Source organism: Nocardia otitidiscaviarum (assembly GCF_007362295.1).
In the GTDB taxonomy this organism is placed as follows: Bacteria; Actinomycetota; Actinomycetes; order Mycobacteriales; family Mycobacteriaceae; genus Nocardia; species Nocardia otitidiscaviarum.
Genome location: NZ_CP041695.1, coordinates 1,378,995 through 1,434,866, shown reverse-complemented (window position 1 = coordinate 1,434,866; position 55,872 = coordinate 1,378,995). Strand labels below are relative to the sequence as shown.

The following is a 55,872-nucleotide window of genomic DNA, read 5'->3' as shown; positions in this document are numbered from 1 at the left end:
ACCCGGCGACCGAGGACCTTCAGTTCCAGCCGATCCTTCTGTGCCGCCACCACTTCCGATTCTGCGAGGACCCCGTGCCCGTCGGAGAGGGTGATGGGCTCACCCACCCGAATGCGGCGCACCGTGGCGGCGTGCCGCCCCTCCGGGCCGTCCAGGACGGCGGTGCCGCCCGGTGCGGGGACCTCGTCCAGGTAGAAGACGGTGGCGGCCACCGGGTCAGCGTCCGCTGAAGGAGGCGCGCAGCCGCGCGAACAGTCCGCTGTTGTGCTCGGACTGGGCCGTCAGCACCTCGGTGCGCTCGTTGCCGCGCAGGCCCTTGTACTTGCGCAGCAGATCGGTCTGCTTGCCGTCCAGCTTGCTCGGGATGACGATGTCCAGGTGTGCGATCAGATCGCCGCGGGAGTTGGCACGCAGCTTGGGCATGCCGTGGCCGCGCAGCACCGACACCTCGCCGGGCTGGGTGCCCGCCGGAATGGTGAGCTCCACCGGACCGTCGAGGATGGTGTCGATGACCACCGTCGCGCCCAGCGCCGCGTCCACCATGGGTACGCGGATGGTGCAGTGCAGATCGTCGCCGTCGCGCACGAAGGTGTCGTGCGGCTGCTCCACGATCTCGACGTACAGATCACCGGCCGGGCCACCGCCGGGGCCGACCTCGCCCTGCGCGGCCAGTCGCACGCGCATACCGCTGGCCACACCCGCGGGAATGGGCGCGGCGATCTCGCGCCGCGACCGCACCCGGCCGTCGCCGCCGCACTTGCGGCACGGATCGGGAATGGTCTCCCCCGCGCCGCGGCAGGTCGGGCACGGCCGCGAGGTCATGACCTGGCCCAGGAAGGACCGCTGCACGGTCTGCACCTCGCCCGCGCCGCCACAGGTCTCACAGCGCACCGGCTTGGAGTTGCCATTGGTGCCCGCGCCCTGGCACAGGTCGCAGAGCACGGCGGTGTCGACGGTGAGGTGCTTGGTCACCCCCACCGCGCACTCCTGCAAGGACAGCCGCGTCCGCAGCAGCGAATCCGCGCCGGGCTGCACCCGCCCACGCGGCTTGCGCTGACCACCGGAAGCGCCCATACCGCCGAAGAACGCCTCGAACACATCGCCGAGGCCGCCGAAACCGGCACCGGAGAAGCCGCCGCCCATGCCGCCGCCGGACTCCAGCGGGTCACCGCCGAGGTCGACGATGCGCCGCTTCTCCGGGTCGGTGAGCACCTCGTAGGCGCTCGACACCTCGCGGAAGCGCTCCTGCGCACCCGGATCCGGATTCACATCGGGATGCAGTTCACGCGCCAGCTTGCGGTAGGCGCGCTTGATCTCCTGGTCGGTCGCGTTACGCGCGACACCGAGCAGTGCGTAATAGTCCCGTGCCACTTGCGCTCTCTAGTCCTGTCCTGGGGCTCGTCCCCGCCCGTGCGGGGAAACACTCTTCAACCGGCTCACCGTTCGGCGAGCACCTCACCGATATACCGGGCGACCGCGGCCACCGAAGCAATGGTCCCGGGGTAGTCCATCCGGGTCGGACCGAGCACACCCATTCCCCCGAGCACGGTACCCGTTACGCCGTAGCCGGTGGACACCACCGCCGTGCCGCGCATCTGCTCGACCTTGGTCTCCTCCCCGATCTGCACGGTCACGGTACCCGGCTGCTGTGCCGCGGCCAGCAGCTTCAGCACGATCACCTGCTCCTCGAGCGCCTCCAGCACCGAGCGCAACGAGCCGGGGAACCCGTTGCCCGCGAAATCGGAGGCGCTGCGTGTCAGATTGGCGGTGCCACCGAGCACCAGCCGCTCCTCCGGATGTTCGACGAGGGTCTCCACCAATACCGTCGACACCCGCACCAGCACGTCCCGCAGCTTGGCCGGGGCGTGCTCGGGCAGTTCGGCCACCGCGGCCGAGGCCGCGCCCAGCCGTTTGCCGTCCATGGCCTTGCCGAGCATGCCGCGCAGCGCGGCGAGATCTTCCTCGGAGACCACATCGCCCAGCTCCACCAGCCGCTGGTCGACGCGGCCGGTGTCGGTGATGACCACCAGCAGCAGCCGGGCGGGATTGAGCGCGACCACCTCCAGATGGCGGACGGTGGAGGCGGTGACGGTCGGGTACTGCACCATGGCGACCTGGCGGGTCAGCTGGGCCAGCAGGCGCACCCCGCGCCGCAGCACATCGTCGAGATCGACGCCGTTCTCCAGGAATTCCATGATCGCCCGCCGCTCGGCCCCGGACAGCGGTTTCACCTCGGCGATGTGGTCGACGAACTGGCGATAGCCCTTGTCGGTGGGGATGCGGCCGGAGCTGGTGTGCGGCTGGGTGATGTAGCCCTCGGCCTCCAGCACCGCCATGTCATTGCGCACGGTCGCACTGGAGACGCCCAGGTTGTGCCGATCGACCAGACTCTTGGACCCGATCGGTTCCTTGGTCGCGATGTAATCCGCGACGATCGCGCGCAGGACTTCGAGCCGCCGTTGCTCGGTGCTCGACATCTGCCCCACCTCCTCGTTCGCCTTCGGGTCCGCCGCCCGCCCGCACCCGTTCGGAGCGCAGGGTGGACTCGCGGATTCCCGGTTGATCCGCGATCCAGTTTAATTGCCCGACGGCGTATCGCCCGCGCACCCGTCACCAGCTGCGTGGATATCGGCCCGCGGAACTACCCCAAGGTCATCCGCGGTTCATTGCCGGGCTTCCATTTGATGCCGCAGCCGATGCTGGGCGTATGCGGTTCCGGAACGATGCCGCCCGCGAACACGAACGACACCGCCGACCGCAGCGACGCACCGTCGGAGGGCAGATCGTTGCCGGGCCGGGCGGCATCGAATTCGCCGCGGTAGGCCAGGCGGCGGTCGGCGTCGTAGAGGAACAGATCCGGGGTGCACTGCGCTCGGAACGCCTTGGCCACCTCCTGCGATTCGTCGATCAGATACGGGAACCGGAATCCTGCCCGCCGCGCCTGCTCGCGCAGGTGGTCGGCATCGTCGTCGGGATAGTTGCGCACATCGTTGCTGCCGATCGCGACCGTGGCCAGACCCTCGGACGCCAGTTCCGCGGTCACCGCGCCGAACGCGTGCTCGATCCGCCGCACGTACGGACAGTGATTCGACAGGAAGGCGACCAGCAGGGCCGGTTGGGAAGCGAAACTGCTCAGGGAGAACGTGCCACCGTCGACGGACGGCAGCGTGAAATCGGGGGCGGGCGTGCCGAGCTGAACCATCAGGGATTGGAGCGCCATCCGCCCATTGTCCGTCGCCGGGACGCGTCTGTGCGGGGTTCGGCGTGGTGAATCAGCTCAGTTCGGCGAAGAAGGCGCGGATGTCGGCGGCCAGGATGTCGGGGGTCTGCATGGCCGCGAAGTGACCGCCGGAGTCGTAGTCGGTCCAGCGGACGATGTGGTTGACCTGTTCGGCATAGCGGCGGATGGCGACATCCTCGGCGAAGTTGGCCACGGCCGTGGGGGTGCGGGAGGGGGTGGGGAGGTTGCGGGTGTGCAGCGACTCGTAATACAGCTGGGCCGAGCTGCTTCCGGTGTTGGTGAACCAGTAGACGGAGATGTTGGCCAGCATGTGGTCGCGGTTCACCCGGTCGTCCAGGGTGCCGTCGGTGCCGGTCCAGGCCTCGAACTTCTCGACGATCCAGGCGAGTTGGCCCGCCGGGGAGTCGGCCAGCGCGAAGCCGAGGGTGTGCGGTCGGGTGCCCTGGATCTGGAAGTAGCCGCTGCCGTCGGAGAGGTAGCGGCCCAGGCGCAGCAGGCGGATGCGCTCGAGTTCGGTGAGGGTCTCCACCTCCTGGTCCGGTACCGGGCCGTAGGGGATGAAGCCCATGGTGGCGGCGTTGACGTGCACGCCGATCACGCTACCGGCGTCGATGCGGCCGAGATCGGGGGCGATGAACGCGCCGAAGTCGCCGCCCTGCACCCCGTAGCGGGGATAGCCGAGGCGGCGCATGAGTTCGGCGTAGGCGCGGGCGGTGCGGGTGCTGTCCCAGCCGATATCGAGGGCGGGACCGGAGAATCCGAAGTTGGGATGCGACGGAATGATCAGGTCGAAGACCGGGCCGTCGTCCCCCGGATCGGTGAGCGGTTCGATGACGTCCAGGAATTCCAGCACCGAGCCGGGCCAGCCGTGCAGCAGCACCAGCGGAATGGCATCGGGATGGCGAGAACGGATGTGCAGGAAGTGGATTCGGGTGCCGTCGATGGTGGTGAGGTATTGCGGATAGGAGTTGAGCCGCTTCTCCCACACCGTCCAGTCGAACCGCTCCGCCCAATGCCCGGCCAGTTCGCGCAGATAGTCGACCGGGACGCCCCGTGCCCAGCCGACGCCGGGAATCTGTGTGGGCCAGCGGGTTTCGCCGAGCCGTCGGCGTAGATCCGACAACTCGTCCCGGCCGATCTCCACCTGGAACGGAACAATGTCCTCGTCGTACATGACGGATTCCTCGCAGCCGCGATACGAACTCGAAAGCCCTGGTGGGCAGCAGCCTAGTCGGCCGCCCCGGTATCGCGGCACGGTTTCGGCGCGCCCGCCCCGGTCGGTCTGGCATGGATCACGCGCCTCCAGGCGCGGACCGCAGGGCGGTCGGGCTACGTGAGCAGGGTGCGGACGACCGCGTCGGCCAGCAGGCGGCCGCGGTCGGTGAGGATCAGGCGGTCCTCGCGGCGGTCGGCGAGCCCGTCGGTGATGACGCGGGCGGCGGCGGCACGCCCGGCGGCGTCGAGGTCGTCGAGGGGCAGGCCGGTGCGGAGGCGGACGGTGAGCATGACCCGCTCGGTGTAGCGCTCCTCGTCGGTGAGCCGTTCCCACCCGGCGGCCGGGAGCGCGCCGGTGGCGACCCGCTCCGCGTAGCGCGCCGGATGCTTCACATTCCACCAGCGCACGCCGCCCACGTGGCTGTGCGCGCCCGGCCCCGCGCCGAGCCAGTCGCCGCCGTCCCAGTAGCCGAGGTTGTGGCGGCAGCGGGCGGTGTCGTCGGCGGCCCAGTTGGAGACCTCGTACCAGTGCAGGCCCGCCTGTTCGAGGCGAGCGTCGAGGCGTTCGTAGCGGGCGGCGAGCACATCCTCGTCGGGGGCGGGCAGTTCGCCGCGCCGCACGCGGCGGGCCAGGGCGGTGCCGTCCTCGACGATGAGCGAATAGGCGGAGACGTGGTCGACCCCCGCGGCGAGCACGGCGTCGAGGCTGGCGTCCAGGTCGGCGTCGGTCTCGCCCGGGGTGCCGTAGATGAGGTCCAGGTTGACGTGGTCGAATCCGGCGGCGCGCGCCTCGCGGGCGGCGGCCACCGCCCGGCCGGGGGTGTGGGTGCGGTCGAGCACCTTCAGCACGTGCGCGGCGGCGGACTGCATGCCCAGGGAGATGCGGGTGTATCCGGCCGCGCGCAGCCGCTCGAAGAAGGCGGGCGAGGTGGATTCCGGATTCGATTCGGTGGTCACCTCCGCGTCGGCGGCCAGGGTGAAGTGCGCGCGCACCGCGTCGAGCACGTCGGCCAGCCCGTCCCCGCCGAGCAGCGACGGCGTCCCGCCACCGACGAACACGGTCTCCACCGGCGGCACCGCACTCGGCAGCGCCTCGAATTCCCTTGCCGCCGTGGCCAGTTCCCCACGCAACGCCTCGAACCAGGATTGCGGCGACGAGGAGCTGCCCAGCTCCCCCGCCGTGTAGGTGTTGAAATCGCAGTACCCGCACCGGGTGGCGCAGAACGGGACGTGAATGTAGATCCCGAACGCCCCGCCCCCGAAGTCGCGCAGCGTCGGCACCGGCGTTTCGGTGTCCGCCGGGGTGGCGTGAGCGGAGGACGGAGCGGATGCGGTCACCCCTCCAGTCTGACCGGTCGCGCACATCACACCGCGAGCACCTCACCAGGCGCGGGTGTCCGACGCCGGCAGCGCGGTCGCGGAAGTGGGTGGCCGGCCCGAACCCGCTCAGGCCCGGCGCGCCGAGCAGGCATTCCGGGCAGGGTGCCGACCCGGCGCGCCGTCGGCGAGTTCAGTGGTCGACGACGGGGGTGTTCTGGCAGAAGGTGAGCAGCCAGCGGCCGTCCTCCTTGGTCATGCCGTACAGCGGTGAGCCCTCGGACTGGACTTCACCGTCGTGGGAGAGATAGCGCTGCCGGACCTTGACCGCGGCCACGTCGGGCCGGATGAAGCGCACGAAGAACACCTCGTAGGTGGCGTAGCCGTCCTTGGTCGCGCCGGGCAGCACGGCACGGGTGAACTCGGCGATCTCGTCGCGTCCGTCGAGGAATCTGCCCGCACCGGTGGTCCAGATGGCATCGGGGTGGAACAGGGCCAGGAAGGCGTCGGCGTCCTCGGCACGCTGGGCACGGTCGACGGCGGCGACCACGGCGTGGATGGCCTCGAGTTCGGCGGCGGTATCGATATCGGGTGTCGTCATACCCGAGATCGTTCAACCTCGATACCGGTTCAGGTCAATACCCGAAAACCGGTGGCGGGCCGGGCTATGAGAAGCGTCACAAATCAGGTCGGCTGTCCAGGGGATTTCCCGGAGAAGTCCGGAAAATACTGTCGAGCGGTCGGAACGACCCGTCTGACATGGCACAATAAGCTGCATGACGGCACTCGGAGTACGACTCGTGGCACGACGCCATGTCGACTTCAAGCGCGTCTGCAGCGCGAGCTGTCTGCCCGGAAGCCTCCGGTAGATCGGCTCCCCACTCTTCCCGGAAACCGGCGTCACCGCGACGCCGCGGAAACCGGTTCGCTGATAGCCGTATCACTGATTCGGAGGCGTGAGCCAGCCCCTCCCGCCTGCCCGCAAGACCCATCAGGAGCGATCCCCATGACGTCGAGCACCGACGCCACCAGTTCCGATTCCGCTCGCCCCGCCCTGCCCGCACGTCCCGCCGCCGAGCGACGCGTGCGCCCGGACCGGCCGCGTTCGGAAGCGCCCGTGGCTCCTCGGGAGCGCACCGGTCGACCGGTCCGCCGCAAGTCCGAGGGCCAGTGGGCGCTCGGCTACCGCGAGCCGCTGAACCCGAACGAGCAGAACAAGAAGGACGACAACCCGCTCAACGTCCGCGCCCGCATCGAGAACATCTACTCCAAGGCCGGATTCGACTCCATCGACAAGAGCGATCTGCGCGGCCGCTTCCGCTGGTGGGGCCTCTACACCCAGCGCGAAGAGGGCTACGACGGCACCTGGACCGGCGACGAGAACATCGACATTCTCGAGGCGAAGTACTTCATGATGCGGGTGCGCTGCGACGCGGGCGCGCTCACCGCCCGGCAGTTGCGCACCATCGGCGAGATCTCCACCGAATTCGGCCGCGACACCGCCGATCTCTCCGACCGTGAGAACGTGCAGTACCACTGGATCGAGATCGAGAACGTGCCGGAGATCTGGCGGCGGCTCGAGGAGGTCGGCCTGCACACCACCGAGGCGTGCGGCGACTGCCCGCGCGTCATCCTGGGTTCGCCGCTGGCCGGTGAATCCTTCGGCGAGATCCTCGATCCCACCCCGGCCATCGACGAGATCGTCAAGCGCTACATCGGCGACAAGCGCTACTCCAACCTGCCGCGCAAGTTCAAGACCGCCATCTCCGGCCAGCAGGACGTGGTGCACGAGATCAACGACGTCGCCTTCATCGGCGTCGAACATCCCGAACACGGTCCCGGCCTCGATGTCTGGGTCGGCGGCGGCCTGTCCACCAATCCCATGCTGGCGCAGCGCTTGGGCGCGTGGGTGCCGCTCGACGAGGTGCCCGATGTGTGGGAGGCCATCGTGGCGCTCTACCGCGACTACGGCTACCGCCGACTGCGCACCAAAGCCCGCATCAAGTTCCTGGTGAAGGATTGGGGCGTCGAGAAGTTCCGCGAGGTGCTCGAGACCGAGTACCTGAAGCGCAAGCTCATCGACGGACCCGCCCCGGAGAAGCCCGCGCGCCCCATCGACCACATCGGGGTGCAGAAGCTGCGCAACGGCCGCAACGCGGTCGGCTTCTCCCCCATCGCCGGTCGCGTCTCGGGCACCATCCTGCAGCAGGTCGCCGATGCGGTGGAGCGTGTCGGCTCCGACCGGGTGCGCTTCACCCCCTACCAGAAGCTCATCGTCCTCGATGTGGCCGACGACAAGGTCGATCAGCTGATCGACGAGCTGGCACCGCTGGGTCTGCACGCCCGTCCGTCGCACTGGCGACGAAATCTGCTGGCGTGCAGCGGTATCGAGTTCTGCAAGCTGTCGTTCGTGGAGACCCGCAAGCGCTCGCAGGTGCTGGCTCCCGAACTCGAGCAACGGCTCGCGGACATCAACGCCGACCTGGACGTGCCCATCACCATCAATATCAACGGTTGCCCGAACTCGTGCGGCCGGTCCCAGATCGCCGATATCGGCTTCAAGGGCCAGCTCGTCGACGACGGCGACGGGAATCAGGTGGAGGGCTTCCAGGTTCACCTGGGTGGCAGCCTCGGGCTCGACAGCGGTTTCGGCCGCAAGCTGCGCCAGCACAAGGTGACCAGCGCCGAGCTCGGCGACTACATCGAGCGCGTGGTGCGCAACTTCGTCAAGAACCGTGACGGTGACGAGCGGTTCGCGCAGTGGGCTGTTCGCGCCGACGAGGCAGATCTGCGGTAGTTGGGAGAGACCCGGTATGACAACCAAACTCGCTGAATCCGAGCTGCGGGCCATCGCCGAGAAGGGGGCGGCCGAACTCGGTCCGGACGCCACCGCGCTGGAACTGCTGCGGTGGACCGAGGACACCTTCGGATCCGATTACATCGTCGCCTCCAATATGCAGGACGCCGTGCTGGTGCAGCTGGCCGCGCAGGTGCGGGCCGACGGCGGCGCCGGCGATCGGGGTCCGGTGGACGTGCTGTTCCTCGACACCGGCTACCACTTCGCCGAGACCATCGGCACCCGCGACGCCGTGGAGATGGTGTACGGCGTGAACATCGTGAACGTCACGCCCGAACACACTGTGGCCGAACAGGATCAGCTGCTGGGCAAGGATCTGTTCGCCCGCGACGCCGGAGAGTGCTGCCGCCTGCGCAAGGTGGTGCCGCTGCGCAGGTCGCTGTCCGGCTACAACGCCTGGGTCACCGGCATCCGCCGGGTGGAGGCTCCCACCCGCGCCAACGCGCCCCTGATCTCCTTCGACGAGGCGTTCGGCCTGGTGAAGATCAATCCGATCGCCGCCTGGTCCGACGAAGAGATGGCCGCCTATATCGAGGCCAACGGCATCCTCGTCAATCCCCTTGTGGAAGAGGGATATCCGTCCATCGGTTGCGCTCCGTGCACACGGAAGCCGGAACCGGGATCCGATCCGCGATCCGGCCGCTGGGCCGGGCTCGCCAAGACCGAATGCGGGTTGCACGCCTCATGACCAGTTTGATCGAGCCGAACGCTGTCACCGATAACACTGTCACCGAATTCGACACCCTGGCCGCGCTGGAGTCGGAGTCCATCCACATCTTCCGCGAGGTCGCGGGCGAGTTCGAACGGCCGGTGATCCTGTTCTCCGGCGGCAAGGACTCCACGGTGCTGCTGCACCTGGCCATCAAGGCGTTCTGGCCCGCGCCGCTGCCCTTCGCGCTGCTGCACGTGGACACCGGGCACAACCTGCCCGAGGTGCTCGAGTTCCGCGACAAGGTGGTCGAGAAGTACGGGCTGCGCCTGCATGTCGCCTCGGTCGAGGAGTACCTCGCCGACGGGCGGTTGACCGAACGCCCGGACGGTATCCGCAATCCGCTGCAGACCGTGCCGCTGCTGGACGCCATCGCCGAGAACCGCTTCGACGCCGTCTTCGGCGGCGGCCGCCGCGACGAGGAGCGCTCGCGCGCCAAGGAGCGCATCTTCTCGCTGCGCGACGCCTTCGGACGCTGGGATCCCAAGCGGCAGCGGCCCGAACTGTGGAACCTGTACAACGGTCGCCACGCACCCGGTGAGCATGTGCGGGTGTTCCCGCTGTCCAACTGGACCGAGCTGGACATCTGGCGCTACATCGCCCGCGAGAACGTGGAGCTGGCCACCATCTACTACGCCCATGAGCGCCCGGTGTACCTGCGCGACGGCATGTGGATGACCCCGGGTTCCTGGGGCGGTCCGGCCGAGGGTGAGGAACTGGTGGTCAAGTCGGTGCGCTACCGCACCGTGGGCGACGGCTCCACCACGGGCGCGATCATTTCCGATGCCGCCGACAACGCGGCGATTCTCGCCGAGGTGGCCGCGTCCCGGCTCACCGAACGTGGTGCGACCCGCGGCGACGACCGCGTCTCCGAGGCCGCCATGGAAGACCGTAAACGAGAGGGTTACTTCTGATGTCTGCCGAGCGCAGCTTGCGGAGCGAGCATCCAACGCAGCTACTGAGACTCGCCACCGCCGGGTCGGTGGACGACGGCAAGTCCACCCTGGTCGGACGCCTGCTGTACGACACGAAATCCGTTCTGGCCGACCAGATCGACGCGGTCACCCGCGCCTCGGTCGACAAGGGCCTGTCCACCCCGGATCTGTCGCTGCTCGTGGACGGCCTGCGCGCCGAGCGTGAACAGGGCATCACCATCGACGTGGCGTACCGCTACTTCGCCACGCCCAAGCGGTCTTTCGTACTCGCGGATACGCCGGGACACGTGCAGTACACCCGCAATACGGTGTCCGGCGCGTCCACCGCGCAGCTGGTGATCCTGCTCGTGGACGCCCGCAAGGGCGTGATCGAGCAGACCCGCCGCCACGCCGCGGTCATGGCGCTGCTGGGGGTGCCGAAGCTGGTGCTGGCGGTCAACAAGATCGACCTGGTGGACGATCCGGCCGCCGTGTTCGACAGGATCCGCGGCGAATTCGGGGAACTGACCGCCAAACTCGGCTGGGCTCCCGAGGATGTGCAGGAGATTCCGGTGTCGGCGCTGCACGGTGACAATGTCGCCTCGCGCTCGGAGAACACCCCGTATTACACCGGCCCCTCGCTCATCGAGCATCTGGAATCGGTGCCGGTGGACGCCGACAGCCACGGCCGCCACGAGGTGGGGCTGCGCTTCCCCGTGCAGTATGTGATCCGGCCGCGCACCGCCGAGTACCCGGACTACCGCGGCTACGCCGGACTGGTCGCCGCGGGCGTGGTCGCCAAGGGCGACGAGGTCGTGGTGCTGCCCTCGGGCACCCGCACCACCGTCGAGCGCATCGACACCCCCGATGGTGAACTGCCGCAGGCACAGCCGGGTCGCAGCGTCACCCTGGTGCTGGCCGATGACGTGGACGTCTCGCGCGGCGACATCATCGCCGCCGCGGCCGACGCCCCCGAACCCATCGACTCCTTCGACGCCACCGTGTGCTGGCTCGGCGACAAGCCGCTGCGCCCGGGTGCGCGCCTGCTGCTCAAGCACGGCACCCGCACCACCCAGGCCATCGTGGGCGCACTGCTGGAACGTTTCGACGAACAGCACCTGGCCGCCGATCCCAACCCGGAAACGCTGTCGCTCAACGACATCGGCCGCATCTCGGTGCGCGTGGCCGACCCCGTCGTGGCCGACGACTACAGCGTCAACCGGCACACCGGCTCCTTCCTGCTCATCGACCCGGCGGGCGGCAACACCCTGGCCGCGGGCTTGGTGGGCGATGCGCTGACCGCCGTCGAGGTCGGTGCGGAGATCGGCGTGTGAGCAGCGCACGGCCATCGCGTAGGCCGGACGGCACGATGACGGGTCGCGCTGGCACGGTGACGCATCCGACTGGCACGGTGGCGAGTTCGATTGCCGTGGTCACAGCGGCGTCCGCGTTGACCGTCACCGGCGCGGCAGCGGGCCGCCGCGCCGTGGACGGAGCCGAGACGCCGGGCGATCGCGGCCGCCCGGCGCTCATCGCGGTGGCGCATGGCAGCCGGGATCCGCGCTCGGCCGCCACCATGCACGCGGTGGTTTCAGATGTCGCCGCCGCACGTCCGGATCTGGATGTGCGCCTGGCCTTCCTGGATCTGAGTACGCCGTCCGTCGAACAGGTCGTGGCCGCGGTGGCGGCGGACGGCCACTCGCATGCCGTGGTGGTACCGCTGTTGCTGGGCAAGGCTTTTCACGCCCGGGTGGATCTGCCCGGACTGCTCGCCGAGGCGGGGGCCCGGCATCCGCGACTGCGGCTCACCCAGGCCGATGTGCTCGGTCCCGATCCGCGGCTGGTCGAGGCGTTGCGTGACCGCGTGGTCGAGTCGTTGACCGCCGAATTGCCCGGGGAGGCATCGCCCGCCGCGGGCGTCGGCGGGCGTTCTCCGGTCGCTTCGCCACTGACGAGCGGGATACGCCTGGGCATCGCCGTGGCCGCCGTGGGCTCGTCATCCTCCGCCGCGAACGAGCGCACGGCGCGGGTAGCGCGGCAACTCGCCGCCCGTACCGGCTGGGATACCGAAATCTGCTTCGCCACCACCGAACCCACCGTCACCGCCGCATTGTCGAGACTGCGCGCCCGTGGCGCGGAACGACTCCTGGTCGCCCCGTGGTTCCTGGCTCCCGGGCTGCTCACCGACAGACTGGCGAACGCGGCCCCCGACCTGACCCACGCCGCCGCGATCGGCGCGCATCAGCTGCTCGTCGACGTCGTGCTGAACCGATTCGACGCCCCGACATCACTCCCGCGCACGCTGACCGCCTGACATCTCCGCGACCCGGTCCCGGTCGTGACGGACGCGTCCGCCACCGCTGGCTTCGCGACCGCACCACCGTCCGCCCGCGCTGTTCGGCACCACGCCGGCGCGGCCGGGACACGTATTCATCGCGGTCGTCCGACACCATCGGCCCGAGCCGGTACCCCCGCCCGGGACTGCTCGGGCCGACAGCCGCATGCGCACCGGTGTCGGCGACTACATGCAGGCTTCGTAGTCCTTGCCGAAGGACCCGGTCACCGACGAGCACATGTCGTCGCCGATCGGAGTCGAACGGGTGTCGGAGGTGGTGACTTCGGCGGGCGCCTCGACCAGCGGGATATCGGCGGCTGCCGGTCCCGCGAGGGCGGCGGCCGCACCGATTCCGAGCGCGACGACGCCGGTCCGCAGCAGGATGCGCATGAGGGAACTCCTTTTGAAAGGCGATAGTTTCACAAACGCCGTCCGCACCATACCCATCCCGGACCGATCGCGACCGGAAAATCGCGGTACTCGCGTGCACGTCGACCCGTATCCTGCGCAGTTCGGACCTCACACCCGAGCCCCTCCAGCCGAGGCGGGGATGCCGCTCGGCCTCGTGCCGGGCACCGATACGCTGGGCCGATGATCAAGGCTGTGGTGTTCGATGTGGGCGAGACGCTGATCGACGAGACGCGGATCTGGTGCCGGTGGGCCGACCGGCTGGGCGTGCCCCGATTCGCCATGCTCGGGGTGATCGGCGGCATGGCCGCCACCGGACGACCGCTGGCCGACGCCTTCGAAGTACTCTCGCCCGGAATCGATCTGGAGGAGGAGCAGATCGCCTGGGCGGCCGAGGAGCCCGGCAGCCTGCGGGTGAACTTCGACGCCGACGATCTGTATCCGGATGTGCGCCGGGCGCTGGCCAAGCTGCGCGCCCGCGGGTTGCGGGTGATCATCGCGGGCAATCAGCCGCCGCAGGCCAAGGCGGCGCTGGAAGGCATGGACCTGCCCGTCGACGCCGTCTACACCTCCGCCGAATGGGAGCTCGAGAAGCCGGATCCCACATTCTTCGACAAGGTGGTGGAGGTGACCGAGCTGCGGCCGCCCGAGATCTGCTACGTCGGTGACCGGGTCGACAACGATGTCATGCCCGCCAATGCCGCGGGTATGGTGCCGGTGCTCATCCGGCGCGGGCCGTGGGGCTATCTGCATGCGGAACTGCCCCAGGCCACGCGCTACGGCGTGGTGGTCGACGGCTTGGACGCGCTGCCCGATCTGCTCGCCCCCACCGACCGCTGAGTTCTCGCCGCCGAACGCGACGACCGATTCCCGCCGGATCCGAACCCGCGCGCGTCTTTTACTAGACGTGTCAACGAAACAATCTCTACCGCAAGGGGATAGCGCGATGGGTTCTCGCTTCGAGTCGAAGGTCGTTCTGATCACCGGCGCCACCTCGGGTGTCGGCGCGGCCGTGGCGCGGCGTATCGCCGCCGAGGGCGGCGCGGTGGTGCTGGGCGCCCGTGGCAAGGAGGTCGGCGACCGGATGTCCGAAGAGCTGCGGGCAGCCGGTGGGCGGGCGATCTTCGTGCCCACCGATGTCACCGTGGAGGCGGATGTCGAACGCCTCACCGCCGCCGCCGTGCACGAATTCGGCAGGCTGGACGCCGCTTTCAACAATGCCGGGGCGATCAACGCCTTCGGCGATATCGAGTCGATCGACGAGGCGGGCTGGCGCGCCGACCTGGAACTCAATCTCACCAGCGTGTACTACGGTCTGCGGCACCAGGTTCCGGCCCTGGCCGCATCGGGCGGCGGCGCGATTCTCAACAACGCCTCCAATCTGGGCGTGGTCGGCATGGGACAGGTCGCCCCGTACGTGGCGGCCAAACACGGCGCCATCGGACTCACCCGGGCGGTCGCGCTGGAGGCCGCCGGACGGGGTGTCCGGGTCAATGCGGTGGTGTCCGGGGCCGTCGACACCCCAGCCTTCCGCAACTCCATGGGCGCGACGCCCGAAGGTGAGGCGGCGATCGCCGCCCTGCATCCCCTCGGACGCATCGCCACCCCCGACGAGATCGCCGCCTTCTGCGCCTACCTGCTCAGCGACGAAGCGGCATTCGTCACCGGCGCGGCACTCGCGATCGACGGCGGCTTCACCGCGCGCTGAACCCCGCACGCCGACCGAGGCGGCGAATCTCTGGGCGCACGTGTACGACGGTCGCCAGCGGGTACCAGCGAGCACACCGGGTGGTGGTCGATCGGATCGGGTCGTCCGAGCAAACGAACGCACGGATGCCACCGCCATCACCCGCCACCCGCTCGACGAGAGGAGTTCCGATGAGCACCGTTGCCGCCATGGTGGATTCGCATCCCGCGAACCGGCACGCCGACCGCCACGAGCACTGCCGTGTCTGCGCCGAAACGTGTTTGCGCTGCGCCCGGTCCTGCCGGGAGTTGCTCGCCGCTCTGAGCTGACGGCGATCGGGACAGCTCATGTGGTTCGACGCGTGGCCGGATCTGCTGCGGGTGGTGTTGGTGGGGTCGGCGGCCTATGTGACGCTGGTGGTGGTGCTGCGGGCTACCGGTAAGCGCACGCTGGCGAAGCTGAACGCGTTCGACCTGGTCGTCACGGTGGCGCTCGGTTCGACCCTGGCCACCATCCTGCTCAGCGCGGAGGTGTCCTGGGCCGAGGGAGCGGTGGCGCTGCTCCTGTTGGCGCTGCTGCAGTATGCGGCGGCGCTGGTGGCGACGCGACCGCGCGGCGGACGGCGGCTGCTCAGCGCCGCGGATATCCGGCAAGCGGTGCGGTCCGACGGTCACGGCGATCTGACGCGCATCGCGGCGGGGATCCTGGAGACGGACGGGAGCCTGAGCGTCATCACCGGCGCCGCGTTCGGCGACGGTTCGGCCCTCGACGGGGTGGAAGAGCCCGAGTGAACGGGGGACGAATCCTGCTCGCCCACTCGGAGGTTGGGGACGCCCGCCGCCGCGGTGCGGACACGCGGCGGCGGGCGGTCGAACGGCCCACCGCCGCGTCGCGGGCACGAAGGACGACGCGGGGTGGACCCGTTGGAGGCCGCCCGAGCACGTAACCGGTGGCATGCCGGTGACACGAAGGGCAATTCGTCGTGCTGGGCGGCGAGCCGACCGTCACACGGGTCGCACGGGGGGCGTGACGGCCGACCAGTTCGAGGGCTACCTGCGATGGGGGCGCGGTAGCCGATGGGATGGGACAGGGATTCGGTACTGCTCGGGGTCGATCCGGGTGCTACTTGTCGGAACCACCGCCTCCGCCGCCGGAACCGCCCGAGCCGCCGCTGCCGCCCGAGCCACCGCTGCCACCCGAGCCGCCGCTGCCACCCGAGCCACCGGAACCACCGCTACCGCTGCTGCCGCCGCTGCCGCCGGAGCTCTTACCGGAACCGCCGGAGGACGATCCGCCGGAGCCGCCCGAGCCCTTGCTCGAGCCCCCGGAGGAGGAGTTGCCGCCGGATGAACTCTTGCCGCCGGAACTGGAGCTGCCACCCGAGTCGGACCCGCCGGACGAGGAGCCGCCCGAGCCGGAACCACCGGAGGAGTCGCCGCCGGAACCGTAGCCCCCGCCGCCGTAGCCGCCGCCGGAGCCACCGGACCCGTAGCCGCCTCCGGAGGTCGAGCCGCCGGAGGTGGAGCCACCCGACGTGTTCCCGCCCGAAGTACTGCCGCCGGAGGTGGAACCGCCACCGGTAGAGCCACCGGAAGTGCTGCCGCCGGAAGTGCTGCCGCCGGAAGTGTTCCCGCCCGAGGTGGAGCCGCCGGACGTCGATCCGCCACCGTCGGTGCCGCCCGAGGGCGCACCGCCACCGGAAGTCGTTCCACCGGAAGTCGTTCCGCCGCCGGTGTTCCCACCGTCGGTGGTGCTCCCGCCCGCAGGGGCCCCGGTGCCGCCGCTCGTATCCGGCGTACCGCCGGTGCCGACCGGATCGCCGGGGATCGCGCCGCCGGTACCGTCGGGCAGTGCCGTACCGGGATCGGTGGTGCCGGGCGTGGTTCCCGGCGCGCTCGGCAGATCGGGCATCGCATCGGGCATCGAGGGCAGCTGCGGCGTGCCACCCACCGGTGCGGTCGGGATATCGCCGAGATCGGGCATTCCGATCGGATTCGTCACCGGGTCACCGGCATTCGGCATGCCGGGCAGACCGGGTGGCAGGCTCACCGACGGGATCTGCCCCGGATCGATGGGTCCGATCACCACGCCACCACCACCGCCGCCGTTGTCCCGGGGCAGTTCGAAGGGCACCGGATTGGTGAACCGCGACGGGTCGGCGTAGGTGGTATTGCCCGCGTTGGAACGGGTTTCGCACTGGTTGCCCGCGCGCACCCGATTCACGGGCCGTCCGCCGGACCATTCGGCGGTCACCGTCGGCGGCATCACGCCGTACTGGCGGATGCTCGCCGCGGTGCTCACCGCGTGGACGCGGCTCCCGGGCCCGGCGCTCACGTCGTCGAGGAGGAGAACATCGTGAGCGCCGGTCCCGGAAGTTTTGGTGGTGCCGGTATTGTCCGGCGTCGCCTGGAAGCCGGGCGCACCCGAGGTGCCGCCCATCATGGCGGCGGCCGACATGGCGAGCGCCGAGGCGACGGCCGCGCCGGAGAAGGCGGCCGCCTTGGGCGCGTATCTGCCGATGGCGGAACCGGTCTCGGCGCTGCGCGCCGCGGCGATGGCCGCACCGATGGCGACGGTGTGCGCCGGATCCGGTGACATGATGATGGGCAGTCCGAGTTCGCTCAGCGCCCGCCCCACCTCGACCGGGCGGGCCGCGCCGCCGATGAGCAGAATGCGGTCGATGTGGTTGAGGCTCAGGCCGCAGCGGTGCACGGTGGCCCGCACCAGCCGTAGCGAATTGCGAATGTGCCAGGTGCGCAGTCTGCTGGTGTCCGCCGCGGGCACCACCGCCGAGACCGGTTGGGCGGCGTCGGGGGCGATACTGCGCGCGTACCGGGCCAGCAGGGTGCCGAGTGGTCGGCCGCCGTAGTCGTGGGAGCGTTCGGCCCGGCCGAGTATCCCGCGCTCACCGCGGTCGGCCTCGGTGCGCACCACCGCGATATCGAGGCTGTTGCCGCCCAGGTCGTAGACGAGGGTGAGGCCGCCCTCGGAGATGCCGTGCTGGGCGTCGAGCCATTCCACCGCCGCCACCGGTTCGGGCATGAGCAGGACGTCGGATCCACCGGACCAGTCCAGCGCCCGCCGCAGCCGATGGACGTGCTTGTCGGAATAGCTTGCGGGATAGGCGGTTACGGCGGGCGCCTCGGGAGCGTTGGTCTCGATGAGCCCGTTGACCACCGCGGCGACCAGATCCGCGGGCGACCAGATGCGGCCGCCCACCACCACCGGATCGGGTTCGCGGCTGAGATCGGCGAAATCCGTGACAACAGGGGCGAATCGGGGAATTCCACCGATTCGGGCACCGCCGGCACTGTCGAAGGTGACGGCCGTGCGCCGGACTCGGACAGCGGGCCGATTGCGTTCACCCGCCGCCCGCGAGGTCGAGCTGGTGATCGCCCACACGGAGTTCACTGTGCCGATGCTCATGCCAAAACCAACAGTCATCGCTATCCCGTCAACGCACCGTGACCACGGCCCCACGTCGCACAACCATGTGGTCGCGGTCGTTTACCAAACAGCGCGTTCAGGTTAGCTGGCTCGTGCCGGACGTGAATGTTGAATCGGTGGAAAAGTTTTCGTGAACGGTAGCCAAGTTTGCGAATCTACTGGTCGGACAGCATCAAGACCAAGATCGCAGCCAACTTACAGCCCAGAAATACCGACCAGTCTTGCTTTGTGGCTACAACTCAGCGAACGTCATTCAATACCAACCGGTACGCGAGAAGAGTCCGGAAAACAAAACCGCGACGTCCGTACGGCACGGTGATTTTCGGGTCACTGCTTGGTTGCTCACCCGAAACTTCGGTATTCGGAATGGAATAGACCGCTACCCGGTCGACACTCGGACGGTCATACGAAGAACGTCGTCCGGCCGCCCCGCGGTATTACACGCGATCACACAACTCACACATCCTGGACGGTCGCGCAGCGATATCCACCCGGAAGAAGCCCTCGAATCACGGTATGCAGCAGGACTATTCGCCCAAACAGGACGACCGCCGTATGCGATCGGATCGCATACGGCGGTCGTGAGGTCGGTTTCCGAGCCCTGCTCGGGACTAGCGGCTGCGCACCAGCAGACGCAACGAACGTCGTGGATGGTTGGCGGCACCACCACGGACGACCTGCGGCTGCCGAGCTCCAACCAAGCGGTCGAATTCGGCTGCGCTACCGGCCGGTTCGGACAGCCGTCCCGCATTGAAGTCCGCGACCAGCTGCCGCACGGTTTCCTGTGCGCAGGACTTGTTGGTGCCGATAAAACCGGTCGGTCCCCGCTTGATCCACCCAGTGACATAGGCTCCGGACACCACCGCACCACCCGTGGCCTCCAACACCCGGCCGTCCAGATTCGGCACCACCCCGGCCCGCTCGTCGAACGGCAGCCCGGTCAGCGGCACACCCCGGTACCCCACCGAGGTGAGAACCAGTCCGGTATCCAGGGTTTCGGTCTGCTCGGTGGCCACGGCCCGCACCGCGCCGTCGGCGTCGGCGACGAGTTCGTTGCGCACCAGCTCCATCCCGGTCACCCGGTCCACCCCGGTGAGCGCGGTGGGCGACGCCAGATACTTGAAGACGATGCGCTTGCGCCCACCGGTCGGCCGCTCCGCCAGTCCGCGCAGCAGCTTCAGCTTCTGCTCGACCTTCTGCGGCGCGTCGGCCGGGGTCTCGGGAATCTCGCCCTCGACGACGATATCCACGTCGGCGCCCAGCAGACCCACGAATTCCGGCACGGTGAAGGCGGATTCGGCCGGACCGCGACGCCCGACGACCACCACCTCCTCGATCTTGCTGTGCCGCAGCGCCTGCAACGCCTTGGGCGAGACCTCGGTCCCGGCCAGCAGCTCCGGATCGGTGGTCAGCAGCCGCGCCACATCGAGGGCGACGTTGCCGTTGCCGACGATGACCGCCCGCCGCTGGGACAGGTCGAAGTACCGATCGGCATGATCGGGATGCCCGTTGTACCAGGCCACGAACTCGGTGGCCGAGACGCTGCCCGGCAGCCCCTCGCCCGGAATGCCGAGCTTGCGGTCCGCGGAGGCACCCACCGCGTACACCACGGCGTGATGGTGCCGCAGCAGCTCCTCGTGCGAAATATGCTTGCCGATCTCGACATTCAGGTACGAGCCGAAGCCCGGCTGCGCCGAGATGGTGTCGAAGAGCTTGGCGACCTGACGGGTCTTGGCGTGATCGGGCGCGACGCCGAAGCGGGCCAGACCGTACGGCGTGGACAGCCGGTCGAACACCGTCACCTGCACCCCGGCCTGGGTGAGCAGCTCGTCGGCGGCGTACATGGCCGACGGTCCGGAACCGATCACGGCCACCCGCAGCGGCTCCCGGCCGGGCTTCACCTCGGGCGCGGGAATGGGCCGCGCCAGCAGCGGCCGGGGCCGCTCCTGCCGGTAGAAGTCGGCGTTGATCTCGATGAACGGCTGCTGGTCCGCGGTCAGCTTCTTCGAGGAGGTGATGGCGTCCACCGGGCAGGCGGTGGCGCACGCGCCGCAGTCCACGCACGCCTTCGGGTCGACGTAGAGCATCTCCGCCGTACGGAAGTCGGGTTCGTCCGGCGTGGGGTGGATGCAGTTGACCGGGCAGGCGTAGACGCAGGACGCGTCGCTGCAGCAGGACTGCGTGACGACGTAGGGCATCTAGACCGCCTTGCTGCCGCGGAGCGGCTCCGAGCGGTAGCGGGAGGTGGGGCCGTCGATGCGCAGCAGCTTCCACACCGCCTTGGAGACCGGGTTCATCAGGCCGATCTCCTTGGCCAGGGCGCGCACGTCCACGAAGTAGTCGGCGAAGACCTGCTTGGCGTCCTTGGACCCGTAGAACAGCTCCTTGCGCACCTTCTCCGGGATGTCGAACTCCTGGAAGAACGCCTTGGGCGGGGTCGCGATGGAGCGGCCCAGAATCCACATGACGATCGGCATGGCGATGGAGAGCACGAAGCGCTGCGGCGCGCCCTGCTCGGGCACATGCTGCTTGAGGAATTCGTGCGCGAAGGAGATGTGGCGGGCCTCCTCGGCGACATGGATCGCCATGACGCCGCGCATGATCGGGTGCACGTCCTCGCCGGAGCGCAGGATCTGCTTCTGGATGTGGTCGATGGGCTCCTCGCCCGCGAGTACGGCCATGAAGAACAGATTCGGGAACATGACGGCCACGGGCACGCCGAGGTGGCGCAGCTGGCGCACGAGCGGGCCCATGCCCGGTACGTCCATGCCGATGCGGTTCACCATCTCCTGGAACATCAGGGTGTGGTTGAGCTCTTCGGCCATCTCGTGGGTGCAGTACCGGAACTCCGGGTCACCGTTGGGCAGCGAGAAGGTGTGCTGCACCATGCCGCTGATCAGGATGGACTCGAACTGCAGGCCGACCTTGGCGACATTGGCCTGGCGGTACTTGCCGATGGCGATCTTCTGCTCATCGCTCAGCGCGCGGTACCAGGGGTGGCGACCCAGCGGGTCGGCGGACTCGGGCAGGATCCAGCGCTCGGGCTTGGTGTTCGCGTCGAAGTCCGGGTTCTCCCAGTCGATGTCCTCGTAGGGGTCGAAGTGCTTGTTCACCGACCCTTCCGACAGCAGCAGCAGCTTCTGCGCGTATTCCTGAGCTTCCGCGACGATCGGGTCGTCGATGGGCGTTGTGGCTACGGACATCGTCGTCACAGCCTCTCCAGTTCAGTGTCGGTAACTGTGTCCCATGGTTACACCAAACCGGAGTTACGTCAATAATGCTGTCACGGATATCTGGTTACCCGCGAGTCGTGACCGGGGAGGATGCGCGCGAAACCGCGAAGAGACCCGCATCACAGCGCACGGAAGTATCCGTAACCCGAACCGCTCAGATGGCGGCGACGCGGGCCAGGCGGCGACGGAAGAGGCTGAAGCCGGGGTGTCGGTGGGTCGCGGCCTCGTGGTCGAGTTGGGCGTCGCGGGCCGCGATGGCCGCGCCGTCGGCAATGGTGCGTTCGGGGTCCTGCGCCACGATGACAGGGCGTGCCAGTTCGGCCGAGAGCACCTCGGCGACCTCGGGCGGGCGGGCCGCACCGCCCACGACCAGTACGCGGTCGACGTCGGCCATGGTGACGTCGGCGATGCGCAGACCCCGGTAGACCAGAGCGAGGGAGCGGCGCACATGGCGGGCGCGCAGATCGCCGGCATCAGCGTCGGAGACGTGGGAGACGACCGAACCGCCGTGGCGCTTCAGATGCTGGGCGAGCATGCCGCCGAAGGCGCGACCACCGTAGTCGGTGGAGCGCACCGGCTCCCCCACGATGGGATCGGCGGGCGCGCCCGCGCCCACGCGCACGAGGGTGACGGTGAGGCCGGAGCCGCCCAGGTCGTAGACGAGCGCCAGTCCCGGGGTGAGCGGTCCGCGTTCGGCGGCGAGCCAGGACACCGCGGCGAGGGGCTCGGCCAGCAGGGTGGCCCGGTCGAGCCCGACGCCCGCGAGCGCGGCACGCAGGTCGGCCACGTGATCGTCGGAGTACCCGGCCGGATGGGCCACCGTGACGGCGGTGTCCGCGGCCGGAGCCTTCCCCAGCACCTCCTCGATCACGCTGTACGCCACGGTCGCCACCAGATCCGGTGCCGTGAGCGCGCGGTGGCCGACGCGCGCGGTCGGCGCGCCGCGCTGGGTCAGATCGGCGAATTCGGTGATGACGCGACCGTGTTTGGGTATCCGGCCGACGCGGGCATTGCCCGAACTGTCGAAGGTGAGAGTGGTCCGCCAGGTGACGGGGACGGCGCCGCGGCGACGGCCGGGCGGATTCTTGCCCGCACGGTCCGATGCCGTCGCGCACACCGTATTGACCGTTCCGATACTGAGACCAACGCCGAACACCATCAGTTCACCTCGATCGACGAGTCGTTGTTTCGCCAGTCACCATGACCCGACCCGTGTTTCAGGCAACCACCGCGCCGGATGCTTGCCAAGCAGAGGACACCCGGTTGTCCGCAGTTGCGCCTCCCGGTGACGGCACCGCCGGTGAGCGGGGGCTGGGTGACGCCGCACCCGAGCGGACATCGAGATCGCGAGAAGTTTGCCCGAATCCCACGCACCGGTCGGTCCGTGTTGATCTTGCCGCCATGAACCGCCCGCCCCCGCCGCGCCCGTACTTGCGGACAACGAAAACCGCCCTCGCACCGGGGAATTCGGTGCGAGGGCGGCACGGTTCGGCGGGCACGGCGCTCAGTTGGTCGGCGCGATCAACTCCGACATGAGGGTCGAGACCAGCGTGTAGGCGAGATTGACCAGACTGGAGGCGATCCCGGTCTCCTGACTGTTCATGCCGAGCATCTTGGCCATCGGCCCCAGCAGCTGCACGGCGGTTTGCACCAGCGTCTTCAGCGAACCGGATTCCGACTGCTTCGTCTTGTCCGCCCCCGGCGTGGACGGTGCCGTCGCCCCCGGGCTCGGCTTCGCGTTCGGCAGTTGCGGTGCGGCCGGCGCCGCCGGATTCGGCTTGGCGGCCGCGGCGGGCACCTGCGGATTCGGCTGTGCGCCGGGAGCCTGCGGGACGGCCGGAGTGCCGGCCGGAATCGGCACACCCTCCGAGATCGGCCGGATGCCGTGGCCGGCCGTGTCGCCCGAAACCGCCTGCTGCGGCGCGGTCGCGTCGTCGTGGGCTCCCGGTTGCGCCTGGAGCTGCACCGGCGCACCCTCCGCCCGCGGCTCGTCCGGAGTTCCCGGCTGCACCGCGGGTTGCTCAGCGCCCGGGGCCGGGTCCGGCTCGATCGCCTGCGCGGGCTGCACCGGGTAGGCGGGCACCTCCGGTGCCGGAGCGGGCGCCTGCGCCTGCACCTGTGGGTCCGGCTCCGGAACGGCCGCCTGCTGCGGCTCGGCCGGACCCGGGTCCAGTCCGAGCAGGAAGGCCGCCAGGCCGGTGGTGATGGCCACCGCGTGGCGCAATTGCCCCTCGGGCGATTCGAGCAGTCGCGCGTCCTCGGGGTTCGCGCCATTGCCCATTTCGAGGAAGACGTCGGGCACATGGGTCAGGGCCGGTCCGGCGATATCGGCGCGGGTCTGCAGGCCCTCGTTCCCGCCGTAGGAGGCGATGGGGAAACCGGCGCGCACGTAGGCGTCGCGCATGGCCTGGCTGGCGGCCAGTCCGGGTCCGCCCTGCACCTCGGTGGCCTTGGCGTCGGGCACCGGCAGTTCCGGAACGATGAGGTGGAAGCCGCGCAGTTCGGCGGGTGCGCTGTCGGCGTGGATGCTCACCGCGACATCGGCACCGGACTGGTTGGCCGCGGCGGCGCGTTCGTCGATGCAGCCGCCCCAGCCGGTGTCGTCGGACCGGCTGAGCACGACCTCCGCGCCCAGGCCCTCCAGCGAGGTCCGCACCAACTGCGCGACATTCCAGTTGATGGTGTGCTCGGGGACGCCGTTGACGGTGACCATGCCGGTGGTCTGACACGGTTTGGAGCCGCCGCGGCCGTTGGAGACCGGCCGGGCGATGTTCTGATTGTGATTGGGGCCCTGGTGTCCCGGATCCAGGAAGACGGTCTTCCCGGCGAGCTTCTGGGGCAGTTCGGATATCGCGGGGCTGTCGGGCGCGGGGTTGTCGGGCGCGGCCAGCGCGGTGGCCGGGACGAATCCGGCCACGGTGGTGATCGCCGCGGCCGTGACGGCAGTGCGAATACCAGCCTTGATGATGCTTGGCTTCATAAGCGGTGACGGCGATCCGGGCGGAACGCCCCTCCCTTCCCACTAGTAACACCAAACCCAGTGGTTCACTCTCGCAACGCCGGTTATCTTCTGGCAAGTGCCGGGCTGCGCCGTGATCGAACTGTTACCAGTGGTCAGGAGGTATTACACCGTCAAGCCGACACGATGCGGTCGCCCTCCACCCGGATCGAGCGACCGTTCAGCGGACGTGCCGCCGGACCGCTGGCGACCGTGCCGTCCAACCGGAAGCTGCTGCCGTGGCACGGGCACTTGATCAGGCCGTCGGACACCTCGTTGACCGTGCATCCGGCGTGCGTGCAGGTCGAGGAGAAGCCCTGGAAGGTTCCGGCCGCGGCCTGCGTGATCACCACATCACCGGCGATGAGCCCGCCGCCCACCGGCACGTCGGCGGTCTTGGCCAACTCGGCCGGGGGCTGCCCGTCCGCCCGCTCCTCCGGCGCGCCCGAATCGGCCTGGTCGCCGCCGTAGCTGGAACAGGCGGCCAGGGTCACGGCGGCCGCGGCCACGCCCACACCGGCCAGTGCGGTGCGGCGGTCCAGCCGCGGGCCGCCGGGCTCGGCGTCCGGCGTCGAGGTGTCACTGTCGGTCGAGTTGTCACTGTCGTGGGTCATGGATTCACTCCTGTTCGCAGGGGGCCGACGAGAAGGCCGCTCATGGTTATCGACGTACGGGCGGGCCGCCGGGTTCACGCGCCGAAACCCTTGACCCGGAAATACCAGACCGCCGAGCTGAACCACAGCCCCACGAATCCGGTGAACAGCAGCCCACCCGCGACCGGAATCACCCAGCCGGGTAACCCTTTTCGGGTGAGCAGCAGCATCTTGGTGACGAAGATGCCGTAGACCAGACAGCCGAGCAGCGAGTGCACCAGCACCCGGGTGTCGAAGGTGGCGAAACCGAAGGCGTAGAGACAGTGCACCGCGACCGGCAGGCTGATCAGCACCGCCAGGCGGCCCGACCAGACGTGCCAGAACGAGGCCCACCGGCCGGGCCGGACCCTCGGCAGCAGGCCGTACATGGCCAGCGCGCTGATGTCCTGCCCGACCGCCAGCACCACCACCACGGTGGCGAGCCAGGATTTCACCGCGCCCGGGCTGGAGAACCCGGCCAGGCTCACGGCGGTGCCCGCCGGGGTGTGCACGGCGCCGTAGACACCGAGCGCGACGGCGGTGGCCGCGCCCGCTAGCACGATCAGGGCGATGGCCGAAGCCGTTGTGCTGCCTCCGGTTTCGCGGGCCGGAGGCTCAGAATTCGTCGTCATCGCCGGTCACCTTTCGGGCGTCGGGGGCCAGGCTCGGGGCGGGTGAGGTGGTCCCGTCGGCATTGCGGCGCACACCCGTGACCGAGCCGTCGGGGGCGACCACCCAGCTGTCGCGCGCGCCCGCGCCGCGGTCGATGTAGATGCCCGCCGGATCGCGGACGGCGGGTGCGGTGAATTCCCAGCTGCGCTCCCCCATGGTCAGCAGCCCGGTCAGGGCACCGTCGAGGAGGGCGGCCTCGATTCGGGATTCCTTGCCCGACAGCTCGGTTCGCCCAGCGGCGGCGTCGCCGCGCAGCCAGCTCTCGACGCTCGCGCCGTCGCAGACGTAGGCGACGGAGCGATCGCCGGAGACCGTCACCGACAGGGTGAGCGGACGCCCCTCGGTCGCGATGGTGGTCACGTAGTCGGCCTGAGCCGGGAACGGCGTCGCACTGGCCGTGAGGGTCGTGGTGGCGGGAGTCGCGGTGGTGGGAGTCGCGGTGGTGGGAGTCGCGGTGCTGGGCACCGTGACGGCGGTGGCGGGACCGGCGCTGTCGGCGGGCGCGGAGTCGCTGCCGCCCCCGGTGACGATATTGGTCAGCAGCAGGCCGCCGCCGACGGCGGCCACCGCGAGGAGGGTGAGGACTGGACCGGCGCGTTTCATGGGAACTCCTGGGGCGGCGGGACGGGGATCAGGCGCTGAGGGGCAGTCGGCGCAGGGAGCGCAGGGCGTAGTGCACGCGGGTTTTGACGGTGCCGACGGGAACCCCCATATCGGCGGCCACATCCTGGTAGGCGCGATCGTTGAGGATCACCTGCACGACGGCGTCGCGCTGGGGCGCGGGCAGCCGGGAGAGCAGTTCCGCGACCAGCAGCCCGTCGGCGAGGGTGTCGGCGAAATCCGGGCGGGCGTAGTGGCCCTCGGCCACGTCGCCGAGCTCGTCCCAGGCGCTGTCACCGGGGCGGGCGGCGCGCACCCGGGCGATATCGGTGAGGACATTGCGTTCGATGGTGAGCAGCCAGGTGCGCACGCTGCCGCGGTCGGGGTTGTAGGTGCCACAGGCGCGCCAGGCCCGGAGCAGGGTCTCCTGGACGGCGTGTTCGGCCAGCCCGGGGTCGCCCAGGCGACGCAGGGCGCGCCAGTGCAGCAGGGCCTTGTCGGCGCCCAGCACCTGCGCGAGGCCGGAGTCGGTGCACAGCCGGGCGCAGCGGTCGGCGCACCCCGGCCGGCCGGTGCGGGTGGCGGTCAGAGTCGGGAGGGGCCGCAAGTGTGTCATGTCCTGAATATCGCGAGCCGACCCGGGAACGACATCGGTGGTTGATACCTAATTCCGAAACGTCCGGGCGGTCGGATTGCCGCCCAAAATCATTCGCATGGCTAAGCGAATGGATGATTTGCCCAGTTGTGAAACCATCCGGTACCTTTTTCTACGCGCCACCGCCTCGAATCCGGCGGCGCGGTCCCCGTGGGTCCGAGGGGAACCCGCGGGGACGATCCGGGAACCGCCGCACGACACCCTCGATCGAGCACATTGAAACCGGTTTGTACGCAATGAATTCGGGCGTTCCTCACATTTACCCACGTTTTCTCTGATAGACCTGCGCCCGGAGAGATTCGGGGATCTTTCACCACGGGGCCGCACGCACCGGAATTCCGTGCGGCCGTCGCGAACTGCGAGGGAGGACCGTCGTGCGTATGCGCACGCTTGCGATCGCGGGGGTCATGGCGTCCGCGCTCATACCGCTGACATCGGGTGTCGCCGCCGCGGCACCGGCCGCGGAAATGCCGGGTGATGGTCAGTATCTGGTCGGCGTGGATATTCAGCCGGGTTACTACGAGGCCAGTGGCGTCGAAGATCCCGCCGTCGCCTGTTTCTGGCGGCGGTTGTGGAAAGTCCAGACCGATACCGACTACAACGATCCGAACTATTACATCATCGCCAGCGACTTCACCCGGGCCCGTCCCGTCCGGGTGGAGATAAAGGCCACCGATGTGGCATTCCGCAGCGACAACTGCGGGAGCTGGCGCATGGTCCCCAAACCACCCAGCACCGGCTCGTTCGGCTGACGAGCACAGCATTCCGACCGTGCGGTCCGGCTAGGGTGGCGGTATGACGAGGCGCAGAATTCTGATCACCGGAGCGAGTTCCGGACTCGGTGCGGGCATGGCGCGCGAGTTCGCCCGCCGCGGTCGCGATCTGGCGCTGTGCGCGCGCCGACTGGACCGGTTGACGGAACTGCGCGACGAACTGTGCGCCGCCCATCCGGACATCACCGTCGCGGTGCGGGCCCTGGACGTGGACGACCACGCGGCGGTGCCGAAGGTGTTCGGCGAGTTGCGCGAGGAACTGGGCGGGCTGGACCGGATCATCGTGAACGCGGGCATCGGAAAGGGCGCCCGCCTGGGCACCGGACGCGCCGAGGCCAATATCGCCACCGCCACCACCAATTTCGTGAGCGCGCTGGCCCAGGCCGAGGCCGCCCTGAGCATCTTCCGCGAGCAGCGGTCCGGTCATCTGGTGCTGATCTCCTCCATGAGCGCGGTGCGCGGGCTGCCCGGCAAGAAGGCGGCGTACGCGGCCAGCAAAGCCGGGCTGTCAGCGCTCGGCGAGGGTCTCGCCATCGAATTGCGGAGCAGCCCGATCACCGTCACCACCGTGCAGCCGGGTTTCATCGCCACCGAGATGTCGGCACAGGCGGGGGACGCGAAACTCGTTGTCTCGCTGGACAAGGGCGTGGCCGCCATGGTGGCCGCCATCGAGCGCGAGCCGGTGCGCGCCGATGTGCCCGCCTGGCCCTGGCGGCTGATCGGCGCGGTACTGCCCCGGCTGCCGCGCGCGGTGGTGGCGCGGGTGAGCTGAACCGCGACCGTCCACGCACCGCCCCAGCAAACCGCGCCGCGGACCGCACAATGGAGCCGACCGAACAATATGCGTAATGAAACGCCCAGTAGTGCAATATATTTCGTCGTATCCTGAAAGATCACAACGAGTCCCGGACCGCTGACGGACCGGGATATCGGCGAACGGCACGACAGGACAAGGGGTTGATGCGGATGATCGCGACCGTGGGTACGGCATATGCCGTCGTCGTGACCGCGGTGAGCGATCCGCGCGCCGTGGAGGGGCTGGAGTGGGACCGTGCCGTCGAGTTCCTGCCCAGTATCGCCTCCAACAATCTGCGGGCCTGGTTGCGCGCCCAGGAGGCCGCGGGCACGACACTGCGCCACGGCGTGGTCGTCCCGGCCTCCGCGCGCGCCCGACCCGCGCACCGATCACCGGTCCGTGAGGTCTGCGTGCCCGCGGTGGAATACCTGCTCTTCATGGACGCCCTCCGGGCGGAACTGCGCACCCGCCGCGCGGCGCTGGCGGAGCGGCGACCGTCCGGATCCCAGCAGCGGGCCGATCGACGAATGACCGCCCGGCTGGCGGCGGACGGCGTGATCGACGTGGAGGAACGACTAGACGAGCGCGAGTTCCCGACCGAACTCGACCGCATCGCAGCGCTCCTGACCGCGCGCCGCTGAGTAGATCAGTCGGCTTCCAGCGCGCCCGAGCCATTTTCGGGACGCACCCGGAGCGACCGAGCGAAGCGGCCACCCGCTCGAACCCGAGGGCACTTCGGGCTCGTGCGGGTGGCCGAGGGAGGGGTGCAACCTGTTCCGGGGCGACGCGGCCTTGGGCGGGCGGCCACGGGCGACGACGTTGTCACCATGCTCCGGAGCAGACCGTCAACTGACGCCACGGCGCGAGACTCGGATTCGCTCACACCGCACGCGGATTCGTCGTCGGTTCTACCAGTGTGCGCAACCGAGGAGTCGGTCCGCTGTCCTACTTTGGGACAGTTGCCCCTTGACGAGTCCGGCGCGCACTGCGGACAATCCGCTGACGGCGTATGCACCCCGCCGTTCCTTCCGACGATTCGATGGCTCGAGGAGTGCGGTGGACGCTGGAGATGACACGATCGGTGTCGAACGCGCACGAGAGGTATTCGTCTCCGCGGGCGATATTCCCTCCGGCGCGGTATCGGACCTGGTCGTGGCCTCGTGGCAGCGCTCGGTGAACGCCGGGGTCGACGATGTCGAGAATGTGCTCGACCGGACCTATCTGGACGATCTGGATCTGCACGGCCGATTCGCGCGCTGCGCGGTGCCGGTGATCGACCGGCTGGAACACGAACTGAGCGATATGCCGGTGAGCATCGCACTCGCCGATCAGGACGGTCGCGTGCTGCTGCGCCGAGACAATCAGCGCTTTCTGACCGGTCGCTTCGACGGCGTGTTCTTCGCGCCGGGTTTCGTCTACACCGAGGACACCGTCGGCACCAATGGCGTCGGCACCGCGCTCGCCGCCGGAAAGGCCGTGCTGATCCGGGGCGCGGAGCATTACGCGGAGAACATCACGGTCTTCGCGTGCGCGGGTGCGCCCGTGCGCGATCCGCTGACCGGGGCGGTGCAGGGCATTCTGGATCTGAGCTGCCTGGCCAAGGACGCCAACGGCCTCATGCTGGCCCTGGTGCGGGAGGCGGCCCGCGGTATCGAGAGCGAACTGCGCGCCGCGGCGTCGCTGGGTCAGCAGGCGGTGCTGGACAGTTTCCTGCGCATCGGCCGGATGGGCCGCACCCCGACGGTCGCACTCGCGGGCGAGGTGTTCATGACCGATGCCCGCGCGGATGCGGAACTCAGCCCGCACGACCGCATCCGGCTGCGCGAACTCGCGGCGGGGCTTACGGGTGCGCGCGGCACGGTGGTGTCGGTCGATCTGCCGACCGGTCGGAAGGCTCGGGTGCGTTCGATTCCGGTACCCGCGGACGGACCGGCGGCCGGTGTGGTGTTGCAGGTGGACCTCACCCCCACGACCGCCCGCGCGATCCCCCACGCCACCAGGCGAATCGGGTTGGCGGAGGTGCCCGGTGACTCGCCCGCCTGGCGGATGGCCTGTTCCGACGTGCTCGAGACCGCGCGGGTGCGCCGACCGCTGGTCATGCTCGGCGAACCGGGCGTCGGCAAGCGCGCCCTGATCGCCGCCGCCCACCGCCACACCTATCCGACCCGGTCGCTGGTGGTGGTCGACTGTCGCGACGACGCCGTGCCGAGCGGCTTCGACGCCGCATGGAACCGGTCGCGGCCGGCCACCATCGTGCTCGCGCACCTGAACGAGCTGCCCGACCGGTCGGTGGAGGAACTGGCGGCCCGTCTCGAGAACGCGGACGGCTCGGACCACTGGCTGGCGGTGACCATGACGACCACCGAATCGGCCGAGCCCGGACGGCTGGACGCCGTGCTCCGGCATTTCGAGCATTCGATCACGGTGCCCGCCCTGCGCCACCACATCGACGATCTGCGCCAGATCGTTCCGCGCCTGCTGCGCACGCTGGCGCCCCGGCGGGCGGTGCACCCCACCCCGGATGCCATGCGCGTGCTGCTCGGCTACGACTGGCCCGGCAATATCGCCGAACTCCGCGACGCCCTGCGCACCGCCCTGGCCCGCCGTCCGGCGGGCGATCTACGCCGCGCCGACCTGCCGGAATCCTGTTTCGCCGCCAGCCGACGGGTGCTCACCCCCATCGAGGTGGTGGAACGCGACGCCATCGTGCGGGCGCTGGTCCAGGTCGGCGGCAACCGCCATCACGCCGCCCGCATGCTCGGCATCGCCCGCTCATCGCTCTATCGCAAGATCGAGTCCTACGGCATCCGGCCCACCGCCTAGCCGGATGCACCGCACAGCCGAAAACGCCGCCCAGCCGAAGCGCCGCGCGGCGGGGGGCACCGCACAGCCGGAAGCGCCAGACCTCCGTGCCGCGCACGAGATCCGACGCGGTGGTGACGCGCCCGGGCTACGGGAGCAGGCCGTGGCGGCGGGCCTGCACCACCGCCTCGTGGCGGGTGTGCGCGCCGAGTTTGACCATGGCGCTGCGCAGGTAGCTCTTCACCGTTTCAGGTTTCAGGGAAAGTCGCTGGGCGGCTTCGATATTGGTGCAGCCGAGGGCGATCTGGGCGAGGACGTCGACCTCGCGCGGAGCCAGGGTGACCGGATCGTCGGGTGCGGCGACACCGGAGACCAGGCGCGCGATCCGTTCGGACATGGCGCGCAGGCGGTCGCGGGCGGTGGCGTCGGAGACTTCCTGGGTGAGGCCGCGCAGTTCGGCGTGCAGGTCCCGAAGCTGTTCGGTCACAACGGCATCCGCCACGGGCACGACGGGTCGCCGGGGTTGCGCGGTGTGCAGGCGCACGCGCCGGTCCACCTCGTCGCGAATGGTGAACTCCAGACTCAGGCGGCGACCGGCCTGCACCATGAATTCGGCGATGCGGTCACCGATCGGGCTGGGGTCGCGGTTGGCGACGTAGAGCACGGCCCGGGACTCCCCCGAGACAACTACCGGCACCGCCACCACGGCCCGCAGCCCCTCACCGAGCACCGGAACGTCGTAGTGGTGGGTGATGGTGGCGTCCGAGCGGTAGTCCGCCACCGATGTCGGCCGCCGACTCGCCACCGCCCGGCCGCCCAATCCCGACTGCGGTTGCACCGCGAGTCCGCGCATGCCGTTGGTGCGGGTGCCGATGAACTCGCTGAGCACCAGCGTCCCCGCTTGGACCGCGCCGCCGAAGGCGACCGGAGCCCCGGTCGCGGTCGCGATCCGACGCAGTTCGGCCCGCAGCGCATCGGCGTCGCGGGGCCGCAGCGAGTCGGCTGTGCGGGTCATCGGGATACACCTTTTCGGGGGTAGTCGTCGGATCGGTGTGATGTGGATCCTATCGGAGTGAGCAAGAGCATGGACCGGCTCCGGCCGGTGAGCTATACCTTCGGCGTCTGGGATGCGCCGCTGCTCGGCGACACCATCGGCGACAATCTCGACCGCACGGCCGCCGCGCATCCGCACCGTGAGGCGCTGGTCGACTACGGTACCGGCGAGCGCTGGACCTACCGGGAGTTCGTCGCCGAGGTCGACGCGCTGGCGCTGGGTCTGCTGGCGGCGGGGATCGGCAAGGGCGACCGGGTGGGCATCTGGTCGCCGAACTGCCCGCAGTGGACGCTGACGCAGTACGCGACGGCCAAGATCGGCGCCATCCTGGTGAACATCAATCCGGCGTATCGTTCGCACGAGCTGCGCTACGTGCTGCGGCAGGCGGGAATTCGCGCGCTGATCGCGGCACCGGCGTTCAAGACCTCGGACTACGCGGCCATGATCGACGAGGTGCGGGCCGACTGCCCCGACCTCGACCGGGTGATCCTGCTGGATTCCGGCGACTGGCGGGGACTGTTCGAGGCCGGACGCGCCGCCGATCCGGGCGAGCTGACGCGGGCACAGGCCGCCCTCTCCCCCGACGACCCCATCAATATCCAGTACACCTCGGGCACAACGGGATTCCCCAAGGGCGCGACGCTGAGCCACCACAATATCCTCAACAACGGATATTTCGTGGGCGAGCTGTGCGGCTACACCGAGCAGGACCGGATCTGCATTCCGGTGCCCTTCTACCACTGCTTCGGCATGGTCATGGGCAATCTGGCGGCCACCAGCCACGGCGCCACCATGGTCATCCCGGCCCCGGCCTTCGATCCGAAGGCCACCCTGGAGGCGGTGGCGGCCGAACGCTGCACCTCGCTCTACGGGGTGCCGACCATGTTCATCGCCGAACTGGCCGAGCCGGATTTCGACTCCTACGACCTGTCCTCGCTGCGCACCGGCATCATGGCCGGGTCACCCTGCCCGGTGGAGGTGATGAAGCAGGTCATCGAGCGCATGGGCATGCGCGAGGTGTCGATCTGCTACGGCATGACCGAGACCTCCCCGGTCTCCACGCAGACTCGCCGCGACGACAGCCTGGTGCAGCGCACCGCCACCGTGGGCCGCGCCGGACCGCATATCGAGATCAAGATCGTGGATCCGGTGACGGGGCTGACGGTGCCGCGCGGCGAACCCGGCGAGCTGTGCACCCGCGGCTACTCGGTCATGCTCGGCTACTGGAACGATCCCGAGAAGACCGCCGACGCCATCGATTCCGCGCGCTGGATGCACACCGGCGATCTGGCCACCATGGACGACGCGGGTTATGTCGCCATCACCGGCCGGATCAAGGACATGGTGATCCGCGGTGGGGAGAACATCTACCCGCGCGAGATCGAGGAGTTCCTCTACACCCACCCGGATATCCTCGACGCCCAGGTGATCGGGGTGCCCGATGCCAAGTACGGCGAGGAACTCATGGCCTGGGTGCGCCTGCGCGAGGACGCGCCGGTGTTGACCCCGCAGGCGCTGCGCGAGTTCTGCACCGGCCGCCTGGCGCATTTCAAGATCCCCCGTTACGTCCACGTCGTCGACGAGTTCCCCATGACCGTCACCGGCAAGATCCGCAAGGTCGAGATGCGCGAGGTCGCCGCGCGCCTGCTCGGCCTGTCCGAGGAGGACCGATGACCGCGAACACCGCCGCCTACCGTGCCGCCCGGGACCAGTTGGTCGCCGCGGCAACCGATTACGACGCCGCCGTGCGCGAGTTCGCGTGGCCGCGGCTGACCGGGACGTTCAACTGGGCCACGGACTGGTTCGATGTGATCGCGCGCGGCAACGACCGCCCCGCCCTCTGGATCGTGGAGGAGGACGGCCGCGAACAGCGCGTCACCTTCGACGAGATGGCGAACCGCTCCGATCAGGTGGCCACCTGGCTGTCGGCGCTGGGCGTGGGCAAGGGCGACCGGGTCCTGCTCATGCTCGGCAATCAGGTCGAACTGTGGGAGGCCATGCTGGCCATCGCCAAACTGGGCGCGGTCATCATGCCGACCACGGCGGCGCTGGGGCCCGCCGACCTCGCCGACCGGATCGAGCGGGGCGCGGTACGTTTCGTGATCGCCAATGCGGCCGACGCCCCGAAGTTCGCCGAGGTCGCGGGTGACTACCGGCGCATCGTGGTGGGCGGACAGATCCCCGGCTGGCACGGCTACGCGGAATCGTCGACCTACCCGTCGGCGGGGCCGTTCGCGGCCGTCACCACGGTCGAGGATCCGCTGCTGGTGTACTTCACCTCCGGCACCACCAGCAAGCCGAAGATGGTGCAGCATTCCCAGATCAGCTATCCGGTGGGCCATCTGTCCACCATGTACTGGATCGGTGTGCGGCCCGGCGACGTACATCTGGCCATCAGCGCGCCGGGCTGGGCCAAGCACGCCTGGAGTTGCTTCTTCGCACCGTGGATCGCCGAGGCGACGGTCTTCGTCTACAACTACGGCCGGTTCGACGCGGCGGCGCTGCTCGCGCAGTTGCGCCGCGCCGAGGTGAACACCTTCTGCGCCCCGCCGACGGTGTGGCGCATGCTGATTCAGGCCGACCTGGGTGAGCGCCCGACCGGGTTGCGCGAAATCCTCGGCGCGGGCGAACCGCTCAACCCGGATGTCATCGCGCAGGTGGAGAAGGCGTGGGGGCTGACCATCCGTGACGGTTTCGGCCAGACCGAGACCACCTTGCAGGTGGGCAATACGCCGGGGCAGCCGGTCAAGGCCGGTTCGATGGGCCGCCCCGCGCCGGGAGTGCCGGTGGCGCTGGTCGATCCGATCAGCGGTGCGCCCGGTGACGAGGGCGAGATCTGTCTGGATCTGAGTGCCGCGCCGGTCAATCTCATGACGGGCTATCTGGGTGATCCCGAACGCAATGCCGCGGTCATGGCCGACGGCTACTACCACACCGGGGATGTGGCGAGCCGGGACGCCGACGGCTACATCACCTATGTCGGCCGCACCGACGACGTGTTCAAGTCCTCCGACTACAAGGTGTCGCCGTTCGAACTGGAGAGCGTGCTCATCGAGCATCCGGCGGTGGTGGAGGCCGCGGTGGTGCCGCAGCCCGACGACACCCGCCTGAGCGTTCCCAAGGCGTATGTGACGCTGGCGGCGGGGTGGGAGCCGTCTCGTGAAACGGCGCGCGCCATAATGGAATACGCCCGCGATCACCTCGCGCCCTACCTGCGTGTGCGACGCTTGGAGTTCACCGAACTGCCCAAGACGATTTCCGGCAAGATCCGGCGCGTGGAACTGCGCCAGCGGGAGGAGCAGGCGCACGCCGCCGGCACCGCCATACCGACCGAATACCGATACGAGGACGTACTTTCCGACGCCAGGACGTAACCGGTCACTGCGGCCGGTTACCACGGCCGCACACCATTCAACGATGATTGGAGTTCGCATGCCACACACGATGGAAAGCGCCACCGCCTACGTCATCGCCGCCCTGGAAGGCAAAGGCACCGCCACCCGGGAGGACTTCGATGTCCCGGGCATCGTCGCCACCACGCACGCGCTCGCCGAGAGTTGGGATTTCGAGACCGTCCACGATCGGACCTTCTGGCATATCGCCTCGGTTCACCTGAGGTTCTGATGCGGCCCTACCGAATGCCCGGGACGGGGCCGACACAGCCCAGGACGAAGCAGCCCGCGGGCCAGTCGGCGAACGGCGGGGACAGCGGTTTGCCCAGGCAGTTCAGCGGGCCGCAGCCCGGATAGGTCATCGGGCCCAGACCGAGCGCGGCCAGGGTCGCGTCCGGGTTGGTGATCATCGGATCGGTGAGGCTGATATCCGGTTTCGGCGCGTACGGACCCGGATCCGGGAGTTCCGGGGACAGGAACGACTGGGATACCGCGCGCAGCACATCGTGCGGGAAGCTCACCGATCCGCCCGGTACCGTGACGCCGGTCCAGCTGACCAGCAGTCCGAGACTCGGCACGATGAAATTGTCCTGACGCATCATGCCCGACATCTGGATGGCGTCCTTCGGCAGGCCGGGGAAGGCGCCGTCGCAGCTCGGGCCGTTGATGGTGAACAGGAAGCCGTAGCAGGGATGGGTGGCGGCGGAACTGCTCGCCTGTTCCAGGTAGTCGATCGGAATCAGTTGCCGCCCATCCCAATTGCCGCGATTGACCAGGAGCAGACCGAGTTTGACGAAGTCGTCGGGCGGTAGCACCAGATGGGCGTAACCGTAGGTGTTTCCGCTGCGGTCACGCGCCCAGTGATAGTCGTCGGCCGGGATTCCCAAGGGATCGAACAACTTTCGCTGCGCATACGCCTGGAAGTCCTCGCCGACCGCCTGCTGGACGACGTAGACGATGAGATCCACGGCGCGCTGACTGTACTGCCATGCGGTGCCCTGTTCGTGCACGATCGGCATGCCCAGGGCCTGGGCCACCACATTGGGATCGATCTGCGCCAGCCCGGTGATACCCTCCGAGGCCACCGCCACCTGCATACCCGAGGATTCGGTGAGCAGATTGCGCACGGTGATGGCGCGGTGCGCGGCATCACCCAGTCCCGGGGGCAGATAGCGGTCGATGGGGTCGTCGACATTCAATTTCCCGTCGCCGACCGCGATTCCGGCCACCATGGACACCACGCTCTTGGTGCTGCTCCACAGATTCCACGGCATCCGGCCCGCGCCCGCATGGCTTTCGCGCTCGAGGACCAGACAGTTGTTGCGGTACACCCGGAAGGTGAAGCGGGTGGGATCGTTCGCGAAGTCCAGCGCCTCTCGCAGCCTTCGCGCGTCCAGCCCGACCTCCTCGGGGGTGGCGGTCTGCGGCTCCCGCCCACTGCTCACGGCACAGTGCTTCACCTCCGCGGGCTCACCCCCGGCCACAGGCGGTTCGAACCCCACGAACAGCATTCCCGCCGCCACCGCCGCCACCACGGCACTGATCAACGCTCGACGCACGCCAGCCTCTCCACTCCCCGACCCGTCAGGACTCGAATCAGGACGCTAGCGATCGACGCCCCGCAGTCTCAGACCCCAGTTGCCGGGGCGAAAGTTATCGGGGCGCAGTGATTTCCGCCGTCACCGGATGCGAGTGCGGATGCCGGACTCGGCGCCCGCACCTCGGTAGGGCACGCGCTCCGGCCGGATCAGGTGCAAATGGTCGATCGGGTTTCGCCGCGATCGAACACCGCCGGTCAGATACGACGACGCGCCGCGGCTCCCGGGCCGCGGCGCGCTGTGGTGTCGATCCGTCAGGGTGTCGCGCCGGTCAGGCGCAGACGCCGCCGGTATTGACCGTGGTGATGGTGGTGTAGCCGGCGGTGGTGCGGACGTGGGCGGGGCCGCCGTAGTAGACGCCGCTGACGATGTGCTGGCCGTCGATATCGGGAACCCACGGGATGCTGGCGGTGCCGTCGTGCACCGGGGCGGTGCCGACGGTATTGCCGGCCACACCGGGGAGGCGGCTGAAGAAGTCGACGAAGCCGCCGGTGACCGGGCTGCCGTCGGGCATGGTCACCCGGGCCATCGCGGTCTGCGGGCAGCCGACCGCCGCTAGTCTGGCCGCGCCGAGCGCGGAACCTCCCATCGTCACCGACAGTGTCGGTGAGACCGCCGCCTGCGCGTGCGGGGCGATGACCGCCGGTAGTGCCAGACAGGCCGCCGCGCACGCGGTGCCGGCCATCAGGCGTGAAGTGTCGAATCCGCTCATCGTGCCCCGCCTTTCGGTGAACCCGGGTCAATCGTGGCCAGATCTTCGAATCGGCTCGCAGGGTATCCGACCGGTGCGCGGTTGTTGCGCAGGCGCGCACCGCCGAATCCGGAAATCGATTGCGTGACATTCGACCCCCGGGGCACCATGGGGCGCTGCCGGGGCGTGCCCGCCGTGGCGGGAGATCCGATCCGGTGGAGGCCCATCCGCATGCCGACCCCCGCGCCGACCGCGCAGCGCGGCAACGCGCTGCGACTGCTGCGCACCAACTGCCCGCTCGGCGCGCTGTTCACGGCGCGGGTGGTGTCCTATACGGGCGACTCCATGAGCCTGGTCGCGCTCATGCTGCACGTCGCGCACACCACCGGGCAGGGGTTGGCGGTGGCGCTGCTGCTGCTCGTCGGCGATTTCGTGCCCTCCCTGCTGAGTCCGCTCACCGGTGCGCTCAGCGACCGCTTCGACCGCCGCCGCCTCATGATCGGCTGCGAGGTGGCGCAGGGCGTGCTGGTCCTGTTGATCGCGCTGTCCCTGCCGCCACTGCCGCTGCTGCTGGCGCTGGTGGCGGCGCGGTCCGTCGCATCGAACATCTTCCAGCCCGCCTCCCGATCCGCGGTGCCCGCCATGGTGGCGGACAAGGATCTGGCGACCGCGAACTCCACCATCGGATTCGGGGCCAATGCCGCCGAGGCGTTCGGCCCGCTGCTGGCCGCCGCCCTGCTGCCCTTCCTCGGCATCCGGGGTGTGCTGCTGGTCGACGCGGCCTCGTTCCTGCTGTCGGCGCTGGTCCTGCTCGCCACCCGGCCGATGCCGCCGACCCCGGCGGACGGGGACCCGGGTTCGCTGCTGACCGAGGCCCGGACAGGCCTGCGCTACATCCTGCGCACCCCGGTGGTGCGGATCGTGGCGCTCGGCTTCTGCGCGGTGGTGGCGTGCAACGGCGTGGACGATGTGGCCCTGGTACTGCTGGCCACGCAGACCCTGGCTTCCGGCGACGCCGCGGTGGGCCTGCTGCTGGGCGCGGTGGGCATCGGGCTGCTGATCGGTTACGCGCTGATCGGCCGCCTGAGCACCCGTATGTCGATGACCGCACTGCTCATCGGCGGTTTCCTGGTCAGCAGCGCCGGGAATCTGCTCACCGGACTGGCCTGGTCGGTGGCCGCCGCGTTCACCGTGCAGGCGGTGCGGGGCCTCGGTATCGCGGGCATGGACGTGGCATCCAGCACCCTGATCCAGCGGCTGGTGCCCGACGGCATGCTCGGCCGGGTGTTCGGAAATCTGTACGGCGCCATCGGAATCGCCGCCGCGCTGTCGTATGTCGGCGGCGGCCTGCTGCTCGATGCCACCGATCCCCGCACCACGCTGGTGGTCGCGGGGGCGGGCGGCACGCTGGTCACGGCGGCGGTGGCGGTCGCCCTGCCGCGGGCGCTGCGCCGCCACGGCCCGCCCGCCGGGGACTGACGGCCGCTCTGGTTGGATGGGCGCGGTGACCAGCGTGCCCTTCCGATTGCTCGACCCCGTCCGCTTCGACCGGGTGATGCCCGCGTGGGCGCCGCACTACCCGCGGTTCGACACCGTGGTGGGGTACTCGGATCTGGGGCACGCCTTCCTCATGAGCACCCGGACCGGCGAGTACGGGTTGCTCGATCCCTACAGTCCGGGAGTCAAGGTCTACGGTCCGTTCGCCGAGATCGCCGATTTCGTGGACCGCGTCCTGTTCGATCCGGACGTGGTGACGTATGTGCTACAGCCGCACCATGTTTCGGCGATTCGGGCCCGCCTGGGCGCGCTGGCGCCCGACGAGGTGTACATCGCCACGCCGTACCCGTTCCTGGGCGGCTCGGAAGCTCCGGAATCCTACGACCGGGGCGGAGTGTGGGTGTTCTTCGACCTGGTGGCGCAGGCGCACGGCATGGAGTGACCCTCCTTGCGCCACAGGCATTCTCAGCTGGGATGTCCCGGTTCGAGATCGGCGACGTCGTGGTAGCGCAGCGCGGTCACCGGCGCGCCGGGTCCCGCCCCGTACTCCGGGGCCAGCACCACCCCTTCGTGATCGCCGAAGTCGTGGCGCGCCACCACCCTGCCGACGAACCAGGCGGCGGCCTCCTCGAGCAGGGGCGCGCCGTGCGGCCCCACATACCACCGGCACCAGCTGAACTTGTCCATCTCGTCCCCGGTTTCGGCCCCAAACAACTGCGCGAGGGCGATATTCTCGCGATCCACCAGATGAACTCCGAGATGGTGCGCCCGCCGCGCGACACCGTAGGTGTGATTGGCCCTGGAGACGCATACCAGGAAGCGCGGGGGTTCGATGGCGACCTGCGTGGCGAACCCCACCACACAGCCCGCCCGCTCGTCGTCGACGGCCGCGGTCACGATGACGATCGGCGCGTCGGCGGCGGCGACGAGCGCGTCGAACGCCGCTCGCGGCTCAGGTCCTTCGGACATGCCCCGTGTATAGCAGTGATTCGCGCGCGCCTCGCCACGACAGCCGATACGGGGATCCCGCTCGCCGATCACGTTTCGGTAACGAGAGTCGGGGTATCCGAAAGACATCGGATTTCCGAGGAGTGCGAGGAGCAGCCGATGCCGACCGCAGAGACCCGAACGAGCCGAACCGACCAACCGCTGAGGGCAGGCACTGACAGTTACGACAATATCGAGCCGTGGTTCGAGAAGCTGGCCGCGCTGGCCCCCGATGACCCGCACCGCACCGAGATCCGCGAGCAGATCATGCACCTGTGCCTGCCGCTGGCCGAGCACATCGCGCGCCGCTTCGCCGGACGCGGCGAGGAATTCGACGACCTGCATCAGATCGCCACCCTGGGCCTGGTGCTGGCCGTGGATCGCTTCGATGTGAGCCGGGGCAGCGGATTCCTGTCCTTCGCGGTGCCCACCATCATGGGCGAGGTGCGCCGCCACTTCCGCGACCACACCTGGGCACTGCGGGTGCCGCGGCGTACCAAGGAGATTCAGCGGAATATCGGTCCGGCCGTGGACCGCCTCACGCAGCGGCTGCGCCGCCAGCCCACCGCCCGCGAGATCGCCGCCGAACTCGGAGTCGAACTCACCGAGGTGACCCAGGCGCTGATCGCCCGCACGGCCTACAAGGCCGACTCCCTGGACGCCGCGACCCACACCGAGGACGACAACCCCGCACCCCGGACGGTGGACACGCTGGGCACCGAGGAGCCCTGCTATCGCCTCCTGGAGGACGCCATGGCGGTGCGCCCGCTCATCGCGGCCCTGCCCGAACGCGAGCGCCGGATCCTGACCATGCGCTTCTACCAGCACATGACCCAATCCCAGATCGCCGCCCAGCTGGGGGTGTCGCAGATGCAGGTGTCCCGCATTCTGAGCAAGACCCTGGCGAAGCTGCGGCACCAGGCACTCGGCGAGGAACGCGCGGCCTGAGATGACGGCGACGAGCGCACCGGTCACGGCACTGCCCGCGCCCTGCGGAGAACTGTCCGCGGCGGTGGTCGAGACGCTGCGCCGACCGCCGGGGACGCCGGTGCCCACCCCGATCCTCACATCGGCCGATCCCTACGGCCGCGACCTGCACCTGGCCCTGCACACCTGCTACGAACTGCACTATCAGGGGCTGGCGGGGGTGGACGCGGACTGGGAGTGGGATCCGGAACTGCTGCGCCTGCGCGCCGGTCTGGAGCAGGTGTTCCTGGCCGCCCTGCGCGCCGACACTCCGGGCGGCGACGATCTGGACGGCGAACTCGACCGGCTGCTCGAGGTCCCCGCCGAGGCGGGCGGTCCGAGCGGGTTCCTGCGCGATCAGGGCGAGATGTGGCAGCTGCGCGAGTACTTCGTGCACCGATCGGTACTGCATCACCAGGAGGCCGACCCGTACGCCTGGCTGATCCCCCGCCTGCGCGGCTGGTCCAAGGCCGCCCTGGTGGTCGTGGAGTTCGACGAGTTCGGCGGTGGACGGGGCGACCGGGTGCACGCCGAGCTCTACGCCGATCTGCTGGCGGGCGCGCAGTTGCATCCCGGCTATCTGCACTACCTGGAGGTCGCGGCCACGCCCATGCTCGCCCTGGTCGACATGATGTCGCTGTTCGGGTTGCACCGCGGCCTGCGCGGTGCGGGCATCGGTCATTTCGCCGCCGTGGAGATCACCTCCCCACCGGCCTCGCAGCACATGGTGGCGGCGCTGACCCGCCTGGACGCGCATCCGGCCTGCGTGCGGTTCTATCGCGAGCACGTGGAGGCGGACGCGGTGCACGAGCAGCTGATGCGCCGCGATGTGATCGGCGATCTGCTGCTGCGGGAACCCGGGCTGCGCGAATCGGTGGTCTTCGGTATCCAGGCCACCGACCTGCTCGAACAGCGGTTCGCCGACCAGGTGCTCGCCTGCTGGCGGCAGGGCCGTCCGTCGCTGTGGGAGCCCGCCGCGGCCGATTAGCTCGCCGGTTCCTGGTTATCCGGTATTCGTGATGTTGATTCGCGCACCGGGCGTCTACCGCCCCCAGGCCGATACCCGGCTGCTCGCTCGCGCTCTGGCCGATGCCGCCATCGCACCGCACGGCCGGGTGCTGGACATGTGCACCGGCACCGGTGCGCTGGCCATCCATGCCGCGTCCCGGCTCCGTCCCGCGGCGCTGACCGCGGTGGACATCTCCCGCGCCGCGCTGGCCTCGGCGTGGCTGAACTGCCGCATGCGGGGCATCGATATCGAGCTGCTGCGTGGAGATTTCCGAAAAATGCTGCACGACAGGCGTTTCGATGTGGTCCTGGCCAATCCGCCCTATGTTCCGGCGGCTTCGGACGGTCCGGCCCGGGGCGCCGCGCGCAACTGGGCCGCCGGATCGGACGGCCGGGACGCGGTCGACGCGGTGTGTGGACTCGCGCCCCGCGTGCTGTCGCGCACCGGGATGCTGCTGCTCGTCCATTCGAACCTCTGCGGCACCGACCGCACCCTGACGCACCTGCGCGAGGGCGGCCTGAAAGCCGCCGTGGTCGCCCGCGCCACCATTCCGTTCGGTCCGGTGCTGCGCCGCCAAGCCGACCGGCTGGCCCGTGTGGGTCTCATCCATCCCACCCAGCGACATGAGGAGTTGGTGGTGATCCGTGCCGACCGACCCCGACAGTGACCGGCGGCGGATCACCTACACCGCCGACGGACCGGCCCTGGTGGAGGGGCCGGTGGAACTCGTCACGGCCGACGGACGCACCATCCGGTCGGACCGCTGTGTGGTGGCGTTGTGCCTGTGTCGCCGTTCGGCGCTCTATCCGCTGTGCGACACCAGTCACCGCAAGCGCCGCCGCGCGCGCGAGCAGCCCCGCTAGTCGAGCGGGTCGAACGCCTCCACCAGCATGCGCAGCGCGGTCTCCACCGTCCGTGCCAGCACATCCTCCGGCGGGCCGTCGAACTGCCGGTGCCGCGCCCGGGAGCCGTCCACCGAGTCGACCGCCAGCCACACCGATCCGGCGGGCTCACCATCCTGCGCATCGGGACCGCCCACCCCGGTCACCGCCACCGCGAAATCGGCGTCCAGCAGTGAGCGCACCCCGGCGGCCATGGCCAGTGCCGCCGTCTCCGACACCACCGGTACATCGGGCACGCCGAGTACCTTGCGCTTGACCTCCGTGCTGTAGGCCACCAGTCCACCGCGCAGCCACTGCGCCGAATCCGGTGCGGCGCCGAGGGCGGCGCTGATCTTCCCGCAGGTCAGTGATTCCGCGACCGCGATGGTACGTCCGGACCGCAGGGCGATCCGGGCCAGCGCGGACGCGAGTTCCCCGGTGTCGGACACGGATTCCACCTTACCGACGCCCGCCGGTTGCCGACCGTCCGCTACGACAGGCTCGTACAGGTGGCGGCCGGGGGCAGTTCGTCGGCGAGGAAGACGGTTTGGGCCATCATCTTGGGGCCGGACATCCGTTCCCGGAACACCTCGATGGACTCCTCGGGGTGCACCGAGTCGATGACGGCGTGCGGGCCGACGGCGTTGAACTGGTGGCTGACGCCGCGCGGGATCTGCATATCGACGAAGGAGCAGGGCGGGACGACCAGGTTGTAGCGGGTGCGGTGGACGTCCGGCGGGGTGTTCGGCAGCGTGTCGGTGAATTCGGCCGGTGCGAAGGGGGTCACGCCCGGAATGTGGGTGACCGTGAACGGGGACAGGCTGCCGACCCGGATATGGGTGTCGGGGCCGGTCATCATGCGGACGAAGCGCAGTCCGGTGTGCAGGTGCATGCGTGAGCAGATGCCGCGTTCCTCGGCATCGTAGAAGTCCATCAGGTACCGGTCGGCGAAGAACCCGTCGAACGGGGTCTCGATCAGATAGACCTCACCTTCCTCGAAGGTCTGGGCGCGCACGATGCCGTCGGCGTCCGGACTGGTGGCGATGCGGCTGGCGGCGGCATCGCGGACGATGCGCGCGAACGCCTCCACCACCGTGAGTGCGACCTCCGGCGGGAACTGCGCCACCGGTGTGACGACATTGCGGCCCGCGTCCACGAAGTCGGACAAGTCGTGGATCTCGTTCTCCGCGTCGGCGGCGCGCTTCAGGCGTGGTTCGGTCATGATGCTCCTCGAAACTGCTGCGGTGGTTCGTCTTTCGCCGGTGTCAGGGTCCGGCCCCGAAGGAGCGCAGCCACAGTTCCAGCGACAGCACCAACCACAGCTTGCCGCCCTGGCGCGGCAGCAGCACGCCGTCACCGCGCAGCCAGGTCCGCACGGTGTCCTCGCGGAACAGGCCACGGGCGCGCGCGGATTCGCCGAGCAACAGGTCGTGGCCGAGTTCGCGCAGCGGGCCGGACAGCCACTGCTGCACCGGTACTCGCATTCCGCTCTTGGGCCGGTCGACGATGGTCGAGGGCAGCAGATCGCGCACGGCCTGTTTGAGGATCCACTTCTCCCGCGTCCCCGCCAGTTTGCAGCGCGGCGGCACCCGGAAGGCGTAATCGACGACGGCGCGGTCGAACAGCGGTGCGCGGCCCTCCACACCACAGGCCGCGGTGAGCCGTTCGACCTTGGTGAGAATGTGGTGCGCGCCCTTGGTGCGCAGGTTGGCGTGCAGCAGCTGATTGAGCAGGCTGCTCATCCGGCCTTGGCGGAGATAGGGTGCGACCAGCCGGGTCGGCGGTGGGGCGTCGGCGAGTTCGGCGAGCACCGCGGGGGTGAGCAGGACCGGCAGATCGCCGTGGCATTTGCGGTAGCTGTCCAGGTAGGCCAGCGCCCTGGCCTCCGGGTCCGGATCATCGCGGGCGAGTTCGAAGATCAGCATCGGCAGATTCTTCGGGCCGCCGAAGACCGGGTCACCGCCCTCGCCATTGAGCAGCACCCGGATACCGTCCGCGGCGGCGGCCTCGGCGAGCATCAGATTGGGGACGGTCAGCGGGTCGCCGACCGGGCAGTCCAGCAGCGCGACCGTCTCCGCCAGCCGCGCGGCGACCGCCGTGCCCGGCACGGTCAGCACCCGGTGCTGGGTGCGGCAGTGCGCGGCGACGAGTCCCGAGTAGGCGAGTTCGTCGGGCGCGTCCGGGCCGAAGCTGATGGAGTAGGAGTGCACGACCCGGTCGTGGATGCTCGCGGTGAGCGCCGTGACCAGGCTGCTGTCGATGCCACCGGAGAGCAGCACGCCGACCGGTGCCGCGGCGGGCAGACGCGTGGACACCGCCGCCTCCAGCAGGGCGCGCAGGGCGGACGCGTGCTCCGTCTCGGCGCGCGGATCGTCGATCTCCGCTGGCTCCCAGTAGATCTCCTCGGTGGTGGAGCCGTCGGCGCGCAGGCGCACGCAGCGGCCCGGCAGCGCCTCCTCGACGCCGCGCAGCAGGGTCTCCCGCCCGGGCAGGTAGGCGAAGGTGAGGAAGGTGCGCACCGCGGGCAGATGCAGCCCGGTGCGCAGTCGCGGCCACCGTTGCAGAGCACGCAGGGAAGTGGTTGCCGCCCAGTCTGTCCCGGCCCGCGCGTGGAAGAGGGTGCGGGTGCCGACGTGGTCGCGGATCAGCACCAGATCCGAGCCGTCGGCGATGGCGAGGGCGAACATGCCGTCCGCCGCGGCGATGCCGTCGAGGCCGAAGCGGCGGTAGGCGTGCAGCAGCAGTTCGCCGTCCGGGCGGTCCGGGGGCGGCGCGTCCGCCCCGAGCCGGGCACGCAACCGCTCCGCGTGGAACAGCGTCACCTCGCCGACCGCGGTCAGCTCACCCGCGGTGAAGAGCCCCGCGACGCCGGGGCCCGCCAGCAGGCCCAGCGCATATCGGCCGCCCACCGCCACCGGGTCGGCGCCCATCGCCCGCAGCTGACCGCCCGGATCGTCCGGGGTCAGCACCGCGCACCAGCGTGACATCGGTTATCCCTCAGCCGAAATCGTCGTCATCGTCCGCGTCGCCACCCCAGTAGCCGTAGTCGCCCGCGTCCCCGCCGCCGAAGTCCGCCGATCCGCTCTGCTCCGCCTGTCGCCGCAGCTCTTCCTCCTGCGCCGCGGTCAGCGTCTGCGGCGGCGCGGCCACGGCGCCGAGCAGCGCGCCGCCGGTCACCGCCGCCAGCAGCGCACCGACCCGGCCGCCGAAGGAGGATCGGTTGACGGTGAGTTCCCCGTCGCTCCACCGGGTTCGGCCGTAGCCGCCCTCGCGTCCGTAGCGCACCCGCCCGTCGCGGTGGGTGCGTTTGACGATCGAACGGCCCAGGGGCTCATCGGTTCCCGAATCGCCGCGGTCGTCGCGCCAGTGCACCAGCCCGTGCGGACCCCGGGTGCGCCATTCCTCGCGTCCGTCCGAGTAGCGCCGGTGCACGGTCGAGTCGGCGAGCAGTTCGTCGGTGTAGGTGGTCTGTCGCTGCGGCACGGCTGATATCTCCTACGCGCGGGCGGCCTCAGGTGGCGGGCCAGGTCAGAAAGCCCGCGGACCGCGCGGTGCGCAGCTCCGCCAGGGCCGATCGGGGCGGACGCACGGCCCGTACGAGGCGGTGCACCGTGCGCAGCAGGGCCGCCGGGCGCACCGCCTCCACCTCGACGGATCGGCCGCGGCGCAGCCAGGCCAGCTCCCACGAATCCGCTTGTGGTGCAGTCATATCCGGCTCCGGTCCGATGTGGTGCGCCAGGTGCAGCGCACCGGCCTGGCGCGGCCGCAGGCCCAAGGGCAGCACCCGGACCCCCGGCGGCACCTCGGTCCCGGCGGTGAACCGCGCCGGAAAGGTGAGCCCCGCCGGGCTCGCGTCGTGCAGCAGATAGATGGTCCCCGACGCCAGTGCGAGCATGTCGACGACGCGCGTGTCGAGCGGCAGCTCGGCCGCGCTCAGCACCGGACAGGCGGATTCCATGGGCACGCCGTTGGCGCGCAGCATCTGGGCGACGGCGTCGGATTCGGCGACCAGCAGGCGCGGCAGTCCGTAGTCGAAGAGATCGGGTTCGGGGGTGTGCCGACCGGCGGGCCGAGGGTGTGACGGAGTGCGGGTGAGCAGTCCGGGGATCTCGCCGGAGCGCCGCAGCGCGGACCGAAAGGCCGGATAGGGCACCACGGTCGGCACCGTGAACAGCGGCCGGCGCGGCAGCCGCGGCCATGCCGCCCGGCAGAGTTCGTGATACAGCTGACGTTCGGTGAACCGCAGCCCGCCCGGCGCGCCCGCCCGCTCGACCGCCCCGGGCAGCAGCCGGTCGAGCAGCGCCCGGCTCATCCGGTCGGCCATGAGAGGAACCCGATCCGACGGGCGCGGTCGTGGTCCGGATCGCCCGCGGCGTCCACCCGCTCGATCGCCCGCCCCAGTGCGGAGAGCAGTTTGGCGGGCGGTACGGCGGCGATCGGCGCCCACCAGCCCTCGGCCAGCCACTCGATCCCCGACTCCGGCAGGCCCTCGCGCCGCAGCCGGTCCAGATCGGCGTCGCCGTGCCACGGTTCCCGCAGCCGCAGAGCCGATCGGCTCATCGCGACGGTGTGCGGCAGCAGGCCCACCGTGACGGCGCGGCTGCCCAGCGCCGCCCGCGCGTCGACGGCGAAGGTGACGCCGCGCACGCTGGCATCGTGCAGGAGGAAGACCGGAATGTCGGCGGGCAGCAGGTCCATTCGCTCCGTCACCAGCATCGACCAGGTCCCGGCCACGTCATTGGCGGTGAGGCAGGCGAGCACGCTGCGGTCCTGACACAGCACCGCGTACCGGGGATCGTCCACCGCCGGGGGCCGAATCGTGTTCTCGTCCACCACGCCCGGGGGCGCGGCACCGTAGGTGTGCGCCCACGCGCCGATGACGTCGGCACGAAAGCTGTCGTAGGGCACCGGCATTCGGATCACGGCACGCTCGGCGAACCAGGGTCGCACCCGCCGCATGCCGAGTACGGCCAGCGCCACCAGCATGGCGGTGATCACGATTGCCGCGAACCTCGACGCACCGCCCAACCAGACCAGGAGGCCGAATCCCACGGCGGTGGCGCAGACCGCCAGCCGCACACCGCGGAACAGCCCGAGTCCGTCGGGCAGTTTCGTCCGGGAGGCCGCGTACCACAGCTGCGCCGCCGTGTAGCGCAGCTCCCGTTCGTCCCGGAGCCGGTCGACCAGTCTGCGCAGGCGCAGATCGTGCAGCCCGAGCGGACTCTCCTTGGGTTCGAGGGCGAAGGACCGTCCGCACGTCGAACACCGCCGATCACCCCGCTCTCGGCGCAGCAGATTCGCACTGCAATGCGGACAGATCACAACACGCCCTCATCTCGACCCACGGCGGCAGCCGAGTCCAGATTAGTGCGGACTACGAATTTTCTCGCGGGGATCGGCACCGCTGCGGGCGGCGGGCGCGGCGGCGCGATGTGCTGGACAGCAGCGGCTCGATCGGGCCGTCGTAGCCGGAGGCGATGAGAACTACGGTGGCGGTGAACTTCTCGACGAAGCGTTCGGCGGTCTCGCGGTCGAAGCGGGCCACCGGATAGCGGAAGGGGCCGTCGATCCCGGCGGCGGCGCCCGTCTGGTCGTAATGCTCGGTGAGGCCGAACTCCAGATCGTGTTTGGCCCGGACCACGCCGGTGGGCAACTCCGTCACGGACAGCTCGCCCACCTCGGCGGCCGCGGTCGGGGCGGCGTCGGCGCGCTGCAGGATGAGCGTGGCCTGAAAGAGCGGGTGGGACGGGTCCTGCGGCAGGCAGCGCTGGAGCCGGGGGTTGGGGGTGTCGGGGTGGGCGAAGGCGGCTAGGCCGACCCGGCGCACCTGGTCGAGGAGTTCGACCAGATCGGCGGTGCGGTGCAGGCGAATCCGCATGAGGACGTCATCGGCGAGGTTGCCGACCAGATCCGCCAGCAGCGGGTCGTCGCGGCCGGACACCGAGGTGGCCACCGTGACGTCGCGGGAGTTCGCGAAGGCCGCGACACTCAGCGCGAACGCGGTCTGCAACAGCAGGAACAGGCTGGAACCGCACGCGCGGGCGCGGGCGAGCAGATCGCGGTGCAGGTCGGCGTCGAAGCGCACGGCGACGGTGTCGCCGGTGGTGTCGGGGCGCGCCGGTCGCGGTCTGTCGTAGGGGAATTCCAGCGGTGTGGGGCGGCCCGCCAGATTGATCGCCCAGTACCGCAGCTGGGCGCTGGCACGGCTGTACGGATCGTCGAAGTCGCCGAGGTACTCGTGCTTCCACAGGGTGTAGTCGACAAAGTCGACGGGCAGCGGCGGCAAGTCGGGCGCGTGCCCGGCGGCCCGCGCCAGATACGCGGTCACCAGGTCGCGCATGAGCGGGCCGATGGAGGCGCCGTCCACGGAGATGTGATGAACCACCAGGGCGAGCACCACATCCCGCTGTCCGAGGCGGAAGACCCGCGCCCGGATGGGCAGTTCGGTCGCGAGATCGAACGCGTAGGAGCTGAACTCGGCGAGTTGCCCGGCGAGGCGGCCGGTGAAGGTGTCCACCACCCGGACGTCGAGGCGGGCGAAGTCGGCGTCCACCACCACCTGGATCGGACCGTCCAGGGCGGGCGGATAGCAGGTGCGCAGCGGCGTATGCCGCCGCACCACATCCTCGAGGGCGGCGGTCAGGGCGGAAACATTCACCGCCTGTCCACGAATTCGAAAGGCGCGAGCAATATTCCAGTCACCCGAAAGTCCGGCCTGCGCGGCATGCCACATACGCTCCTGCGCGGGAGCCAGGGGAATTCGCGGTGATCTCCGCATTCGGCGCAATGGAAGCGGTTCGGAAACGATTCGCAGGAATTCCTCGTCCTCCGCTGGTCGCCGCCGATTCTCCGGGCTCGACCAGGCAGGAACCGGTACGAGCATGGCGGCCTTCCTTTCCGCTGCCGCGCGCGAAACTCACCGCCGCCCGCGAATCCGGCAGCATTTCGGGGCGACGAGCGGCAACCGTAGCAAGAACTCGGCTATTCGGGAGTTCCTAGGAAAGAGATGCGAATCACGAGCTACCTCGGGGTACCGACGCCGTGGGCGGGCTCCGAGACCCTCCGGCCCACCGGACCGGAGCCGGTCACCCCGTCACGTACGCGGACGCCCTCCGCCGAACCGCCGCACAGCCGGTTATTTCCCGATCAGTAGCTGGAATTCTTGGCCGGGAGGGCGGTCGACCCGTACGGTATCCCGAGGTCGGGAATTGGAACCAAAGCATCCCCACAGCAAGGAGATTCATATGATCAACGTCCGGACTGCGGCACTGGTGGGCGTCGCCGCGGCCGCGCTGACCGCCTTCGGCGGCGGCACCGCCAGCGCTGGTAACCCCGCCGACTTCGACGCGCAGGCCACCCAGGTCTGCCACGAGACCGGCAATGGTGAGTACCAGAAGGTCCAGTTCGCGATCCAGGGCTACCCGGCGTTCGTGAACTGCATCAGCGGCCCCGACATCAAGATCACCCCCATGCCCGCCGGAGCGTACTGCACCATCGCCGGCATCCCGCCGCGCGAGGGCGAGGCGGACGGCACGGGCGCCTGCCGCCTGATCGGCTGACAACTCCACGCTCAGCCATTCGGAGCCGACGAGGCCGGACACCGCGCCCGGCCGCGTCGGCTCCGTCGTATCCGCGCCCGCCGCCGCGGGGCGCACCGATGGGGTGGCACGAATCCGACCCGAAGACGCTTTCGGGGGACCGCACACCCCTCTGGACAGCAAACGACCCGCAAGCGCATCATTTTCATACCGTCCAGTGCCGTTCGTCGGGGGAACGTCAAAGGAAACCCGAACGGATGGAAGAGAAAATGTTTATCAGGAAGTTGGTGGCGACAGCGATACTCGCCGTAGCGGCCACCGGAATCACCATGGCAACGGCACACGGCCAGGCGGGCCTCAGCGTCAGCGGAGTGGACGGCCCGGTCGGCTACACCGCGACCCTGGCGGCGGATCATTCGAATGCCCTCATCACCCTCGCCTCCGGCAAATTCGTGCTGACGCCGGACGCCGTGCAGGTGGTGGCGGACAATGGCGCGGTCGTCGGGGCGATCCCGACCAGCCTGCGCACGGAGGCCGGCGCGAACCTCGCCGTCACGCCGACTCTGCACAGCGATACCGAACTGACCCTCGCCCCGGTGGGCGGACCGACGCCGGCCGCGCTCACCTCTCAGGATCTGCCCTTCGTCAATGAGGCCGGCGGCCCCGGCCACATCTTCGCGGGCATCGCGATCGGCTGCGTGATCGGCGTGCTGATCGGGATCTGGTTCTTCCTGGTCGGCGCGATCGTCGGCTGCTTCGTCGGTGCCGTCATCGGCGGATTCATCGGCGCGGCGTGGTGAACAACGGGTCGTTCACCGTTCCGGCGCAGGCGTTCTCGCCGCCTCGGTGAGCGACCGAGCGCCCGTGGCCACCGCGATGGCCGCGGGCAGATCGAGATGGAGTTCGAGGTCGGGGTCGACGGCGGGACCGTCGACATGGGCGATCCCGCTGTCGGTGACCGTGTAGTGCAACACCGTATCGCCGATGCGCACGGTGACGGTGCCCTCCGGAACCAGTTGGGCCACAGCGCGTCCCAGCGGCAGCGCGAACCAGTGGGCGCGCACGGCGTCGGTGGCGCGGCGCTCGCCGAGCAGTGGCGTTCCCCAGGCGGAGAGCGCGTCCAGCACGGGCCGCAGCGCGAGTCCCGCGGGCGTGAGTTCGTACACGACCGTCGCGGCCCGCGTTCCGGCCCGCCCGCGCGTCAGGATGCCCTCGCGTTCCAGATCCTTGAGCCGGGCGGCGAGCATATCGGTGCTGATGCCGGGTAGATCGGCGAACAGATCGCTGTAACGGCGCGGCCCGGAACACAATTCGCGCACCACCAGCAGGCTCCAGCGGTCCCCGACGATATCGAGGGCCCGGCTGACGGCGCAGTAGTGGTCGTAGCTTCGGCGTGGCACGAGCCCACTGTAACGTGTCACTTGGAAATTCCAAGCACAAACTTTGATTTTCCAAGTAGAGTGTGCGGCAACCGGATCGAGAAGGGGTTGTTCATGCAGGTCAAGCAGTCCAGCAAGCTGGCGGGTGTCTCCTACGAGATCCGTGGCCCGGTGGCCGAACACGCCGCGCGGCTGGAGGCCGAGGGGCATCATGTGGTGAAGCTCAACACGGGCAACCCGCTGCCGTTCGGCTTCGAGGCGCCCGCGGAGATCCTTCAGGACATCGTGCGCAATCTGCCCGGCTCCAGCGGCTACTGCACCTCGAAGGGCCTGCTCAGCGCGCGCCGGGCCGTGGTGCAGTACTACCAGACGCTCGGTCTGCCCGATGTGGACGTCGAGGACGTCTTCCTGGGCAACGGCGTCTCCGAACTGATCATGATGGCGATGACGGCGCTGCTGGAGAACGGCGACGAAGTCCTCGTTCCCGCACCGGACTTCCCACTCTGGACGGCGGCCACCACGCTCAACGGCGGCCGCCCCGTGCATTACGTGTGCGACGAATCCTCGGACTGGTTCCCGGATGTCGCCGATATCGAATCCAAGATCACCGACCGCACCCGCGCCATCGTCATCATCAACCCGAACAACCCCACCGGCGCGGTGTACTCCGACGAGGTGCTGCGCCAGATCCTGGAGGTCGCGCGCCGCCACAGCCTGGTGGTGTTCTCCGACGAGATCTACGACAAGATCCGCTACGACGAATCCCCGCACACCGCCACCGCCACCCTCGCCCCGGATCTGCTGTGCCTGACCTTCTCCGGCCTGTCCAAGGCGTACCGCTGCGCGGGCTTCCGCTCCGGCTGGCTGGTGGTCACCGGCCCCACCCAGCATGCCGAGAACTACCTCGAGGGCCTGACCATGCTCGCCGGGCTGCGCCTGTGCGCGAATGTGCCCGCGCAGCAGGCGATTCAGGCCGCCCTGGGCGGCCATCAGAGCATCCACGACCTCACCCTGCCGGGCGGGCGGCTCCGCGAACAGAGCGAACGCGCCTGGGAGGCGCTCAATGCCATTCCGGGCATCTCCTGCGTCAAGCCCAAGGGCGCGCTCTACGCCTTCCCCCGCATCGACCTGGACATGTACCCGATCCACAGCGACGAGCAGTTCATCCTGGACCTGCTGCTCCAGGAGAAGATCCACATCGTGCAGGGCACCGGCTTCAACTGGCCGCGGCCAGACCACTTCCGGATCGTCACCCTGCCGCACGCCGACGATCTGGAGGCGATCATCGAGCGCATCGGCCGCTTCCTGGCGACCTATCGCCAGTAGCGTCCGCTACCGGGCGGGCGTCAGCTCGGGTGCGGTGACGGCGGCGGGCAGCGACCGCCGCCGGGTGGCCACCAGGAACAGCGCCACCAGCAGCAGGCTCCACCAGATGTAGGTATTGCCGACGAAGTGCTGCCAGGGCGTCCAGGTCGTCTCGCGGTGCTCCCCGTCCGGCAGCCAGTTCTGCGGACCGATCACGTAGATCGCGGCCGTGACGGCGGCCGCCGCGTACCAGCCGATCCCCTGCCGCCACGGCAGTCGCGTCGCATATCCGACCATGGCGAGCAGGGCCGGAGCGATCCAGATCCAATGGTGCGACCACGAGATCGGCGAGACCAGCAGCGTGAACACCGCGTTGACGGCCAGCAGCAGCGGCGGGAAGTCCACGGCCCGGCGCATGGCCGCCACCACCAGCACCAGCAGCGCCGCCGCGATCACCAACCACAGGATGGTGGACAGCGGCTTGTGCACCGAGAGCCGGGTCAGCACGGCCTGGATCGACTGATTGGTATGGAACGCCGACCCACTGAGCCCCGAGGCATTGCCCAGCCCGCCGAACCAGTAGTCGATCGAACTCCGGGGCAGCACCAGGAAGGTGACCGCGGTCGCGGCGGCCCCCGTGACCGCGGCGGTGACGGCGGCGCGGTAGTCGCGGCGGATGAGGAAGTAGAGCACGAAGGCGGCCGGGGTCAATTTGACCGCGGCGGCGATGCCGATCAGCACGCCGCGCCGCCACCGCGGCTTCTCCACCAGGCAGTCGGCCGCCACCAGCGCCATCAGCAGCAGGTTGACCTGGCCGAAATCCAGCGTCGAGCGGGCCGGTTCCAGCAGCAGCGCCAGCGGCGTCGCGCACGCGGTGACGAAGACGGCGAGCCGACGGTGCCCCGCGCCCGGCCAGATCCGCCGGGCGACCACGTAGAGCGTGACCGCCAGCGCGGCCACCGAGGTCACGAAGAAGGCCACGGCCGCCACCGGCCAGGGCACCAGCGCGAACGGCATGAGCACCAGCGCGGCGAAGGGCGGATAGATGAACGGCAGCCCGATGCCGATGGTGGTCTGCGGCAACTGCCCGTACAGGTCACCGCCACGCCGCAGCGTATCGATGCCCAGCCGGTACACCTGGAGGTCGATGAAGCCGCCGCTGATCTCCTTGAACGGCCAGACCGACGCGGTGAGGCACAGCGTGGCCAGGCCCGCGCACAATAGCGGAACCAGCCACATGACCCGCCTCGAGCGGCGGTCCGGCGACTTCGGCACAGCAACAGCGGTGGAACAACTCATCCGCGGCGACTATACCGGCGATACCCGCCCGATATGAACCCGCGCGTGGGCGGCTCAGGCGGTCAGGCCGCGGCGAACGAGCAGTGGTTCGACCTCGGGGGCCCGGCCGCGGAAGGCCGCGAAGGCGGTGAGCGGATCGACCGAGCCGCCGCGCGAGAGCAGTTCCCGCCGGAAGGTCTCGCCCTTGTCCCGGATCGGGGCCGCACCGTCGGCGAACCACTCCACGGTGTCGGCGTCGAGCACCTCGCTCCAGATGTAGGAGTAGTAGCCCGCCGCGTAGCCCCCGGCGAAGATGTGGGCGAAATAACCGGTGCGGTAGCGCGGCGGAATGGCGGCGAGCGCGATTCCGGCCGCGCGGAGCGCCTGGTGTTCGAACGCCTCGGCGTCGGCCGGCGCGTCGGCGGCGATGCGGTGCCACGCCCAGTCCAGCAGTGCGGCGGCCAGATACTCGACGGTGCGGAAACCCTCGCCGAAGCGTTCGGCCGCGGCCATGCGCTCGACCAGCTCGGCGGGCATGGGCGCGCCGGTCTCGACATGTCTGGCGTAGTTGGGCAGCACCGCCGGATGCGACATCCACATCTCGTTCACCTGCGACGGGAACTCGACGAAATCGCGCGGCACCTCGGTGCCGGCGAAGAACGGATAGCGCACGTTCGAGAACAGCCCGTGCAGCGCGTGCCCGAACTCGTGGAAGAGGGTGCGGACATTGTCCCAGGTGAGCAGGGCCGGTTCCGATTCCGGCGGCTTCACGATATTGAGATTGTTGACCACCACCGGCCGCTGTCCCAACAGCGCCGACTGGCTGACCAGTTCGTTCATCCACGCGCCGCCGCGTTTGGACGGGCGGGTGAAGAAGTCGCCGAGGAACAGCCCCAGCGCTGCGCCGTCGGCGTCGAAGACCTCGAAGACCCGGACCTCGGGGTGGTAGCCGATCAGATCCTGCCGCTCCCGCAGGGTGATGCCGTAGACCTGTTCGGCGGCGAAG

At 69.5% G+C, this 55,872-nt stretch carries 57 protein-coding genes (2 of these 57 running past the window's edge); 26 read left to right on the top strand and 31 right to left on the bottom strand.

From position 1 onward, the window contains the following. From FOH10_RS06025 to FOH10_RS05995, 7 genes are all read right to left on the bottom strand, one after another. Positions 1–212: the beginning of a 16S rRNA (uracil(1498)-N(3))-methyltransferase gene (locus FOH10_RS06025; protein WP_143979968.1), read on the bottom strand. It extends 529 nt beyond the left edge of the window; the window shows 212 of its 741 coding nt (coding positions 1–212); it begins with the start codon at positions 210–212; its stop codon lies beyond the left edge, outside the window. 4 nt (positions 213–216) lie between these two features. Beyond that, entirely contained in the window at positions 217–1,371 is a 1,155-nt protein-coding gene (gene dnaJ / locus FOH10_RS06020) for a molecular chaperone DnaJ (protein ID WP_029932054.1), read from the bottom strand. A gap of 65 nt (positions 1,372–1,436) precedes the next feature. Further along, positions 1,437–2,477: a heat-inducible transcriptional repressor HrcA gene (gene hrcA, locus FOH10_RS06015; protein ID WP_029932053.1), complete on the bottom strand. Its 1,041-nt coding sequence runs from the start codon at positions 2,475–2,477 to the stop codon at positions 1,437–1,439. A 164-nt stretch (positions 2,478–2,641) separates the two neighbouring features. Further along, positions 2,642–3,220, bottom strand: coding sequence for a thioredoxin family protein (locus tag FOH10_RS06010; protein WP_143979967.1), 579 nt, complete (start codon positions 3,218–3,220; stop codon positions 2,642–2,644). 52 nt (positions 3,221–3,272) lie between these two features. Continuing rightward, a complete protein-coding gene (locus tag FOH10_RS06005; RefSeq protein ID WP_143979966.1) occupies positions 3,273–4,415 on the bottom strand; it encodes an epoxide hydrolase family protein in 1,143 nt (380 codons plus the stop codon). Between the two features lie 155 nt (positions 4,416–4,570). After that, positions 4,571–5,821 (bottom strand): radical SAM family heme chaperone HemW, encoded by a 1,251-nt coding sequence (gene hemW, locus FOH10_RS06000; protein ID WP_143979965.1) that lies wholly within the window; start codon positions 5,819–5,821, stop codon positions 4,571–4,573. Positions 5,822–5,966: 145 nt separating this feature from the next. Next, entirely contained in the window at positions 5,967–6,374 is a 408-nt protein-coding gene (locus FOH10_RS05995; RefSeq protein WP_029932049.1) for an SgcJ/EcaC family oxidoreductase, read from the bottom strand. 175 nt (positions 6,375–6,549) lie between these two features. Here FOH10_RS05995 and FOH10_RS36230 point away from each other — a divergent pair, with 175 nt between their 5' ends. From FOH10_RS36230 to FOH10_RS05970, 6 genes are all read left to right on the top strand, one after another. Beyond that, positions 6,550–6,642: an Ms4527A family Cys-rich leader peptide gene (locus FOH10_RS36230; RefSeq protein ID WP_368857812.1), complete on the top strand. Its 93-nt coding sequence runs from the start codon at positions 6,550–6,552 to the stop codon at positions 6,640–6,642. A gap of 137 nt (positions 6,643–6,779) precedes the next feature. Beyond that, positions 6,780–8,570 (top strand): nitrite/sulfite reductase, encoded by a 1,791-nt coding sequence (locus FOH10_RS05990; RefSeq protein WP_143979964.1) that lies wholly within the window; start codon positions 6,780–6,782, stop codon positions 8,568–8,570. A gap of 16 nt (positions 8,571–8,586) precedes the next feature. Then, positions 8,587–9,318, top strand: coding sequence for a phosphoadenylyl-sulfate reductase (locus FOH10_RS05985; RefSeq protein WP_143979963.1), 732 nt, complete (start codon positions 8,587–8,589; stop codon positions 9,316–9,318). Further along, complete coding sequence (cysD, locus tag FOH10_RS05980; RefSeq protein ID WP_029932046.1) at positions 9,315–10,253, top strand: sulfate adenylyltransferase subunit CysD; 939 nt, start codon at positions 9,315–9,317, stop codon at positions 10,251–10,253. The genes FOH10_RS05985 and cysD overlap by 4 nt, the downstream gene beginning before the upstream one ends. Continuing rightward, positions 10,253–11,587, top strand: coding sequence for a sulfate adenylyltransferase subunit 1 (locus FOH10_RS05975; RefSeq protein ID WP_143979962.1), 1,335 nt, complete (start codon positions 10,253–10,255; stop codon positions 11,585–11,587). The genes cysD and FOH10_RS05975 overlap by 1 nt, the downstream gene beginning before the upstream one ends. A 242-nt stretch (positions 11,588–11,829) precedes the next feature. Beyond that, positions 11,830–12,567 (top strand): sirohydrochlorin chelatase, encoded by a 738-nt coding sequence (locus tag FOH10_RS05970; protein ID WP_244962047.1) that lies wholly within the window; start codon positions 11,830–11,832, stop codon positions 12,565–12,567. Positions 12,568–12,774: 207 nt separating this feature from the next. Here FOH10_RS05970 and FOH10_RS05965 read toward each other — a convergent pair whose 3' ends face one another. Continuing rightward, the gene (locus FOH10_RS05965; protein WP_143979960.1) at positions 12,775–12,978 is read right to left on the bottom strand and encodes a hypothetical protein; all 204 of its coding nucleotides are present in this window, start codon (positions 12,976–12,978) and stop codon (positions 12,775–12,777) included. A 201-nt stretch (positions 12,979–13,179) separates the two neighbouring features. Between FOH10_RS05965 and FOH10_RS05960 the strand changes: the two genes are divergently transcribed. From FOH10_RS05960 to FOH10_RS05945, 4 genes are all read left to right on the top strand, one after another. Further along, entirely contained in the window at positions 13,180–13,836 is a 657-nt protein-coding gene (locus FOH10_RS05960; RefSeq protein WP_186000735.1) for an HAD family hydrolase, read from the top strand. A 106-nt stretch (positions 13,837–13,942) separates the two neighbouring features. Further along, complete coding sequence (locus FOH10_RS05955) at positions 13,943–14,704, top strand: SDR family NAD(P)-dependent oxidoreductase (RefSeq protein ID WP_143979959.1); 762 nt, start codon at positions 13,943–13,945, stop codon at positions 14,702–14,704. 170 nt (positions 14,705–14,874) lie between these two features. Further along, positions 14,875–15,012: a four-helix bundle copper-binding protein gene (locus tag FOH10_RS35460; RefSeq protein WP_308212886.1), complete on the top strand. Its 138-nt coding sequence runs from the start codon at positions 14,875–14,877 to the stop codon at positions 15,010–15,012. Between the two features lie 18 nt (positions 15,013–15,030). Further along, positions 15,031–15,474: a DUF421 domain-containing protein gene (locus FOH10_RS05945; RefSeq protein WP_143979958.1), complete on the top strand. Its 444-nt coding sequence runs from the start codon at positions 15,031–15,033 to the stop codon at positions 15,472–15,474. A 331-nt stretch (positions 15,475–15,805) separates the two neighbouring features. On the opposite strand, the gene FOH10_RS05940 is transcribed toward FOH10_RS05945, so the two are convergent. The 9 genes from FOH10_RS05940 to FOH10_RS05900 all read right to left on the bottom strand — a co-directional run bounded on the left by FOH10_RS05940 (position 15,806) and on the right by FOH10_RS05900 (position 26,881). Then, positions 15,806–18,109: an acetate and sugar kinases/Hsc70/actin family protein gene (locus FOH10_RS05940; protein WP_143979957.1), complete on the bottom strand. Its 2,304-nt coding sequence runs from the start codon at positions 18,107–18,109 to the stop codon at positions 15,806–15,808. Between the two features lie 632 nt (positions 18,110–18,741). Beyond that, entirely contained in the window at positions 18,742–20,328 is a 1,587-nt protein-coding gene (locus tag FOH10_RS05935; protein ID WP_143979956.1) for an FAD-dependent oxidoreductase, read from the bottom strand. Further along, the gene (locus FOH10_RS05930; RefSeq protein ID WP_143979955.1) at positions 20,329–21,333 is read right to left on the bottom strand and encodes an AurF N-oxygenase family protein; all 1,005 of its coding nucleotides are present in this window, start codon (positions 21,331–21,333) and stop codon (positions 20,329–20,331) included. It lies immediately after the preceding gene. A 184-nt stretch (positions 21,334–21,517) separates the two neighbouring features. Then, complete coding sequence (locus FOH10_RS05925; protein ID WP_052373644.1) at positions 21,518–22,522, bottom strand: Hsp70 family protein; 1,005 nt, start codon at positions 22,520–22,522, stop codon at positions 21,518–21,520. A 345-nt stretch (positions 22,523–22,867) separates the two neighbouring features. Then, on the bottom strand, positions 22,868–24,343 hold the full coding sequence (locus FOH10_RS36225; protein ID WP_143979954.1) for an N-acetylmuramoyl-L-alanine amidase: 1,476 nt from the start codon (positions 24,341–24,343) through the stop codon (positions 22,868–22,870). Positions 24,344–24,495: 152 nt separating this feature from the next. Further along, complete coding sequence (locus FOH10_RS05915) at positions 24,496–24,975, bottom strand: Rieske (2Fe-2S) protein (protein ID WP_143979953.1); 480 nt, start codon at positions 24,973–24,975, stop codon at positions 24,496–24,498. 74 nt (positions 24,976–25,049) lie between these two features. Continuing rightward, positions 25,050–25,625 carry a DUF6529 family protein gene (locus FOH10_RS05910; RefSeq protein ID WP_143979952.1) on the bottom strand — a complete coding sequence of 192 codons (576 nt, stop codon included), beginning with the start codon at positions 25,623–25,625 and terminating at the stop codon, positions 25,050–25,052. Then, complete coding sequence (locus tag FOH10_RS05905) at positions 25,609–26,268, bottom strand: hypothetical protein (protein WP_143979951.1); 660 nt, start codon at positions 26,266–26,268, stop codon at positions 25,609–25,611. The genes FOH10_RS05910 and FOH10_RS05905 overlap by 17 nt, the downstream gene beginning before the upstream one ends. Positions 26,269–26,296: 28 nt before the next feature. After that, positions 26,297–26,881, bottom strand: coding sequence for a sigma-70 family RNA polymerase sigma factor (locus FOH10_RS05900; RefSeq protein WP_143979950.1), 585 nt, complete (start codon positions 26,879–26,881; stop codon positions 26,297–26,299). Between the two features lie 419 nt (positions 26,882–27,300). Here FOH10_RS05900 and FOH10_RS05895 point away from each other — a divergent pair, with 419 nt between their 5' ends. The 4 genes from FOH10_RS05895 to FOH10_RS05880 all read left to right on the top strand — a co-directional run bounded on the left by FOH10_RS05895 (position 27,301) and on the right by FOH10_RS05880 (position 31,312). After that, positions 27,301–27,672, top strand: coding sequence for an Rv1352/Rv1906c domain-containing protein (locus FOH10_RS05895; RefSeq protein ID WP_244962046.1), 372 nt, complete (start codon positions 27,301–27,303; stop codon positions 27,670–27,672). 43 nt (positions 27,673–27,715) lie between these two features. After that, positions 27,716–28,465, top strand: coding sequence for an SDR family oxidoreductase (locus FOH10_RS05890; protein ID WP_143979948.1), 750 nt, complete (start codon positions 27,716–27,718; stop codon positions 28,463–28,465). 194 nt (positions 28,466–28,659) lie between these two features. Then, positions 28,660–29,130: a hypothetical protein gene (locus FOH10_RS05885; protein ID WP_143979947.1), complete on the top strand. Its 471-nt coding sequence runs from the start codon at positions 28,660–28,662 to the stop codon at positions 29,128–29,130. A gap of 415 nt (positions 29,131–29,545) precedes the next feature. Beyond that, complete coding sequence (locus tag FOH10_RS05880; protein WP_143979946.1) at positions 29,546–31,312, top strand: sigma-54-dependent Fis family transcriptional regulator; 1,767 nt, start codon at positions 29,546–29,548, stop codon at positions 31,310–31,312. A gap of 127 nt (positions 31,313–31,439) precedes the next feature. On the opposite strand, the gene FOH10_RS05875 is transcribed toward FOH10_RS05880, so the two are convergent. Next, complete coding sequence (locus tag FOH10_RS05875) at positions 31,440–32,306, bottom strand: helix-turn-helix transcriptional regulator (RefSeq protein ID WP_143979945.1); 867 nt, start codon at positions 32,304–32,306, stop codon at positions 31,440–31,442. Between the two features lie 69 nt (positions 32,307–32,375). Between FOH10_RS05875 and FOH10_RS05870 the strand changes: the two genes are divergently transcribed. From FOH10_RS05870 to FOH10_RS05860, 3 genes are read left to right on the top strand one after another with little or no spacing between them, the layout of a single operon-like run. Further along, positions 32,376–34,019 (top strand): AMP-binding protein, encoded by a 1,644-nt coding sequence (locus tag FOH10_RS05870; RefSeq protein ID WP_143983886.1) that lies wholly within the window; start codon positions 32,376–32,378, stop codon positions 34,017–34,019. Then, complete coding sequence (locus FOH10_RS05865) at positions 34,016–35,719, top strand: AMP-binding protein (protein WP_143979944.1); 1,704 nt, start codon at positions 34,016–34,018, stop codon at positions 35,717–35,719. The genes FOH10_RS05870 and FOH10_RS05865 overlap by 4 nt, the downstream gene beginning before the upstream one ends. A gap of 58 nt (positions 35,720–35,777) precedes the next feature. After that, positions 35,778–35,969, top strand: coding sequence for a hypothetical protein (locus FOH10_RS05860; RefSeq protein WP_143979943.1), 192 nt, complete (start codon positions 35,778–35,780; stop codon positions 35,967–35,969). A 7-nt stretch (positions 35,970–35,976) separates the two neighbouring features. Here FOH10_RS05860 and FOH10_RS05855 read toward each other — a convergent pair whose 3' ends face one another. After that, on the bottom strand, positions 35,977–37,296 hold the full coding sequence (locus FOH10_RS05855; protein WP_244961660.1) for a serine hydrolase domain-containing protein: 1,320 nt from the start codon (positions 37,294–37,296) through the stop codon (positions 35,977–35,979). Positions 37,297–37,606: 310 nt separating this feature from the next. After that, positions 37,607–38,047, bottom strand: coding sequence for a hypothetical protein (locus tag FOH10_RS05850; RefSeq protein WP_143979942.1), 441 nt, complete (start codon positions 38,045–38,047; stop codon positions 37,607–37,609). A 210-nt stretch (positions 38,048–38,257) separates the two neighbouring features. Between FOH10_RS05850 and FOH10_RS05845 the strand changes: the two genes are divergently transcribed. Both FOH10_RS05845 and FOH10_RS05840 read left to right on the top strand, forming a co-directional pair. Next, on the top strand, positions 38,258–39,505 hold the full coding sequence (locus tag FOH10_RS05845) for an MFS transporter (protein ID WP_143979941.1): 1,248 nt from the start codon (positions 38,258–38,260) through the stop codon (positions 39,503–39,505). A gap of 25 nt (positions 39,506–39,530) precedes the next feature. Continuing rightward, positions 39,531–39,965 carry a T6SS immunity protein Tdi1 domain-containing protein gene (locus tag FOH10_RS05840; RefSeq protein WP_157533845.1) on the top strand — a complete coding sequence of 145 codons (435 nt, stop codon included), beginning with the start codon at positions 39,531–39,533 and terminating at the stop codon, positions 39,963–39,965. Between the two features lie 23 nt (positions 39,966–39,988). Here the strand turns inward: FOH10_RS05840 and FOH10_RS05835 are convergent, their stop codons facing one another. Further along, positions 39,989–40,492 carry a flavin reductase family protein gene (locus FOH10_RS05835; RefSeq protein ID WP_039819437.1) on the bottom strand — a complete coding sequence of 168 codons (504 nt, stop codon included), beginning with the start codon at positions 40,490–40,492 and terminating at the stop codon, positions 39,989–39,991. 138 nt (positions 40,493–40,630) lie between these two features. Here FOH10_RS05835 and FOH10_RS05830 point away from each other — a divergent pair, with 138 nt between their 5' ends. Genes FOH10_RS05830 through FOH10_RS05815 form a run of 4 tightly spaced genes read left to right on the top strand, consistent with a single transcriptional unit; the run spans position 40,631 to position 43,348 of the window. Further along, a complete protein-coding gene (locus FOH10_RS05830) occupies positions 40,631–41,458 on the top strand; it encodes an RNA polymerase sigma factor SigF (protein ID WP_143979939.1) in 828 nt (275 codons plus the stop codon). A gap of 1 nt (position 41,459) precedes the next feature. Next, positions 41,460–42,464: an iron-containing redox enzyme family protein gene (locus FOH10_RS05825; protein ID WP_143979938.1), complete on the top strand. Its 1,005-nt coding sequence runs from the start codon at positions 41,460–41,462 to the stop codon at positions 42,462–42,464. 31 nt (positions 42,465–42,495) lie between these two features. Then, positions 42,496–43,152, top strand: coding sequence for a HemK2/MTQ2 family protein methyltransferase (locus FOH10_RS05820; protein ID WP_143979937.1), 657 nt, complete (start codon positions 42,496–42,498; stop codon positions 43,150–43,152). Continuing rightward, positions 43,130–43,348, top strand: coding sequence for a CDGSH iron-sulfur domain-containing protein (locus FOH10_RS05815; protein ID WP_143979936.1), 219 nt, complete (start codon positions 43,130–43,132; stop codon positions 43,346–43,348). The genes FOH10_RS05820 and FOH10_RS05815 overlap by 23 nt, the downstream gene beginning before the upstream one ends. Here the strand turns inward: FOH10_RS05815 and FOH10_RS05810 are convergent. Genes FOH10_RS05810 through FOH10_RS05780 form a run of 7 tightly spaced genes read right to left on the bottom strand, consistent with a single transcriptional unit; the run spans position 43,345 to position 50,099 of the window. Further along, positions 43,345–43,815, bottom strand: coding sequence for a CinA family protein (locus FOH10_RS05810; RefSeq protein ID WP_186000734.1), 471 nt, complete (start codon positions 43,813–43,815; stop codon positions 43,345–43,347). The genes FOH10_RS05815 and FOH10_RS05810 overlap by 4 nt on opposite strands. A 41-nt stretch (positions 43,816–43,856) precedes the next feature. Next, positions 43,857–44,588: a hypothetical protein gene (locus FOH10_RS05805; RefSeq protein ID WP_143979934.1), complete on the bottom strand. Its 732-nt coding sequence runs from the start codon at positions 44,586–44,588 to the stop codon at positions 43,857–43,859. Between the two features lie 43 nt (positions 44,589–44,631). After that, positions 44,632–46,353 carry an asparagine synthetase B family protein gene (locus FOH10_RS05800; RefSeq protein ID WP_143979933.1) on the bottom strand — a complete coding sequence of 574 codons (1,722 nt, stop codon included), beginning with the start codon at positions 46,351–46,353 and terminating at the stop codon, positions 44,632–44,634. Positions 46,354–46,363: 10 nt separating this feature from the next. Further along, the gene (locus FOH10_RS05795; RefSeq protein ID WP_143979932.1) at positions 46,364–46,849 is read right to left on the bottom strand and encodes a hypothetical protein; all 486 of its coding nucleotides are present in this window, start codon (positions 46,847–46,849) and stop codon (positions 46,364–46,366) included. A gap of 28 nt (positions 46,850–46,877) precedes the next feature. Next, positions 46,878–47,690 (bottom strand): hypothetical protein, encoded by an 813-nt coding sequence (locus tag FOH10_RS05790; RefSeq protein ID WP_221937929.1) that lies wholly within the window; start codon positions 47,688–47,690, stop codon positions 46,878–46,880. Beyond that, positions 47,675–48,688, bottom strand: coding sequence for a hypothetical protein (locus FOH10_RS05785; RefSeq protein ID WP_143979931.1), 1,014 nt, complete (start codon positions 48,686–48,688; stop codon positions 47,675–47,677). Before FOH10_RS05785 ends, FOH10_RS05790 begins: the two co-directional genes overlap by 16 nt. A gap of 52 nt (positions 48,689–48,740) precedes the next feature. Continuing rightward, positions 48,741–50,099, bottom strand: coding sequence for a condensation domain-containing protein (locus FOH10_RS05780; RefSeq protein ID WP_244962045.1), 1,359 nt, complete (start codon positions 50,097–50,099; stop codon positions 48,741–48,743). Positions 50,100–50,610: 511 nt separating this feature from the next. Here FOH10_RS05780 and FOH10_RS05775 point away from each other — a divergent pair. Beyond that, entirely contained in the window at positions 50,611–50,925 is a 315-nt protein-coding gene (locus FOH10_RS05775; RefSeq protein WP_029931990.1) for a hypothetical protein, read from the top strand. A 248-nt stretch (positions 50,926–51,173) separates the two neighbouring features. Then, on the top strand, positions 51,174–51,704 hold the full coding sequence (locus FOH10_RS05770; protein ID WP_143979929.1) for a DUF8020 domain-containing protein: 531 nt from the start codon (positions 51,174–51,176) through the stop codon (positions 51,702–51,704). A gap of 12 nt (positions 51,705–51,716) precedes the next feature. On the opposite strand, the gene FOH10_RS05765 is transcribed toward FOH10_RS05770, so the two are convergent. Next, positions 51,717–52,304 carry a winged helix-turn-helix transcriptional regulator gene (locus tag FOH10_RS05765; protein ID WP_221937928.1) on the bottom strand — a complete coding sequence of 196 codons (588 nt, stop codon included), beginning with the start codon at positions 52,302–52,304 and terminating at the stop codon, positions 51,717–51,719. Positions 52,305–52,397: 93 nt separating this feature from the next. On the opposite strand from FOH10_RS05765, the gene FOH10_RS05760 reads away from it, so the two are divergent. Beyond that, positions 52,398–53,609, top strand: coding sequence for a pyridoxal phosphate-dependent aminotransferase (locus tag FOH10_RS05760; RefSeq protein ID WP_039819433.1), 1,212 nt, complete (start codon positions 52,398–52,400; stop codon positions 53,607–53,609). 6 nt (positions 53,610–53,615) lie between these two features. Here FOH10_RS05760 and FOH10_RS05755 read toward each other — a convergent pair whose 3' ends face one another. Beyond that, a complete protein-coding gene (locus FOH10_RS05755) occupies positions 53,616–54,887 on the bottom strand; it encodes a glycosyltransferase 87 family protein (protein ID WP_143979928.1) in 1,272 nt (423 codons plus the stop codon). A 54-nt stretch (positions 54,888–54,941) separates the two neighbouring features. Further along, positions 54,942–55,872 carry the end of a M3 family metallopeptidase gene (locus FOH10_RS05750; RefSeq protein ID WP_143979927.1) on the bottom strand. The gene runs 1,109 nt beyond the window's last position, so only the last 931 of its 2,040 coding nucleotides appear in the window; its start codon lies beyond the right edge, outside the window — the gene reads right to left on this strand; its stop codon occupies positions 54,942–54,944.

Bases quoted from the DNA above. Each gene is read 5' to 3' on its own strand.
- hrcA (WP_029932053.1), bottom strand. From the start codon at position 2,477: ATGTCGAGCACCGAGCAACGGCGGCTCGAAGTCCTGCGCGCGATCGTC.
- FOH10_RS06010 (WP_143979967.1), bottom strand. From the start codon at position 3,220: ATGGCGCTCCAATCCCTGATGGTTCAGCTCGGCACGCCCGCCCCCGAT.
- FOH10_RS06005 (WP_143979966.1), bottom strand. From the start codon at position 4,415: ATGTACGACGAGGACATTGTTCCGTTCCAGGTGGAGATCGGCCGGGAC.
- hemW (WP_143979965.1), bottom strand. From the start codon at position 5,821: ATGTGCGCGACCGGTCAGACTGGAGGGGTGACCGCATCCGCTCCGTCC.
- FOH10_RS05995 (WP_029932049.1), bottom strand. From the start codon at position 6,374: ATGACGACACCCGATATCGATACCGCCGCCGAACTCGAGGCCATCCAC.
- FOH10_RS36230 (WP_368857812.1), top strand. From the start codon at position 6,550: ATGACGGCACTCGGAGTACGACTCGTGGCACGACGCCATGTCGACTTC.
- FOH10_RS05990 (WP_143979964.1), top strand. From the start codon at position 6,780: ATGACGTCGAGCACCGACGCCACCAGTTCCGATTCCGCTCGCCCCGCC.
- FOH10_RS05985 (WP_143979963.1), top strand. From the start codon at position 8,587: ATGACAACCAAACTCGCTGAATCCGAGCTGCGGGCCATCGCCGAGAAG.
- cysD (WP_029932046.1), top strand. From the start codon at position 9,315: ATGACCAGTTTGATCGAGCCGAACGCTGTCACCGATAACACTGTCACC.
- FOH10_RS05975 (WP_143979962.1), top strand. From the start codon at position 10,253: ATGTCTGCCGAGCGCAGCTTGCGGAGCGAGCATCCAACGCAGCTACTG.
- FOH10_RS05970 (WP_244962047.1), top strand. From the start codon at position 11,830: ATGCACGCGGTGGTTTCAGATGTCGCCGCCGCACGTCCGGATCTGGAT.
- FOH10_RS05965 (WP_143979960.1), bottom strand. From the start codon at position 12,978: ATGCGCATCCTGCTGCGGACCGGCGTCGTCGCGCTCGGAATCGGTGCG.
- FOH10_RS05960 (WP_186000735.1), top strand. From the start codon at position 13,180: ATGATCAAGGCTGTGGTGTTCGATGTGGGCGAGACGCTGATCGACGAG.
- FOH10_RS05955 (WP_143979959.1), top strand. From the start codon at position 13,943: ATGGGTTCTCGCTTCGAGTCGAAGGTCGTTCTGATCACCGGCGCCACC.
- FOH10_RS35460 (WP_308212886.1), top strand. From the start codon at position 14,875: ATGAGCACCGTTGCCGCCATGGTGGATTCGCATCCCGCGAACCGGCAC.
- FOH10_RS05945 (WP_143979958.1), top strand. From the start codon at position 15,031: ATGTGGTTCGACGCGTGGCCGGATCTGCTGCGGGTGGTGTTGGTGGGG.
- FOH10_RS05940 (WP_143979957.1), bottom strand. From the start codon at position 18,109: ATGAGCATCGGCACAGTGAACTCCGTGTGGGCGATCACCAGCTCGACC.
- FOH10_RS05935 (WP_143979956.1), bottom strand. From the start codon at position 20,328: ATGCCCTACGTCGTCACGCAGTCCTGCTGCAGCGACGCGTCCTGCGTC.
- FOH10_RS05930 (WP_143979955.1), bottom strand. From the start codon at position 21,333: ATGTCCGTAGCCACAACGCCCATCGACGACCCGATCGTCGCGGAAGCT.
- FOH10_RS05925 (WP_052373644.1), bottom strand. From the start codon at position 22,522: ATGGTGTTCGGCGTTGGTCTCAGTATCGGAACGGTCAATACGGTGTGC.
- FOH10_RS36225 (WP_143979954.1), bottom strand. From the start codon at position 24,343: ATGAAGCCAAGCATCATCAAGGCTGGTATTCGCACTGCCGTCACGGCC.
- FOH10_RS05915 (WP_143979953.1), bottom strand. From the start codon at position 24,975: ATGACCCACGACAGTGACAACTCGACCGACAGTGACACCTCGACGCCG.
- FOH10_RS05910 (WP_143979952.1), bottom strand. From the start codon at position 25,625: ATGACGACGAATTCTGAGCCTCCGGCCCGCGAAACCGGAGGCAGCACA.
- FOH10_RS05905 (WP_143979951.1), bottom strand. From the start codon at position 26,268: ATGAAACGCGCCGGTCCAGTCCTCACCCTCCTCGCGGTGGCCGCCGTC.
- FOH10_RS05900 (WP_143979950.1), bottom strand. From the start codon at position 26,881: ATGACACACTTGCGGCCCCTCCCGACTCTGACCGCCACCCGCACCGGC.
- FOH10_RS05895 (WP_244962046.1), top strand. From the start codon at position 27,301: ATGCGCACGCTTGCGATCGCGGGGGTCATGGCGTCCGCGCTCATACCG.
- FOH10_RS05890 (WP_143979948.1), top strand. From the start codon at position 27,716: ATGACGAGGCGCAGAATTCTGATCACCGGAGCGAGTTCCGGACTCGGT.
- FOH10_RS05885 (WP_143979947.1), top strand. From the start codon at position 28,660: ATGATCGCGACCGTGGGTACGGCATATGCCGTCGTCGTGACCGCGGTG.
- FOH10_RS05875 (WP_143979945.1), bottom strand. From the start codon at position 32,306: ATGACCCGCACAGCCGACTCGCTGCGGCCCCGCGACGCCGATGCGCTG.
- FOH10_RS05870 (WP_143983886.1), top strand. From the start codon at position 32,376: ATGGACCGGCTCCGGCCGGTGAGCTATACCTTCGGCGTCTGGGATGCG.
- FOH10_RS05865 (WP_143979944.1), top strand. From the start codon at position 34,016: ATGACCGCGAACACCGCCGCCTACCGTGCCGCCCGGGACCAGTTGGTC.
- FOH10_RS05860 (WP_143979943.1), top strand. From the start codon at position 35,778: ATGCCACACACGATGGAAAGCGCCACCGCCTACGTCATCGCCGCCCTG.
- FOH10_RS05850 (WP_143979942.1), bottom strand. From the start codon at position 38,047: ATGAGCGGATTCGACACTTCACGCCTGATGGCCGGCACCGCGTGCGCG.
- FOH10_RS05845 (WP_143979941.1), top strand. From the start codon at position 38,258: ATGCCGACCCCCGCGCCGACCGCGCAGCGCGGCAACGCGCTGCGACTG.
- FOH10_RS05835 (WP_039819437.1), bottom strand. From the start codon at position 40,492: ATGTCCGAAGGACCTGAGCCGCGAGCGGCGTTCGACGCGCTCGTCGCC.
- FOH10_RS05830 (WP_143979939.1), top strand. From the start codon at position 40,631: ATGCCGACCGCAGAGACCCGAACGAGCCGAACCGACCAACCGCTGAGG.
- FOH10_RS05825 (WP_143979938.1), top strand. From the start codon at position 41,460: ATGACGGCGACGAGCGCACCGGTCACGGCACTGCCCGCGCCCTGCGGA.
- FOH10_RS05820 (WP_143979937.1), top strand. From the start codon at position 42,496: ATGTTGATTCGCGCACCGGGCGTCTACCGCCCCCAGGCCGATACCCGG.
- FOH10_RS05805 (WP_143979934.1), bottom strand. From the start codon at position 44,588: ATGACCGAACCACGCCTGAAGCGCGCCGCCGACGCGGAGAACGAGATC.
- FOH10_RS05800 (WP_143979933.1), bottom strand. From the start codon at position 46,353: ATGTCACGCTGGTGCGCGGTGCTGACCCCGGACGATCCGGGCGGTCAG.
- FOH10_RS05790 (WP_221937929.1), bottom strand. From the start codon at position 47,690: ATGGCCGACCGGATGAGCCGGGCGCTGCTCGACCGGCTGCTGCCCGGG.
- FOH10_RS05780 (WP_244962045.1), bottom strand. From the start codon at position 50,099: ATGTGGCATGCCGCGCAGGCCGGACTTTCGGGTGACTGGAATATTGCT.
- FOH10_RS05775 (WP_029931990.1), top strand. From the start codon at position 50,611: ATGATCAACGTCCGGACTGCGGCACTGGTGGGCGTCGCCGCGGCCGCG.
- FOH10_RS05770 (WP_143979929.1), top strand. From the start codon at position 51,174: ATGTTTATCAGGAAGTTGGTGGCGACAGCGATACTCGCCGTAGCGGCC.
- FOH10_RS05760 (WP_039819433.1), top strand. From the start codon at position 52,398: ATGCAGGTCAAGCAGTCCAGCAAGCTGGCGGGTGTCTCCTACGAGATC.
- FOH10_RS05755 (WP_143979928.1), bottom strand. From the start codon at position 54,887: ATGAGTTGTTCCACCGCTGTTGCTGTGCCGAAGTCGCCGGACCGCCGC.